39 protein-coding genes are annotated in these 48,369 nt (G+C 71.8%); 17 read left to right on the top strand and 22 right to left on the bottom strand.

Going from position 1 to position 48,369, the window contains the following annotated elements; genetic code table 11:
• Nucleotides 1–40: 40 nt before the first annotated feature.
• The 4 genes from ABD366_RS34920 to ABD366_RS34905 all read right to left on the bottom strand — a co-directional run bounded on the left by ABD366_RS34920 (nt 41) and on the right by ABD366_RS34905 (nt 5,870).
• Nucleotides 41–1,195: an acyl-CoA dehydrogenase family protein gene (locus tag ABD366_RS34920; RefSeq protein WP_324774912.1), complete on the bottom strand. Its 1,155-nt coding sequence runs from the start codon at nt 1,193–1,195 to the stop codon at nt 41–43.
• Between the two features lie 6 nt (nt 1,196–1,201).
• Nucleotides 1,202–2,143 carry a hydroxymethylglutaryl-CoA lyase gene (locus tag ABD366_RS34915; protein WP_324774915.1) on the bottom strand — a complete coding sequence of 314 codons (942 nt, stop codon included), beginning with the start codon at nt 2,141–2,143 and terminating at the stop codon, nt 1,202–1,204.
• The gene (locus ABD366_RS34910) at nt 2,140–4,161 is read right to left on the bottom strand and encodes an ATP-binding protein (protein ID WP_324774932.1); all 2,022 of its coding nucleotides are present in this window, start codon (nt 4,159–4,161) and stop codon (nt 2,140–2,142) included. The genes ABD366_RS34915 and ABD366_RS34910 overlap by 4 nt, the downstream gene beginning before the upstream one ends.
• An 86-nt stretch (nt 4,162–4,247) precedes the next feature.
• Nucleotides 4,248–5,870, bottom strand: a complete 1,623-nt coding sequence (locus tag ABD366_RS34905) for a carboxyl transferase domain-containing protein (RefSeq protein ID WP_324774917.1) — start codon at nt 5,868–5,870, stop codon at nt 4,248–4,250.
• A 108-nt stretch (nt 5,871–5,978) separates the two neighbouring features.
• Between ABD366_RS34905 and ABD366_RS34900 the strand changes: the two genes are divergently transcribed.
• The 5 genes from ABD366_RS34900 to ABD366_RS34880 all read left to right on the top strand — a co-directional run bounded on the left by ABD366_RS34900 (nt 5,979) and on the right by ABD366_RS34880 (nt 10,262).
• On the top strand, nt 5,979–6,584 hold the full coding sequence (locus ABD366_RS34900) for an SACE_7040 family transcriptional regulator (protein WP_324774918.1): 606 nt from the start codon (nt 5,979–5,981) through the stop codon (nt 6,582–6,584).
• A gap of 132 nt (nt 6,585–6,716) precedes the next feature.
• Nucleotides 6,717–7,874, top strand: a complete 1,158-nt coding sequence (locus ABD366_RS34895; protein WP_324774920.1) for an acyl-CoA dehydrogenase family protein — start codon at nt 6,717–6,719, stop codon at nt 7,872–7,874.
• Nucleotides 7,875–7,909: 35 nt separating this feature from the next.
• The gene (locus ABD366_RS34890) at nt 7,910–8,797 is read left to right on the top strand and encodes an acyl-CoA thioesterase (RefSeq protein WP_324774922.1); all 888 of its coding nucleotides are present in this window, start codon (nt 7,910–7,912) and stop codon (nt 8,795–8,797) included.
• 20 nt (nt 8,798–8,817) lie between these two features.
• The gene (locus ABD366_RS34885) at nt 8,818–9,807 is read left to right on the top strand and encodes a cation diffusion facilitator family transporter (RefSeq protein ID WP_324774924.1); all 990 of its coding nucleotides are present in this window, start codon (nt 8,818–8,820) and stop codon (nt 9,805–9,807) included.
• 236 nt (nt 9,808–10,043) lie between these two features.
• Nucleotides 10,044–10,262 (top strand): hypothetical protein, encoded by a 219-nt coding sequence (locus ABD366_RS34880; protein WP_344443100.1) that lies wholly within the window; start codon nt 10,044–10,046, stop codon nt 10,260–10,262.
• A gap of 6 nt (nt 10,263–10,268) precedes the next feature.
• Here ABD366_RS34880 and ABD366_RS34875 read toward each other — a convergent pair whose 3' ends face one another.
• Nucleotides 10,269–11,072, bottom strand: coding sequence for a phosphatase (locus tag ABD366_RS34875; RefSeq protein WP_324773460.1), 804 nt, complete (start codon nt 11,070–11,072; stop codon nt 10,269–10,271).
• A 160-nt stretch (nt 11,073–11,232) separates the two neighbouring features.
• Nucleotides 11,233–12,720: a PucR family transcriptional regulator gene (locus ABD366_RS34870; protein ID WP_324773462.1), complete on the bottom strand. Its 1,488-nt coding sequence runs from the start codon at nt 12,718–12,720 to the stop codon at nt 11,233–11,235.
• A gap of 162 nt (nt 12,721–12,882) precedes the next feature.
• On the opposite strand from ABD366_RS34870, the gene ABD366_RS34865 reads away from it, so the two are divergent.
• The 3 genes from ABD366_RS34865 to ABD366_RS34855 are packed head-to-tail and all read left to right on the top strand — an operon-like array spanning nt 12,883 to nt 16,443.
• Nucleotides 12,883–13,707 (top strand): nitrilase-related carbon-nitrogen hydrolase, encoded by an 825-nt coding sequence (locus ABD366_RS34865; RefSeq protein ID WP_324773464.1) that lies wholly within the window; start codon nt 12,883–12,885, stop codon nt 13,705–13,707.
• A gap of 44 nt (nt 13,708–13,751) precedes the next feature.
• Nucleotides 13,752–14,729, top strand: a complete 978-nt coding sequence (speB, locus tag ABD366_RS34860) for an agmatinase (RefSeq protein ID WP_324773466.1) — start codon at nt 13,752–13,754, stop codon at nt 14,727–14,729.
• Between the two features lie 46 nt (nt 14,730–14,775).
• Nucleotides 14,776–16,443, top strand: a complete 1,668-nt coding sequence (locus ABD366_RS34855) for a thiamine pyrophosphate-binding protein (protein WP_324773468.1) — start codon at nt 14,776–14,778, stop codon at nt 16,441–16,443.
• A 10-nt stretch (nt 16,444–16,453) separates the two neighbouring features.
• Here ABD366_RS34855 and ABD366_RS34850 read toward each other — a convergent pair whose 3' ends face one another.
• Nucleotides 16,454–17,218 (bottom strand): endonuclease I family protein, encoded by a 765-nt coding sequence (locus ABD366_RS34850; RefSeq protein ID WP_486388821.1) that lies wholly within the window; start codon nt 17,216–17,218, stop codon nt 16,454–16,456.
• Nucleotides 17,219–17,393: 175 nt separating this feature from the next.
• Nucleotides 17,394–19,673 (bottom strand): ArnT family glycosyltransferase, encoded by a 2,280-nt coding sequence (locus ABD366_RS34845; protein WP_324773472.1) that lies wholly within the window; start codon nt 19,671–19,673, stop codon nt 17,394–17,396.
• 159 nt (nt 19,674–19,832) lie between these two features.
• Here ABD366_RS34845 and ABD366_RS34840 point away from each other — a divergent pair, with 159 nt between their 5' ends.
• From ABD366_RS34840 to ABD366_RS34830, 3 genes are all read left to right on the top strand, one after another.
• A complete protein-coding gene (locus ABD366_RS34840) occupies nt 19,833–23,573 on the top strand; it encodes an ABC transporter ATP-binding protein (RefSeq protein ID WP_324773474.1) in 3,741 nt (1,246 codons plus the stop codon).
• Nucleotides 23,574–23,895: 322 nt separating this feature from the next.
• Nucleotides 23,896–24,312, top strand: a complete 417-nt coding sequence (locus ABD366_RS34835) for a hypothetical protein (protein ID WP_411293841.1) — start codon at nt 23,896–23,898, stop codon at nt 24,310–24,312.
• 103 nt (nt 24,313–24,415) lie between these two features.
• Nucleotides 24,416–25,834 carry a S28 family serine protease gene (locus ABD366_RS34830; RefSeq protein ID WP_324773477.1) on the top strand — a complete coding sequence of 473 codons (1,419 nt, stop codon included), beginning with the start codon at nt 24,416–24,418 and terminating at the stop codon, nt 25,832–25,834.
• A gap of 68 nt (nt 25,835–25,902) precedes the next feature.
• Here ABD366_RS34830 and ABD366_RS34825 read toward each other — a convergent pair whose 3' ends face one another.
• From ABD366_RS34825 to ABD366_RS34815, 3 genes are all read right to left on the bottom strand, one after another.
• Nucleotides 25,903–26,526, bottom strand: a complete 624-nt coding sequence (locus ABD366_RS34825; RefSeq protein ID WP_324773479.1) for a hypothetical protein — start codon at nt 26,524–26,526, stop codon at nt 25,903–25,905.
• A 126-nt stretch (nt 26,527–26,652) separates the two neighbouring features.
• Complete coding sequence (locus ABD366_RS34820; protein WP_324773481.1) at nt 26,653–28,509, bottom strand: glycoside hydrolase family 3 protein; 1,857 nt, start codon at nt 28,507–28,509, stop codon at nt 26,653–26,655.
• Nucleotides 28,510–29,382: 873 nt separating this feature from the next.
• Nucleotides 29,383–30,297 carry a LysR family transcriptional regulator gene (locus tag ABD366_RS34815; RefSeq protein ID WP_324773483.1) on the bottom strand — a complete coding sequence of 305 codons (915 nt, stop codon included), beginning with the start codon at nt 30,295–30,297 and terminating at the stop codon, nt 29,383–29,385.
• Between the two features lie 105 nt (nt 30,298–30,402).
• On the opposite strand from ABD366_RS34815, the gene ABD366_RS34810 reads away from it, so the two are divergent.
• Nucleotides 30,403–31,386, top strand: a complete 984-nt coding sequence (locus ABD366_RS34810) for an EamA family transporter (protein WP_324773485.1) — start codon at nt 30,403–30,405, stop codon at nt 31,384–31,386.
• Here the strand turns inward: ABD366_RS34810 and ABD366_RS34805 are convergent.
• Nucleotides 31,370–32,179: a sugar phosphate isomerase/epimerase family protein gene (locus ABD366_RS34805; RefSeq protein ID WP_324773487.1), complete on the bottom strand. Its 810-nt coding sequence runs from the start codon at nt 32,177–32,179 to the stop codon at nt 31,370–31,372. The genes ABD366_RS34810 and ABD366_RS34805 overlap by 17 nt on opposite strands.
• Before the next feature lie 72 nt (nt 32,180–32,251).
• The gene (locus ABD366_RS34800; protein ID WP_324773489.1) at nt 32,252–33,199 is read right to left on the bottom strand and encodes a bifunctional helix-turn-helix transcriptional regulator/GNAT family N-acetyltransferase; all 948 of its coding nucleotides are present in this window, start codon (nt 33,197–33,199) and stop codon (nt 32,252–32,254) included.
• A gap of 420 nt (nt 33,200–33,619) precedes the next feature.
• Here ABD366_RS34800 and ABD366_RS34795 point away from each other — a divergent pair, with 420 nt between their 5' ends.
• Nucleotides 33,620–35,047, top strand: a complete 1,428-nt coding sequence (locus ABD366_RS34795) for an alkaline phosphatase family protein (protein ID WP_324773491.1) — start codon at nt 33,620–33,622, stop codon at nt 35,045–35,047.
• A 190-nt stretch (nt 35,048–35,237) separates the two neighbouring features.
• On the opposite strand, the gene ABD366_RS34790 is transcribed toward ABD366_RS34795, so the two are convergent.
• On the bottom strand, nt 35,238–36,287 hold the full coding sequence (locus ABD366_RS34790; RefSeq protein ID WP_324773493.1) for a LacI family DNA-binding transcriptional regulator: 1,050 nt from the start codon (nt 36,285–36,287) through the stop codon (nt 35,238–35,240).
• 188 nt (nt 36,288–36,475) lie between these two features.
• On the opposite strand from ABD366_RS34790, the gene ABD366_RS34785 reads away from it, so the two are divergent.
• The 3 genes from ABD366_RS34785 to ABD366_RS34775 are packed head-to-tail and all read left to right on the top strand — an operon-like array spanning nt 36,476 to nt 39,620.
• Nucleotides 36,476–37,633 carry a Gfo/Idh/MocA family protein gene (locus tag ABD366_RS34785; RefSeq protein WP_324773495.1) on the top strand — a complete coding sequence of 386 codons (1,158 nt, stop codon included), beginning with the start codon at nt 36,476–36,478 and terminating at the stop codon, nt 37,631–37,633.
• Nucleotides 37,630–38,787 carry a dihydrodipicolinate synthase family protein gene (locus ABD366_RS34780; RefSeq protein ID WP_324773497.1) on the top strand — a complete coding sequence of 386 codons (1,158 nt, stop codon included), beginning with the start codon at nt 37,630–37,632 and terminating at the stop codon, nt 38,785–38,787. The genes ABD366_RS34785 and ABD366_RS34780 overlap by 4 nt, the downstream gene beginning before the upstream one ends.
• A complete protein-coding gene (locus ABD366_RS34775; RefSeq protein ID WP_324773499.1) occupies nt 38,784–39,620 on the top strand; it encodes a sugar phosphate isomerase/epimerase family protein in 837 nt (278 codons plus the stop codon). Before ABD366_RS34780 ends, ABD366_RS34775 begins: the two co-directional genes overlap by 4 nt.
• Nucleotides 39,621–39,845: 225 nt before the next feature.
• Here ABD366_RS34775 and rbsD read toward each other — a convergent pair whose 3' ends face one another.
• The 5 genes from rbsD to ABD366_RS34750 are packed head-to-tail and all read right to left on the bottom strand — an operon-like array spanning nt 39,846 to nt 45,716.
• A complete protein-coding gene (gene rbsD / locus ABD366_RS34770) occupies nt 39,846–40,235 on the bottom strand; it encodes a D-ribose pyranase (RefSeq protein WP_324773501.1) in 390 nt (129 codons plus the stop codon).
• Nucleotides 40,232–41,140, bottom strand: a complete 909-nt coding sequence (locus tag ABD366_RS34765; protein ID WP_324773503.1) for a ribokinase — start codon at nt 41,138–41,140, stop codon at nt 40,232–40,234. The genes rbsD and ABD366_RS34765 overlap by 4 nt, the downstream gene beginning before the upstream one ends.
• A gap of 49 nt (nt 41,141–41,189) precedes the next feature.
• Nucleotides 41,190–43,148, bottom strand: coding sequence for an ABC transporter permease/substrate-binding protein (locus ABD366_RS34760; protein WP_324773505.1), 1,959 nt, complete (start codon nt 43,146–43,148; stop codon nt 41,190–41,192).
• Nucleotides 43,138–44,676 carry a sugar ABC transporter ATP-binding protein gene (locus ABD366_RS34755; protein WP_324773507.1) on the bottom strand — a complete coding sequence of 513 codons (1,539 nt, stop codon included), beginning with the start codon at nt 44,674–44,676 and terminating at the stop codon, nt 43,138–43,140. Before ABD366_RS34755 ends, ABD366_RS34760 begins: the two co-directional genes overlap by 11 nt.
• Nucleotides 44,673–45,716, bottom strand: a complete 1,044-nt coding sequence (locus ABD366_RS34750; protein ID WP_324773509.1) for a LacI family DNA-binding transcriptional regulator — start codon at nt 45,714–45,716, stop codon at nt 44,673–44,675. The genes ABD366_RS34755 and ABD366_RS34750 overlap by 4 nt, the downstream gene beginning before the upstream one ends.
• A 218-nt stretch (nt 45,717–45,934) precedes the next feature.
• On the opposite strand from ABD366_RS34750, the gene ABD366_RS34745 reads away from it, so the two are divergent.
• A complete protein-coding gene (locus ABD366_RS34745; protein ID WP_324773511.1) occupies nt 45,935–46,507 on the top strand; it encodes a hypothetical protein in 573 nt (190 codons plus the stop codon).
• Nucleotides 46,508–46,553: 46 nt separating this feature from the next.
• Here the strand turns inward: ABD366_RS34745 and ABD366_RS34740 are convergent, their stop codons facing one another.
• The 3 genes from ABD366_RS34740 to ABD366_RS34730 all read right to left on the bottom strand — a co-directional run bounded on the left by ABD366_RS34740 (nt 46,554) and on the right by ABD366_RS34730 (nt 48,057).
• Nucleotides 46,554–47,195 carry a dihydrofolate reductase family protein gene (locus ABD366_RS34740; protein WP_324773513.1) on the bottom strand — a complete coding sequence of 214 codons (642 nt, stop codon included), beginning with the start codon at nt 47,193–47,195 and terminating at the stop codon, nt 46,554–46,556.
• 119 nt (nt 47,196–47,314) lie between these two features.
• Nucleotides 47,315–47,524 carry a DUF4287 domain-containing protein gene (locus tag ABD366_RS34735; RefSeq protein WP_324773515.1) on the bottom strand — a complete coding sequence of 70 codons (210 nt, stop codon included), beginning with the start codon at nt 47,522–47,524 and terminating at the stop codon, nt 47,315–47,317.
• Nucleotides 47,525–47,754: 230 nt separating this feature from the next.
• The gene (locus ABD366_RS34730; protein ID WP_324773517.1) at nt 47,755–48,057 is read right to left on the bottom strand and encodes a hypothetical protein; all 303 of its coding nucleotides are present in this window, start codon (nt 48,055–48,057) and stop codon (nt 47,755–47,757) included.
• Nucleotides 48,058–48,369 lie beyond the last annotated feature (312 nt).

Below are 48,369 nucleotides of genomic sequence, written 5' to 3'. Positions count from 1 at the left end.
AGGGGCTGTATCTGAGCGCCCGGAGGGGCTGTCCGGGTGTCTACTGCGTGACGCCCAGTTCCCTTGCGATCAGCATGCGCTGCACCTCGCTCGTGCCCTCGCCGATCTCCAGGATCTTGGAGTCCCGCCACATGCGGGCCACGGGGTACTCGTTCATGAAGCCGTATCCGCCGTGGATCTGCGTCGCCTCGCGCGCGTTGTCCACCGCCACCGTCGAGGAGTACAGCTTCGCGATCGCCGCCTCCTTCTTGAACGGCTCCCCGGCGACCATCCGCGACGCCGCGTCGTACCAGCCGACGCGCGCCATGTGCGCCCGCATCTCCATGTCGGCGAGCTTGAACTGGATCGCCTGGTTCGTCCCGATCGGCTTTCCGAACGCCTGCCGCTCGGCGGCGTACTTCACGGACTCGTCCACACAGCCCTGCGCGAGACCGGTGGCGAGCGCGGAGATCGCGACACGGCCCTCGTCGAGGATGCGCAGGAACTGCGCGTACCCCCGGCCCTCCTCGCCCAGCAGGTTCGCCGCCGGTACGCGCACGTCGGAGAAGGACAGTTCACGTGTGTCCGACGCGCTCCACCCGACCTTCGAGTACGGCGCCGCGACCGTGAAGCCCGGCGTCCCCGACGGCACGATGATCGCGGAGATCAGCGGGCGGCCGTCCGGCTTGCGACCGGTGACCGCGGTGACCGTGACCAGACCCGTGATGTCCGTACCGGAGTTGGTGATGAAGCACTTCGAGCCGTTGATCACCCACTCGTCGCCGTCCCGTACGGCCGTCGTCCGCGTGCCGCCCGCGTCGGAGCCGCCGTCCGGCTCGGTCAGCCCGAAAGCGCCGAGGACTTCGCCGGTGCACAGCTTCGGCAGCCACTGCCGCTTCTGCTCCTCCGTACCGAACAGGTGCAGCGGCATCGCACCCAGCGAGACGCCCGCCTCCAGGGTGATCGCCACCGACGAGTCGACCCGGGCCAGCTCCTCCAGGGCGATACCGAGCGCGAAGTAGTCGCCGCCCATCCCGCCGTACTCCTCGGGGAAGGGCAGCCCGAACAGGCCCATGCGGCCCATCTCGCGGACGATCTCGTACGGGAACTCGTGGCGCTCGTAGAAGTCGCCGATCTTCGGGGCGACGACGTCGTGCGCGAACGCCTCGACGGTGCGGCGCAGTTCTTCGAGCTCGGGGCTCAGGCGGTGGTCCATCTGTACTCACTGCTCCTGGTGGGTCAGGGCGCGGACGGTGCGGGACGGGCTCGGTCGGCCCAGGCGGTCGGCCATCCAGGCGCTCGTGGCGCTGAGACGGCCCAGATCGACTCCGGTCTCGATGCCGAGTCCTTGCAGCATCCAGACGAGGTCTTCGGTGGCGAGATTGCCGGTGGCGATCTTCGCGTACGGGCAGCCGCCGAGGCCGCCCGCGGAGGCGTCCACCGTCGTCACACCGTGCTGCAGCGCCGCCAGGGTGTTGGACAGCGCCTGTCCGTACGTGTCGTGGAAGTGGACGCCGATCCGGTCCGTGGGGACCCCGGCGTCGTTCAACGCGGAGAGCAGGGCCGTGACATGGCCCGGCGTGGCCACCCCGATCGTGTCGCCGAGGCTCAGCTCGTCGCAGCCCAGATCCAGCAGGGACCTGGCGGCCGACACGACCTGGGGGACCGGGACCGCGCCTTCCCACGGGTCGCCGAAACACATGGAGAGGTAGCCGCGCACATGCGCGCCGCTCTCTTTGGCCCGGGCCACGACCGGCGCGAACATGGCGAGGGACTCCGCCACCGTCCGGTTCAGGTTCGCCTTCGCGAAGGACTCGGTCGCGCTGGCGAACACGGCGATGCGGCTCGCGCCGAGCGCCAGGGCCCTCTGCAGGCCGCGCTCGTTCGGCACCAGTACCGGGAGTTCTACGTGACCCAGGTCCTGGAGGGCGGGGTACAGGGTCTCGGCGTCCGCCAGTTGGGGGACCCACTTGGGGTGGACGAAGCTTGTTGCCTCGATGGTGGTCAGGCCCGCGGTGGCCAGGCGGTGGATGAACTCCGCCTTCACCTCCGTGGGGACCGCGGTCTTTTCGTTCTGGAGGCCGTCTCTTGGGCCCACCTCGTGAATGCGGATCCTTTTGGGCAGGTTTTCTGCTGGGGCCACCATGGGGAGGGGCGGGGTCATGACTTCGCCTCCTCGCCGTGGGGCATTTGGTTCGTTGGCGGGTGCGGATCCGTCGTGGCCGATCGCGCCCCGCCGCGGAGCGGCTGATCGACACAGCCCCGCGCCCCTGGCGGGGTCGCCTCCAGCGGGTCTACTACTGCCAGGATCTGGTCCATCGCCACCGTCGTGCCCGGGGTCACGTCCAGTTCCGTCACCACGCCCGCGTGCGGGGACGCGATGACGTGTTCCATCTTCATGGCCTCCACCACCAGCAGGCTCTGGCCGGCCGCCACTTCGTCGCCGACCGCCACCTTCACCACCGTCACCGTGCCGGGCATCGGCGCGGTCAGTGAGCCCGCGCCGCCGGAACCGGCGCCGGTCAGGCTCGCCGCGACGGGGTCGTGGTCCTGTACGTGCCAGGCGTCGCCGTCGAGGCCCAGCCAGTCACCGGCGACGGCCGTGAGCCGGGCCGGTTCGGCCGGGACCCCGTCGACCAGGATCTCGGCGCCGCGCACCCGCACCTCGACCGGGTCGTGGCCCGGTACGCGCACGTGGTGCACGGTCCAGGCCGGGGTGCCGCCGAGCCGCCAGCCGTCGGCGCGGTCGAACGGGTCGGCCCAGCTCTCGTCCCGGGCCGGTGCGAGCCGCCCCTGGCGCAGCTTGCCCGCCGCCGCGTACACCGCCGCCGGGACCTCGGAGTCGACCAGCGCGTCCACCGCGCGCTCCACGAGCCCCGTGTCCAACGCGCCCGCCACGACGTCCGGATGGGCAAGGAGGCGGCGCAGGAACCCGGCGTTCGTCGGCACGCCGAGCGTCACCGTCCGGGCCAGGGCGGCCCGCAGCCTGCGCAGCGCCGTCGCCCGGTCGGGCCCGTAGGCGATGACCTTCGCCAGCATCGGGTCGTACAGGGAGGAGACCTCCGTGCCCTCGCTGAGCCCCGAGTCGGTGCGCACCCCGGCGCCGTCCGGCTCGCTCAGCGCGAGGACCGTGCCGCCGGAGGGGAGGAAGCCGCGGGAGGGGTCCTCGGCGCAGAGCCTCGCCTCCACCGCGTGTCCCGTGAGCGTGATGTCGTCCTGGGTGAAGGGGAGCGGCTCGCCCGCCGCGACCCGGACCTGCCACTCCACCAGATCGAGGCCGGTGATCAGCTCGGTCACCGGGTGCTCGACCTGGAGCCGGGTGTTCATCTCCATGAAGCAGTACGCGGCCGGGTCACTGCCCGGCACGATGAACTCCACGGTGCCCGCGCCCCGGTAGCCGCAGCTGCGGGCCGCCTCGACGGCCGCCGCGCCCATCGCCGCGCGCGTGGCCTCGTCGAGCAGGACGCTCGGCGCCTCCTCGATGATCTTCTGGTGGCGGCGCTGGAGGGAGCATTCGCGCTCGCCCAGGTGCACCACACTGCCGTGGGCGTCGGCGAGGACCTGGATCTCGATGTGCCGGGGGCCGTCGATCCACCGCTCGACGAGGAGCGTGTCGTCGCCGAAGGAGGCGCGTGCCTCGCGCCGCGCGGCCGCGATCTCGTCCTCGAGGGTCGTCAGGTCCCGCACCAGGCGCATGCCCTTGCCGCCACCGCCCGCCGACGGCTTGAGGAGAACAGGGGCGCCCAATTGGCGTGCCGCTTCCGCCAGTTCGGGATCGCGGCCGCCCGGGACCACCGGTACTCCGGCCGCCGCCACCGTCTCCTTGGCGCGGATCTTGTCGCCCATCAGCGCGATGGCGTCGGCGGACGGGCCGATGAAGACGAGGCCCGCACTCTCGCAGGCGCGCGCGAACCCGGCGTTCTCCGCGAGGAAGCCGTAGCCCGGGTGCACGGCCTGCGCGCCCGTCCTGGCCGCCGCCTCGATCAGGCGCTCCACGGACAGGTAGCTCTCGGCGGCCGGGGCCGGCCCGATCCGCACCGCCTCGTCGGCCTCGCGCACATGCCGCGCGTCCGCGTCGGCGTCGCTGTACACGGCCACCGAGCGGATGCCGAGCTCGCGCAGCGTACGGATGACGCGGACGGCGATCTCGCCGCGGTTGGCCACAAGTACCGTCTCGAACAACGTGGTTCCCCTGGTCGTAGCCGTCATAGCGGTCATGGGCGTCGTAGCGGTCATGGACGTCGTAGCGGTCATGGACGTCATCGCCGTCACATCCGGAAGACGCCGAAGCCGCCGGACTTCTCCGGCAGTGGCGCGTTGGCGCAGGCGGTCAGGGCCAGGCCCAGGACCTGACGGGTCTCCATCGGGTCGATCACCCCGTCGTCCCAGAGGCGGGCGGTCGCGTAGTAGGCGCTCCCCTGCGTCTCGTACTGGGCGCGGACGGGCGCCTTGAAGGTCTCCTCGTCCTGCGCCGACCAGGGCTCGCCGCGCGCTTCCAACTGGTCGCGCTTGACCGTCGCGAGCACGGACGCGGCCTGCTCGCCGCCCATCACGGAGATCTTGGCGCCGGGCCACATCCACAGGAAGCGCGGCGAATAGGCGCGGCCGCACATCGAGTAGTTCCCCGCCCCGTACGAACCGCCGATGACGACGGTCAGCTTCGGCACGCGTGTGCAGGCCACCGCCGTGACCATCTTGGCGCCGTGCTTGGCGATACCGCCCGCCTCGTAGTCACGGCCCACCATGAAGCCCGAGATGTTCTGAAGGAACAGCAGCGGGATGCCGCGCTGGTCGCACAGCTCGATGAAGTGGGCGCCCTTCTGGGCGGACTCGGCGAACAGGATGCCGTTGTTGGCGACGATGCCGACCTGGTGGCCGTGGATCCGCGCGAAGCCGGTGACCAGCGTCTGACCGAACTCGGACTTGAACTCGGCGAACCGCGAACCGTCGACGACGCGCGCGATGACCTCCCGTACGTCATAGGGGGTGCGCGAGTCGACCGGCACTGCCCCGTACAGCCCCGCCGGGTCGACCTTCGGCTCCACTGCCGTCTTCACCGACCACGGCAGCGGCCCGCGCTCCGGGAGCGTGGAGACGATGGTGCGCACGATCCGCAGCGCGTGTGCGTCGTCCTCCGCGAGGTGGTCCGTGACGCCGGAGACGCGGGAGTGGACCTCGCCGCCGCCCAGCTCCTCGGCCGTCACGACCTCACCGGTGGCCGCCTTCACCAGCGGCGGGCCGCCCAGGAAGATCGTGCCCTGATTGCGGACGATCACGGCCTCGTCGCTCATCGCCGGGACGTACGCCCCGCCGGCCGTGCACGAGCCGAGAACCGCCGCGATCTGCGGGATGCCCGCGCCCGACATCCGCGCCTGGTTGTAGAAGATCCGCCCGAAGTGCTCACGGTCGGGGAACACCTCGTCCTGCATCGGCAGGAACGCGCCGCCGGAGTCCACCAGGTAGACGCACGGCAGCCTGTTCTCAAGAGCTACCTCCTGCGCGCGCAGGTGCTTCTTCACCGTCATCGGGTAGTACGTGCCGCCCTTGACCGTCGCGTCATTGGCGACGATCACGCATTCGTGGCCCGCGACCCGGCCGATCCCGGCGATCACTCCGGCGGCCGGCGCCTGTCCGTCGTACATCCCGTCCGCCGCGAGCGGTGCCAGCTCCAGGAAGGGGGAGCCCGGGTCGAGCAGCGAGTCCACGCGGTCGCGCGGCAGCAGCTTGCCGCGGGCGGTGTGCCGCGCCCTGGCCTTCTCGCCGCCGCCGAGGCGGGCCGCCGCGAGCTTGCCGCGCAGCTCCTCGCCGAGCGCCAGGTGGGCCGCCTCATTGGCCCGCCAGGCCTCCGACGCGGGGTCCGCCGCGCTCGTCAGCTCCGGTGCCTCGTGCATCCTGCGGTCTCCTCACCCTGCGCCGAGCGCCCAATGAATACGTTAATGACCGTTAACCTGCTGGCGTCAGGTTAACGCTCGCTAACCTGCCTGTCTAGAATTGATTTCATGGTCACGAGAACCGACGCCCCCACTCGCCGTGAGCAGATCCTCCAAGAGGCCGCGCGGCTCTTCGCCGAGCGGGGTTTCCACGGGGTCGGGGTGGATGAGATAGGCGCCGCGGTGGGCATCAGCGGCCCCGGTCTGTACCGGCACTTCGCGGGCAAGGACGCGATGCTCGCCGAGCTCCTCGTCGGGATCAGCGGGCAGCTGATGACCGGCGGCAAGCGGCGGGTCGCGGAGGCGCAGCACGGGCCCGTGGCACTGCTCGACTCGCTCATCGAGGGGCACATCGACTTCGCGCTCGACGACCGCGACCTGATCACGCTGCACGACCGGGAGCTGGACCGGCTGCGCGACAGCGACCGCAAGCTGGTGCGGCAGCTGCAGCGCCAGTACGTGGAGCTGTGGGTGGAGTGCGTGCGCAAGGTCTATCCGGAGCTGGCGGAGCCGCACGCGCGCGTGGCCGTGCACGCGGTCTTCGGCCTGCTGAACTCCACGCCGCACCTCAGCCGCCCGAGCTCGCTGCCCGGCCGCGCGGCGACCGCCGCGCTGCTGCACAAGCTGGCGCGGGGGGCGTTCGCGGCGGCCGCCGCGCAGGACGCACCCGAGTGACGTGCATCTCTGGACGCTCTCGTAACTGGCGGGTAACGTGCCTCTGAGCAAGCGCTTAGTCGCGTATGCCCGTATGTGAATCACCGTAGAGACCGTCGTAGTGTAGAGACCGTCGTAGAGGGAGAGTTCTCCGTGCGCCGTACCGTTTTCAATGAGGACCACGAGGCGTTCCGGGAGACCCTGCGCGCCTTCATCGAGGCCGAGGTCGTCCCGCACTACGACGAGTGGTTCCAGCAGGGCGTCGTGCCGCGCGAGCTGTACGCCAAGATGGCGGAGCTCGGCCTGTTCGGCATCAACGTGCCCGAGGACTACGACGGCGCCGGCCTGGACACCCACAAGTTCGAGGCCATCCAGTACGAGGAGACCGCGCGCGCGGGCGTCTCCTTCGGCGGCTCCGGCGTGCACGTGCTGCTCGCCCTGCCGTACATCAAGATGCTCGCCACCGACGAGCAGAAGAAGCGTTACCTCCCGAACTTCGTCTCCGGCGAGGAGATGTGGGCCCTGGCGATGACCGAGCCGGGCACCGGCTCCGACGTCGCGGGCATGAAGACCACCGCGAAGCTCTCCGACGACGGCACGCACTACGTGCTCAACGGCTCCAAGACGTTCATCACCGGCGGCGTCCACGCCGACCGTGTCATCGTCTGCGCCCGCACCTCCGCGCCGCGCGAGGACGACCGCCGCTTCGGCATCTCCCTCTTCGCCGTCGACACCAAGTCCGAGGGCTACTCCATCGGCCGCAAGCTCGACAAGCTCGGCCTGCGCACCTCCGACACCGCCGAGCTGGCGTTCGTCGACGTGAAGGTGCCCGCCGAGGACCTGCTCGGCGAGGAGAACAAGGGCTTCGGCTACCTCGGCACGAACCTCGCCTCCGAGCGCTGGGGCATCGCCTACGGCGCGTACGCGCAGGCCAAGGCCGCCGTCCGGTTCGCCAAGGAGTACGTCCAGGAGCGCACCGTCTTCGGCAAGCCGGTCGCGTCCTTCCAGAACACCAAGTTCGAGCTGGCCGCCTGCCAGGCCGAGGTGGACGCCGCCGAGGCCGTCGCCGACCGCGCCCTGGAGGCTCTCGACGCCGGTGAGCTGACCGCCGCGGAGGCCGCGTCCGCGAAGCTGTTCTGCACCGAGGTCGCCCACCGCGTCATCGACCGCTGCCTCCAGCTGCACGGCGGCTACGGCTTCATGAACGAGTACCCGATCGCCCGCCTCTACGCGGACAACCGCGTCAACCGCATCTATGGCGGCACCAGCGAGGTCATGAAGATGATCATCGCGAAGAACATGGGCCTGTAACCCGGCCGACGCGCACAGTAAGTACAACTACCTGTATGAATCAGGCACTTGAGTCCCTGCTCGATCTGCTCGATCTCGAGCGGATCGAGCAGGACGTCTTCCGTGGCCAGTCCCGGTCCGCCGTGGTCCCGCGCGTCTTCGGCGGGCAGGTGGCCGCGCAGGCCCTCGTCGCCGCCGGACGCACCGTCCCGGCGGACCGGTACGCCCACTCCCTGCACGCGTACTTCCTCGTCGCGGGCGACCCCGGCGCGCCCATCGTCTACACCGTCGACCGGATCCGCGACGGCCGCTCCTTCACCACGCGCCGCGTCGTCGCCATCCAGCACGGCCAGCCGATCTTCCACCTCTCCGCGTCCTTCCAGACGTACGAGGACGGGCTCGACCACCAGGCCACGATGCCGTCCGCGCCCGACCCGGAGACCCTGCCGACCGCGGCCGAGATGCTGCCGCGCCATGCCGACGCGTTCGTCGACCCCGGCGTCGTCGACCGGCTCCTGGAAGCACGCGAAGCCGTCGACCTGCGGTACGTGGACGCCCCGCCGTTCGCCTTCGTGGGCGAACCGCAGCCACCGCGCTCCCAGGTCTGGTTCCGCACCAACGGCAAGCTCGACGGCGCCACCGAGGGCGCCGAACACCTCCTGCACGTCTGCCTCGCCACCTACGTCTCGGACATGACCCTCCTCGACTCCGTGCTGCTCGCACACGGCCGCGGGGGCTGGGCCGTCGGCGACGTGGTGGGCGCCTCCCTGGACCACGCCATGTGGTTCCACCGGCCGTTCCGCGCCGACGAATGGCTGCTCTACGACCAGGAGTCGCCGTCCGCGTCCGGCGGTCGCGGCCTCGGACAGGCCCGCATCTACACCCGCGACGGGCAGCTCGCGATCACCGTCATCCAGGAAGGTGTCGTTCGCGTTCCGCGCTGATCGGACATAACGTCCCGTACATGGATGCACGGGATGAGGGTGCGGGCGTAGCGGAAGAGGAAGAGGCGGGCGGGGAGAGCGTCTTCACCGTGATCGTCGCCGCCGTGGCGAATCTGGGCATCGCCCTCGCCAAAGCGGTCGCCGGCGTCATCAGCGGCTCCAGCGCGATGCTCTCCGAAGCCGCGCACTCGTTCGCCGACACCGTCACCGAACTGCTCCTCCTCACCGCCCTGAAACGCAGCGAGAAACCCGCCGACGAGGAACACCCCCTCGGATACGGCGGCGAGCGCTACGTGTGGGCGCTGCTCGCCGCCGTCGCCACGTTCGTCGGCGGCGCCGTCTTCTCCCTGTATGACGGCATCCACACGCTGGTCGCGGGCGAGGACCTGGGCGACCCGCTGGTGTCGTACATCGTGCTGGCCGTGGCCTTCCTGCTCGAAGGGTTCTCGCTGCGGACCGCCGTCAAGCAGGCGCGGGGCGAGGCCGCGCGGTTCCGGGCGCCCTTCCGTACGTATCTGAGGTACACGCCCGACACCGCCGTGAAGGCCGTCGTCCTGGAGGACAGCGCCGCGCTCGCCGGTCTGCTGCTCGCCGCGGGCGGGCTGCTCGGCGGGCAGCTCACCGGATCCGGCGTCTGGGACGGGATCGCCTCGCTGTGCATCGGGGTGCTGCTGCTCTGGGTCGCGTGGGTGCTGGGCCGCTCCAACGCCCAGCTGCTCGTGGGGCGGCCCCTGCCGAAGCCCGTTCGGGCGGAGATCCGGGCCATTCTGCTCGCCGGGGAGCACGTCGAGGCCGTGCTGGAGCTGACGACGCTGGTGCAGGGGCCCCGCGAGGCGCTCGTCGCGGCCAAGGTGGACTTCCGGGACGCGTCCACCGCCGCGCAGATCGAGTGGGCCTGCGAGGATGCGGCTCGGCGGTTGCGTGAGCGGTTTCCTGCGGTGCGGCGGGTGTACCTGGATCCGACCCCGGGGTTCGCGCAGCGCCGCGAGGAGGGGCTCCGGCCGTGGTGAGCGCCGGTTCGCCGGGGCGGCCTGAGCGGATATGCGGCTGCGGGTCGGTGGGGGCCGACTCGCGGCCGCGGGCCGGTGGGGGCTGGTCGCGCAGTTCCCCGCGCCCCTGGGTGCGTGGTCGTCCGCGGGCCCGATGGGGCTTCTCGCGCAGTTCCCCGCGCCCCTGGGTGCGTGGTCGTCCGCGGGCCCGATGGGGCTTCTCGCGCAGTTCCCCGCGCCCCTGAGATGCGCACTTCGTGCGCCATCTCATGTGGCGCGCCCTCATGTGGCGCGCCCTCATGTGGCGCGCCCTCATGTGGCGCGCCCTCATGTGGCGCGCCCTCATGTGGCGCGCCCTCATGTGGCGCGCCCTATGGGGCTGCGGCGGAGCCGCATGCTCCAGGGGCGCGGGGAACTGCGCGACCAGCCACGACGGCGGGTCGGTCGACACGGTCGGCAACCCCTACGGCGAGTAGAGGCGCCTAGTCCAACAACCCCGCCGCACCCAGCAGATAGGCCGTCAGAGGATCGTAGTGCCGCGGGCTCGTCACATGATCGTCCAAGGGAACCGTCACCTGCATCGTCCCCTCCGCCTCGCCGAGAAAAAGCGCCGGGTCGTTGCAGTCCGCGTAACCGACGGAGTCGAGCCCGCGCTGGGCCGCGCAGCCCGCCCAGCCGTGGTCGGCGACGACCAGGTCGGGCAGCGGACGCCCGGCGTGCTCCAGGCCGTCGAGGATCCGCGTCATCGGCTCGGGCGCGTGCGTGTGCCACAGCGTCGCCCCGCGCTCCAGCATCGCCACGTCGGCGAACTGGAAGACCATGCCCTCCTCGGTCGCGAGCCCCTCGGGGATCCCCACGATCTCGCAGCCCGCGGCACGCAACGCGGTCGCCGTCGCCCGGTGCACGTCGAGGAGGCCGCCCGGGTGACCGGTGGCGAGCAGGACGCGCTGGCGGTCCTCGGCGGCCTTGGCCAGGCGGGCCGCCATCCGCTCCAGGGCGTCGACCGTCAGCTCCGGGTCGATCGTGTCCTGCCCGTACCGGTGCCCCGGGTCGTCGACGACGCCGCAGCGCTCGGCCATCACGGCGAGCACATCCTGCTCGTCGGTCCAGCGGTCGCCGAGTTCCAGGCCCAGCCAGTAGTGCCGGTCGCCGTTCGCGAGCTTGCGGTAGTGGGAGAGGTTGTTCTCGCGAGGCGTGGCCACATCGCCCGCGATGCGGGTGCGGACGAGGTGCTCGATCAGGGCGGCACGGGTCGGACTGTCGCTGGGAATCCCGGGTATCGGCATGGGTCCATTGTGCCCAGGGCCGCTGTGCGGCGTTGATCGGTTCCGCAAGGTGGACCGGAGCGTGGGACGCGGGCGGGTACGGTACGGGCCGGAGTGCCCGCGGGCGGCATGGGCCCGTCAGCCCGGCCCGGCATCCCTCCTGGCCGCGCCGCCCGCCCCCTCAGCCCCGCCGTGCCGCCCGCCGGGCCCGTAGCGCGAGCCACAGGTCGAAGCGGTCGTCGCCGTCGTCGAGGCGGCGGCCCGTCAGCCGGGCGGCCTTGTCGAGGCGGTTGCGGACGGTGTGCCGGTGCAGGCCGAGCCGGCGGGCCGTCTCGTCCCAGGAGCTGCCGCTGTCCAACCAGGTGGCCAGGGTCAGGGTGAGCGCGCCGGTGGGGTCCGCCGCGTCGAGCGGGCCGAGCAGCGTGTCCGCGTACCCCGTGAGCGTCGTACGGTCGCCGAGGTCGAGCAGGAGCGCGCTGGAGCGGTCGTGGCGGGCCCGGACCGGATGGCCGGCCGTGCGGCTGAGTCCGAGCAGGCCGCCCGCTTCCCGGAGCGAGGTGCGGGCCGCGCCCGCGGGCACCGGGGAGCCGATGCCGGCCGGGCAGCCCGGAGCGAAGTGGGTGAGGGCCGCGTCCGGGTCGATCCCCTCGCCCACCACCGCCTCGACGAGGGCGCCCCGGGTCCGGGTCAGCCCGCCCGGCACCGCGAGAGCGAGGTCCGCGGCGATCTCGCGGGCCGCCTCGTCACCGGGCGCCTCCACCACGACGCCGCGTACCGCCTCCGCCGCGAGGCCCGCCCCGGCCAGCACGTCGGCGGCCTGCTCCGCCGTGATGGACGGGTCGAGGAGGCGGCCGAGGAGACCGGCCCTGCGCCGCCGCTCCGGCTCGTCGGCGAGGTGACGGCGCTCCAGTTCCAGGGAGAGCAGCGAGACCAGGCCGGAGATCAGCAGCCGGGCATCCGGGCCCGGGTCGCCCGCGAGGACCAGCATGCCGCGCAGCCGGCGCGCGCCCAGCGGCTGCACCTCCAGGCCCGGCGCGGCGGCGCTGGACCGCAGCCCGCCCACCGCGACCCGGCGCACCAGCCCGGCTGCCGCCGCGTCCGGTTCCCGAGGGCCGTCCGAGCCGGTGGCGACGGTCCGGCCCAGCGGGTCGGTGACGTGGGCGCGCACTCCGGTGGCCGAGGTCCACGCGTCGAGCGTCGGCGTGAGGCCGCCGCCCCCGGAGGCCGCCGCCGTCAGCCGCCGCTGGGTCTCGAAGGCGCGCTCCACCGCGGCCCGCTGCTCGGCGGCCTGCGCCGCGAACACCGCCTTGGTCACCGCGATGAACGGCACGTTCGCACCCACCGTGAGCAGCGGAAGGCCCGCCTCCCGCGCTGCCGCCACCAGTGGCCCGGGCGCCTCCTGGTGCGGCAGATCGCGGCCGAGCCCGAGCGCCAGCGCGTGCGCCCCGGCGGCCGTGACGTCGTCGACGTAGGCGCGACAGGCCGCCACGTCCATCGGCAGCAGCAGCCCGATCGTCATGAGGAGTTCGCCGCCCTGGAGCCAGGGCCCGGGCCGCACCAGCTCCGAGACGTGCGCGGCGAGCACCGGCCGGTCGAGGTGCTCGGGGCACGCGGCGACGGAAAGGTGCAGGTCGGGCCGGTCTACGAGGTCGGAGAGGAGCAGCGCCATGCGTTCAGTGTCGCCGATCAAGGATGTACGTGATGTCCATGGCAGGCGGCATGATTCGCCCTGAGGGCGATCGATGCGACCGTTCGCTCCTGGTTACGTTCCAGCTGCATCCTGGATGACGTCCCCATGGCTGAACACGACCGAAGTGGAAGGTGCCGGAGCGTGACGACGACCGTTGCCTGTGCGCAGCTCGCCCTCGGGGTCGGGGACGTCGCCGAGAACCTCGCCGCCGCCGAGGAGGCCGTCGCGGCCGCCGCGGACGCCGGGGCGCGCGTCGTCGTCCTGCCCGAGCTGGCCAACAGCGGCTACGTCTTCGCGGACGCCGCCGAGGCCCGCGCCCTCGCCGAACCGGTGACCGGGCCGACCGTCACCGCCTGGTCCGCGGCCGCCCGCCGGCACGGCGTGACGCTGGTGGCGGGCTTCGCCGAGCTGGACGAGCAGGGGCAGGTCCGCAATTCGGCGGTGCTCGTCGACCCGTCCGGCACCGTCCGCGCCGTCTACCGCAAGGTCCACCTCTTCGGCACCGAGAAGGACTTCTTCGTCCCCGGCGACGCCGCGCCGCCCGTCGTCGACATCGAGGGCGTCGGCCGGATCGGCGTCATGGTCTGCTACGACGTCGAGTTCCCCGAATGGGTCCGCCGCGTCGCCCTCGCCGGCGCCGAGCTGCTGTGCGCGCCCGTCAACTGGCCGCTCTTCCCTCGCCCGGACGGCGAACGCCCCGGCGAGGTCGTCCGCGTCCAGGCCGACGCCGCCGTCAACCGGATGTACGTCGCCGCCTGCGACCGCGCCGGTGACGAACGCGGCGTCACCTGGACCGGCGCCTCCGTGATCGTCGACCCGGACGGCTTCCCGCTCGCCGGGCACACCCCCACCGAGGGCCCCGCCCTGCTGCTCGCCTCCTGCGACCTCGCGGGCGCCCGCGACAAGCGGCTCGGCGCGCACAACGACGTCTTCGGGGACCGGCGCCCGGAGCTGTACGGCGACTGACGGTCGCCGCGCCCCCTTTCCCGTACGTTCCTGAAAGGCACCCTATGGCCAGCGAGCAGCAGAACACCCCGGTCGGCCCGACCGACTCCTCCCGCGTCCCGCGCTACGCGGGCCCCGCGACGTTCGCCCGGCTGCCGCGCCTGGACGAGGTCACCTCGGCGGACGTGGCCGTGGTCGGTGTGCCCTTCGACTCCGGCGTCTCCTACCGCCCCGGCGCCCGCTTCGGCGGCAACGCGATCCGTGAGGCCTCCCGTCTCCTGCGCCCCTACAACCCGGCGCAGGACGCGTCCCCCTTCGCGCTCGCCCAGGTCGCCGACGCGGGCGACATAGCGGCGAACCCGTTCAACATCAACGAGGCCGTCGACACGATCGAGGCCGCCGCCGACGACCTGCTCGGCTCCGGCGCCCGGATGATGACGCTCGGCGGCGACCACACCATCGCGCTGCCGCTGCTGCGCTCCGTCGCCAAGAAGCACGGCCCGGTCGCGCTGCTCCACTTCGACGCGCACCTCGACACGTGGGACACGTACTTCGGGGCGGAGTACACGCACGGCACCCCGTTCCGCCGCGCCGTCGAGGAGGGCATCCTCGACACCTCGGCCCTCTCCCACGTCGGCACGCGCGGCCCGCTCTACGGCAAGCAGGATCTCACCGACGACGAGAAGATGGGCTTCGGCATCGTCACCTCGGCGGACATCTACCGCCGCGGCGCCGACGAGGTCGCCGACCAGCTGCGCCAGCGCATCGGCGGCCGGCCGCTGTACATCTCCATCGACATCGACTGCCTCGACCCGGCCCACGCCCCCGGCACGGGCACCCCGGAAGCGGGCGGCATGACCTCGCGCGAGCTGCTCGAGATCCTGCGCGGCCTGGCCTCCTGCAACCTGGTCTCGGCCGACGTGGTCGAGGTGGCCCCCGCGTACGATCACGCGGAGATCACCGCCGTCGCCGCCTCGCACACCGCGTACGAGCTGACGACGATCATGTCCCGGCAGATCGCGGAGTCCCGTACGGCCTCGTGACCATGGCCTCCTGATCTCCGGGAACGCTTCACGAAAGGGCCGCCCGATGACCCACGACCACGACCTCGTCCTGCGCCCCACGCCCCGCCAGACGGAGGCGGCGCTCACACCGCCGCCGGGGCGCACGGGCGGCGACCTCGTCGTGGAGGCGCTCGCGGGTCTCGGCGCGTCCACCGTCTTCGGCCTGCCCGGCCAGCACGCCCTCGGCCTCTTCGACGCGCTGCGCCGCTGCGATCTCCTGCGGTACGTGGGGCTGCGCACCGAGCAGAACGCGGGGTTCGCGGCGGACGCGTACGGCAGGGTCAGCGGCGAGGTCGCCCCGCTGTTCGTGTCGACGGGCCCCGGCGCCCTGATGACGCTGCCCGCGCTCCAGGAGGCGGCGGCCGCGTCGGCCCCGGTGCTCGTGGTGTCCAGCCAGGTACCGGTGGCGGGGCTCGGCGGTGGCCGCCACGGCTATCTGCACGAGCTCCCGAACCAGTCGGCCGTCTTCCGGGACGTGGTCAAGTCGGTTCACACGGTCCGCGCCCAGTCGCAGATCCCGTCCGCGATCGCGGCGGCCTGGGAATCGGCGCTGAGCGTGCCGCACGGCCCGGTGTACGTGGAGATCCCGCAGGACGTACTGCTCGCCCCGGCGGCGCTGCCCGTTCTCTCGGCGGCGGACGCGTTCCCGCACGAACTCGCTCCGCCACCCGAACTCACCGCTGTGGCCGCCGACCTGCTCGCCCGCGCCGAACGCCCCGCGATCATCGCGGGCGGCGGTGTCGTACGCGCCGACGCGGCGGGCAAGCTGCGGGCGCTGGCGGAGAAGGTGTCCGCGCCGGTCGTGTGCACGTACGGCGGGAAGGGCGCCTTCCCGTGGGAGCACCCGCTGTCCCTCCGGTCGTGGGTGGAGGACCGGCACGTGACGGAGTTCCTGGAGGACGCCGACGTACTGCTGGTGATCGGCTCCGGGCTCGGCGAACTCTCCTCGAACTACCACTCGTTCACCCCGCGCGGCCGGATCGTCCAGATCGAGGCGGACACCGGCAAGCTGGAGTCCAACCACCCCGCGCTCGGCATCCACGCCGACGCCCGGCTCGCGCTCCAGGCCCTCCTGGAGACGGTCGAGGAACGCGCGGACGAAAAGGCACCGGAACGCGTGGCCCAGGTACTGGCGGCCGTGCGGGAACGGATCGACGGCCAGGAACTCGCCCTGGAACAGCAGGTGTTGGCCTCCGTACGTGCCGCACTCCCGCCCCGCGCCCCGTCCTTCTGGGACATGACGATCCTGTCCTACTGGGCCTGGGCGGCCTGGCCGGGCCCACTGCACTCGGCGCAGGGCGCGGGCGGCCTCGGCTATGCCTACCCGGCCGCGCTCGGCGCCGCTGCCGCCGACCCGACGACCCCCGTCCTCGCGGTCTCCGGCGACGGCGGCGCCCTGTACTCGATCGCCGAACTCGCCACGGCGAAGCAGGAGTCCCTGAACGTGACCTGGCTGATCGTCGACGACGGGGGCTACGGCATCCTGCGCGAGTACATGACCGACACCTTCGGCGCGACCGAGGGCACCGAACTGACCCGGCCGGACTTCGTCGCCCTGGCCGAGTCGTTCGGAGTACCGGCGGTGCGTACGTCACCGGAGGCGCTGCGGGACGACCTGGCGACGGCCCTGGCCGCGCCGGGACCGCGGGTGGTCGTGCTCCCCGCCGTGCTGCGGATGTTCGCGCCGAGCTGAGCGGTGTCGCCTACCAGATCGACTCGACCCACTCCGGGTGGTCGATGAACGGGTTGCGGTTGTGCTGGTAGGTGTCGTAGATGACCTGGTTGCGCTTCTCCTCGAAGGCGCTCGGCGGGTCCTCGTCGCTCCACTGCTTGAGGACGGAGAGCTTGCCGATGTAGGCGGCGCTGCCGTTGTTGACCTTCTCGTTGGGCTCCAGGTCGGCGAAGCCGTCGCCGCCGTCGTAGCGCACGGCCATGTAGAGGATCATGCGGGCCACGTCGCCCTTGTCCGCGTCGCGCGGCTCGAAGGAGTCGGAGTCGGTGAGGCTGCCGCCGCCGTTGGTGACGGTGCTGCCGCCGTTGTCGAAGTCCTTGTTGCCGCGGACGCTGTTCACCTGGACATCGGCCGGGCGCAGGTGGTGCAGGTCGGTGCCGGGGCCCGTCGCCTCGCCGAAGTCGCCGTGGGACTTGGCCCAGGTGTGCTCGCGGTTCCAGTCACCGACATCGCCGCCGTTGAGGGACTTGGCCCGCGAGACGCCGCTGTACAGCAGGATCACGTTGTTGCTGTTGTTCGGATCCTGGTCGGTGGCCATCAGGGCGTTCCAGACGGCGGAGTACGAGATCTTCGTCTGGCTGCTGATGATCGTGTGCAGCGAGGACTTGAGACTCGCGCCGGTCTTGCCGATCGCGTTCTTGTAGTACGTGGAGTCGTACGCGGTCGTGGTCGCCGAGGCCGGGCCCGCGGTGGCCATGGGGAGGGTGACGGCGGAGAGCAGGCCCGCGGCCGTCATGGCGATGGTGCGTATGTGGGTTCCGGGCATGTGGGGTGTCCGTCCGATCTACGCGGGTTGACTGGGTAGACCGGAGCGTGACATGAACACGTAGAGGTTGGGTGAACGTAAGGCGTCGGTTGTGTGTCGGAAACGGCCCCTGACGGTCGGTCAGGGGCCGTTCTGCGCACGGAAGTCAGCTCACGTCCGATGCGTCCAGCCTGTACAGCGACTGGGAGTCGGACGTGTCACTGTCCTCGTCCGTCGTCGACTTGCTGTACTCGCTCGCCTTCACCGCCGTGCCGTGCTTCTTCACCCACGCGGTGACCTCGGACGAGGCGTCGTTGCCGCCGCCCATACCCCCGCCCATGCCGCCACCGAGCTGGATGTAGTGCAGTTCGCCCTTCTTCACCAGCTCCTTGAGCTTGGCCAGGGTCATCGCCTTGTCGCTGCCGGACCAGCCCCACATGGAGATGACCGGCTGCTTCGTGGCCACGATCATCTGGGCCGCACTCTGCGAACTCGATACCGCCAGCAACCACTTGGCGCCGTCGCGGTGCTTCTCCAGGTACGAGGTCAGCTCGCTGTCGGCGCCGCCGCCCATACCGCCGCCCATGCCACCGCCGCCGCCCATGCCACCGGGCATCCGGTTGCCTCCGGAGTCGTCCCCGGACTCGGAGCCGCCCTCGGAACCGGAGCCGTTCGGCGGGGTGCCCATCTCGCCACCGCCGGGCATCTCGCCTCCGCCGGGGAAACCACCGGACTGGCCATCCGGCATCTCACCGCCATCCGGCATCTCACCGCCACCAGGCGCCTCACCGCCGCCCGGCATCTCGCCACCCTGCTGGGAGCCACCACCCTGCTGACCGTCACCCTGCTGGGAGCCGCCGCCCGGCATCTCGCCGCCGCCCGGGAACCCTCCGCGGCCACCGCCGCCACCCCCGCCGGGTCCGCCCATGCCGCTGCCGGTCGTCGGCCCGGCCGTCGGGTTGGTGCCGCCCATGCCGCCCGCGCCGCCGGAGGCCGACGGGACCGACCAGGCGTACGCCGCCGGGCCCGCCACCGAGGCGACGAGCGCCGCCGCCACGGACACGGCGAGAAGCTTGATCCGACGTCCGCCAGCGGCGTGGAACCGGAAGAAGAGCAGGCCCGCGATGGCCGCCGCCATGATCAGCGCGATCACCGGCCACAGCCAGCTGTTCCAGCCGGAGGCCCGGCGCAGCAGCACGATCGCCCAGATCCCCGTGACACCGAGAGCGACAGGCAGGGCCCACGCCCACCGCTTGTCGGCGCGGAACGCGCGCAGCAGCATCAGGCCGCCGCCTCCGCACAGCGCCGCGATACCCGGGGCCAGCGCCGTCGTGTAGTACGGGTGCATCGTGCCCTCGGCCATGGCGAAGGTCAGATAGTGCAGGACCGTCCAGCCGCCCCAGAGGACCAGCGCGGCCCGCGTGAGGTCGGTGCGCGGGGCCCGCCCGCGCAGCACGAGGCCGCCGACGAGCGCGATGCCCGCGAAGGGGAGCAGCCAGGAGATCTGGCCGCCGAGCACGTCGTTGAACATCCGGCCGATGCCCGCGGTCCCGGAGAAGCCGCCGCCTCCGCCGCCCCCGCCACCGCCGTTGCCGTCGCCGCCGAAGACCCGGCCGAGACCGTTGTAGCCCATGATCAGGTCCCAGGCGGTGCCGTCCGTGGAGCCGCCGATGTACGGGCGCTCGGACGCGGGGACGAACGACACGGCCGCCGCCCACCAGAAGCTGGCGACCGCGAGAGCGACGGCCGCGACCGCGAGGTTCCGCACCCGGCGCCACAGGCCGCCCTGAGCGGCGTACAGGTACATGGCGAAGACGGCGGGCAGCGCGATGTAGCCCTGGAGCATCTTGGTGTTGAAGGCGAACCCGAAGCAGACCGCCGAGCCGATCAGCGGCAGCAGCCGGCCTCCCCGCACGGCGCGCAGGGCCAGGGCGGCGCCCGCGACCATCAGCAGGACGAGGAGCGCGTCCGGGTTGTTGTCACGGTTGATGGCGACCGTGATCGGGGTGAGCGCGAGGACCAGCGCGGCGACCGCCGCCGCGCCGTGGCCCCACACCCGCTTCACGGACGAGTGCAGGATCCAGATCGTGCCGAGCGCGGCAGCGATCAGCGGCAGCATCATCTGCCAGGTGCCGAAGCCGAAGATCCGGCAGGACAGGCCCATCACCATCAGGACGAAGGGCGGCTTGTCCACGGTCATGAAGTTGCCCGCGTCCAGCGAGCCGAAGAACCACGCCTTCCAGCTCTCGGTGCCGCTGAGCACGGCAGCGCTGTAGAAGCTGTTGAGGCTGGAGGAGGAGAGGTTCCAGGAGTACAGGACCCCGGCCAGCACGAGGATCGCGAGCAGCGCCGGCAGCGACCAGCGTGGTGCGCGGTGCGCCGTGGGAGCGGCCGCGGGTGGCGGCGGGGCAGGGGCGTGGGGATGTGGTTCGGTCGCGGAGGTCACGAGTGCACCCTGCCGGGGCCGGGTGGGCGCGGGCTGTGGTGAAGCTGGGTGCCGGCTGTGGATGCCGCCGCGACGGGCACCGGGGCCGCCCGATTGTTGCGGTGGGATGAAATCCGGATCCCCTCGCGTTGGCCCTTCGGCAGGTCTGGACGAGGGTTCATGCGCGGTACGGCGAGAGGCAGAGGCGTGGCGGAGAAACGGGGCTGGGCGCGCAGGCTCGCGGGATACGCATGGCGGTATCCCAAGGATGTGCTGCTCGCGCTGGGTGCCTCGCTCGGCGGCATGGCCGTCATGGCGCTCGTACCGCTGATCACCAAGGTCATCATCGACGACGTCATCGGGGACCACTCCCGGTCCATGGGGACGTGGGCGGGCGTCCTCGTCGGCGCCGCGGTCGTCGTCTACGTGTTCACCTACATCCGCCGCTACTACGGCGGCCGGCTCGCCCTCGACGTCCAGCACGACCTGCGCACCGAGATGTTCGGGACGATCACGAAGCTCGACGGGCGGCGGCAGGACGAGCTGTCCACCGGGCAGGTCGTCGGCCGCGCCACCAGCGACCTCCAGCTCATCCAGGGCCTGCTCTTCATGCTCCCGATGACCATCGGGAACCTCCTGCTGTTCGTCATCTCCCTCGTGATCATGGCGTGGCTGTCGCTGCCACTCACCCTCGTCGCGCTCGCCGTCGCCCCCGCCCTGTGGTTCATCGCCAAGCGCAGCCGCTCCCGGCTGCACCCGGCGACCTGGTACGCGCAGGCGCAGGCCGCCGCCGTCGCCGGGGTCGTCGACGGCGCCGTCAGCGGCGTACGCGTCGTGAAGGGCTTCGGGCAGGAGGAACAGGAGACGGGGAAGCTGCGGGAGGTCGGGCGGCGGCTGTTCGCCGGGCGGCTGCGCACCATCCGGCTGAACTCGAAGTTCACGCCCGCGCTCCAGGCCGTGCCCGCGCTCGGGCAGGTCGCGATGCTCGCCCTCGGCGGCTGGCTGGCCGTACGCGGACAGATCACGCTCGGCACGTTCGTCGCGTTCTCCTCCTACCTCGCCCAGCTCGTCGGCCCGGTCCGGATGCTCGCCATGGTGCTCACCGTCGGGCAGCAGGCCCGCGCCGGCGTCGAGCGCGTCCTGGAACTCATCGACACCGAGCCCTCGATCGAGGACGGCACGAAGGAGCTGCCCGCCGACGCGCCCGCGACCGTCGAGTTCGACGACGTCGCGTTCGAGTACGCGGGCGCCGACCGGGCCGTCCTCGACGGGCTCTCCTTCGAGATCCGGGCGGGCGAGACCCTCGCCGTCGTCGGTTCCTCCGGCTCCGGCAAGTCCACCGTCTCGCTGCTGCTGCCCCGCTTCTACGACGTCTCGCGCGGCGCCGTCCTCATCGGCGGCCACGACGTGCGCGAGCTGACCCTGGACTCGCTGCGCGCCGCGATCGGGCTCGTGCCCGAGGACTCGTTCCTGTTCTCCGACACCGTGCGCGCCAACCTCGCTTACGGCGCCCCGGACGCCACCGACGAGCAGATCGAGGCCGCCGTGCGCGCGGCGCAGGCCGACCGGTTCATCGCCGAGCTGCCCGACGGGTACGACACCAAGGTCGGCGAGCACGGGCTCACGCTCTCCGGCGGGCAGCGCCAGCGCCTCGCGCTGGCCCGCGCCATCCTCACCGACCCGCGCCTGCTCGTCCTGGACGACGCCACGTCCGCCGTCGACGCGCGCGTGGAGCACGAGATCCACGAGGCGCTGCGCGGCGTCATGGCGGGCCGCACCACCCTCCTCATCGCCCACCGCCGCTCCACCCTGAACCTCGCCGACCGCATCGCCGTCCTCGACGGCGGCCGCCTCGCCGCCCTGGGCACGCACGAGGAGCTGGAGGCGGACTCCCCGCTCTACCGGCGGCTGCTCACCGACCCCGACGAGCTGGGCGGCGTATCGCCGGGACATGCCCTGCCCGCCGCCGGTCAGCCGGAGGACACGTCCGTACGGGACGAGCTGGACGCCGAGTTCGACGCCGAGCGGGGAGTCACCCCCAGGCTGTGGACGGGCGACCGCGAGCCCAAGGACACCGCGCTGTCCGGAATGCCCGCGACGCCCGAACTGCTCGCGCAGGTCGACGCGCTGCCGCCCGCCGCCGACACCCCCGACATCGACGAGGCGCGGGCCGTCACCGCCGAGGACTCGTACGGCCTTCGCAGGCTCCTGCGTGGTTTCGGGGCGGCGCTCCTCGTCAGCCTCGCGCTCGTCGCCGTCGACGCGGGCGTCGGACTGCTGCTGCCCATCCTCATCCGGCACGGCATCGACGAGGGCGTCTCGCAGATGGCTCTCGGCGCCGTGTGGACGGCGGCCGGGCTCGCCCTGGTCGCCGTGCTCGTGCAGTGGGTCGCGCAGTACGGCGAGACCCGCATGACGGGACGCACGGGCGAGCGGGTCCTGTACTCGCTCCGGCTGAAGATCTTCTCCCAGCTCCAGCGGCTCGGACTCGACTACTACGAGCGCGAGCTGACCGGGCGGATCATGACCCGGATGACGACGGACGTGGACGCCCTGTCGACGTTCCTGCAGACCGGGCTCGTCACCGCGTTCGTCTCCGTCGTCACGTTCTTCGGCATCTTGGTCACGCTGCTCGTCATCGACGTACAGCTCGCGCTCGTCGTCTTCGCGACGCTGCCGCCGCTGATCGTCGGCACGTTCTTCTTCCGCCGCTCCAGCGTGAAGGCGTACGAGCTGGCGCGCGAGCGGGTCTCCGTCGTCAACGCCGACCTCCAGGAGTCCGTCGCGGGCCTGCGGATCGTGCAGGCGTTCCGGCGCGAGCAGGACGGCCGGGAGCGCTTCGCGGCGGGCAGCCAGGCCTACCGCAAGGCCCGCATCCGCGGCCAGTGGCTCATCTCGGTCTACTTCCCCTTCGTGCAGCTCCTGTCGTCGGTGGCGGCGGCGGCCGTGCTGATGGTGGGCGCGCACCGGGTCGACGCGGGCACACTGACGACCGGCGCGCTCGTCGCCTACCTCCTCTACATCGACCTGTTCTTCGCGCCCGTGCAGCAGCTGTCGCAGGTCTTCGACGGCTACCAGCAGGCGACCGTCTCGCTGGGCCGCATCAAGGAGCTGCTGCGCGAACCGACCTCGACGAAGAGCGCCCGCGAACCCCTCGACGTGCTCTCCCTCAGCGGCGAGATCGCCTTCGAGGACGTCGACTTCGCGTACGGCGAGGAGGAGACGGCCCTGCGCGACGTGGCGCTGCGCATCCCGGCCGGGCAGACCGTCGCCTTCGTCGGCGAGACCGGCGCGGGCAAGTCGACGCTGGTCAAGCTGGTCGCCCGGTTCTACGACCCGACCGGCGGCCGGATCACCGTCGACGGCACCGACCTGCGCGACCTGGACCTGACGAGCTACCGGCACCGGCTCGGCGTCGTCCCGCAGGAGGCCTACCTCTTCCAGGGCACGGTCCGTGACGCCATCGCCTACGGGAGGCCCGACGCGAGCGACGCGCAGGTCGAGGCGGCGGCCCGGTCCGTCGGCGCGCACGACATGATCGCCACGCTGGAGGGCGGCTACCTGCACGAGGTCGCCGAGCGCGGCCGCAACCTCTCCGCGGGCCAGCGCCAGCTGATCGCCCTGGCCCGCGCCGAGCTCGTCGACCCCGACATCCTGCTGCTCGACGAGGCCACGGCCGCCCTCGACCTCGCCACGGAAGCCCAGGTCAACCACGCCACGGACCGGATAGCGGGCAAGCGCACGACGCTGGTCGTCGCCCACCGCCTGACGACGGCGGCCCGCGCGGACCGCGTCGTGGTGATGGACGGCGGCCGGGTCGCCGAGGACGGCACGCACGACGAGCTGCTGCGGCGGGACGGGAAGTACGCAGCGCTGTGGCGCACGTTCGTGGGGGAGGACGTCAGCACGACGGCCGTGTGATGGCCGGTAGGCGAGGTCGTCAGCATGACGGCTGTGTGATGGCCGGTAGGCGAGGTCGTCAGCACGACGGCTGTGTGATGGCCGGTAGGCGAGGTCGTCAGCACGACGGCCGTGTGATGGCCGGTAGGCGAGGTCGTCAGCACGACGGCCGTGTGATGGCCGGTAGGCGAGGTCGTCAGCACGACGGCCGTGTGATGGCCGGTACGTGAGGTCGGTCCGGGTCGTGGTGCAACCGTGCGGGCGGTGCTACGCGTCCGTCCATCAGTACTCTGGTGCCGATGTGACGGGAGGGACTGCGGTGCGAAGAGGTGAGGACGGCGGCATAGCCGGCGCCCGCGGCGCCCGGGGCGGTGCCCGGGGGCCGCGTCGGCTGCTCGTGCTCGCGCTGACCGGGCTGGTCGCGGCCACGCTGCTGGTCGTGGCGGGGCCGGGGGCCGGCAGCGCGCAGGCCGCCTCGCTCTGTGCCGGTCACAAGGTCCGCACCCTGTCGTTCTCCACCGGGAAAACCGTCGTCTACAAGCGCGGCGGCTATGTCTGCGCCGTCACGCTCGCCAAGCGCACCGGCGTCCGCCAGACCATGTCCGTCAGCGTCCAGGCCCGCGGCAACCGGCCCGTCGTCGACGCGGGCCGCTTCACCCACCACGCCGGACCGATCACGGTCCACGCCGGGCACCGCTGTGTCCGGGTGAAGGGGCGAGTGGGGTCGAAATCGGTCAGTTCGGGTTGGATTCTGTGCTGACGTGATCTCGAATGTCGTGCTGAGCGGACACCAAGTAACCCTGGTGGTGCGCGAATCGCTCCGATAGTTTCCGGAGCGTCTGTGCAACCCCAGGGGAGTGTGTATGCGCAAAGCGTTCAGATGGCTGCTGTCGCTCGTGGTGCTCATAGGTACGGTGAGCGCGGCCGGCCTGTCGACGGCGGCCGCGGCCGGCCCGGCCGACGCCACGGCCACCGCCGACACCGCCGACATCAAGGACCGGCTCCTCGCCGTGCCCGGCATGAGCCTCGTCGAGGAGAAGCCGTACACCGGCTACCGCTACTTCGTTCTCAACTACACCCAGCCGGTCGACCACCGGCACCCGTCCAAGGGCACGTTCCAGCAGCGCATCACCGTGCTGCACAAGGACGTCAGCCGCCCGACGGTCATGTTCACCAGCGGCTACAACGTCTCCACGACGCCGAGCCGCAGCGAGCCGACCCGCATCGTCGACGGCAACCAGGTCTCCGTGGAGTACCGCTTCTTCACGCCGTCCCGGCCGCAGCCTGCCGACTGGTCGAAGCTCGACATCTGGCAGGCCGCCAGTGACCAGCACCGCATCTACCAGGCCCTCAAGCCGCTCTACGGCCAGAACTGGCTGACCACCGGCGGCTCGAAGGGCGGCATGACCGCCACGTACTACGAGCGCTTCTACCCGCGCGACATGGACGGCGTCGTCGCGTACGTCGCCCCGAACGACGTCGTCAACGACGAGGACTCCGCGTACGACCGCTTCCTCGCGAACGTCGGCCCGAAGGACTGCCGCGTCGCCCTTCAGAAGGTGCAGCGCGAGACCCTCGTGCGCCGTACCGCCCTGGAGGAGAAGTACAAGGAGTACCTCGCCGCGAACAACTACACCGTGAACACGGTGGGTTCGCTGGACAAGGCGTACGAGGCGACCGTCCTCGACCTCGTCTGGGGCTTCTGGCAGTACCAGCCCGAGTCGGCCTGCGCGGACGTGCCCGACGCCGGGACCGTCACCGACCAGGCGCTCTTCGACTACGTCGACGCGGTAGGCGGCTGGTCCTCCTACGCCGACCAGGGCCTCACGCAGTACACGCCGTACTACTACCAGGCGGGCACGCAGCTCGGCTCGCCCGACATCAAGCAGCCCTGGCTCGGCAAGCTCTCCCGCTACGGCTACCAGCCGCCGCGCAACTTCGTCCCGAAGTCCATCCCGATGAAGTTCCAGCCGCGCGTGATGCGGGACGTCGACACGTGGGTGCGCCACCACGCGACGCGCATGCTGTACGTCTACGGCGACAACGACCCGTGGGGTGCTGAGCCCTTCCGCCTCGGCGCCGGGGCCAAGGACAGCTACGTCCTGACGGCGCCGCACGCCAACCACGGTGCCAACGTCGCCGGTCTGAACGCCGACGACAAGGCGCTCGCCACGGAGCGGATCCTCGCGTGGGCGGGCCTGTCCGGTGCGACGGCCAAGGCACCGCACGACGCGAAGCTCGACCGGGTCGAGGGCGCCCGGAAGTTCACGCTGCGGCCGTAGCCGCAGGGGCATGAGAGAAGGGGGTCGCGAGAGCGGCCCCATTCTCTTCTCTCGGACCCTCTTCTCTTTCACGCCCTGACGGCGCATCCGACCGGATCGGTTCCGCCGAGGGCCACGTACAGCGCCGTGTCCGGCGGGCACGCGGCGCGGGTCGCCACCGCGGAGCGGACGCGGTACTGCGGCAGGCGCTCGCCCGAGCCGTCGCACGCGGTCTCACGGACCTGCCCCTCGCCCGCGGAGTACACGCAGTCGCCGACGATCGTGCGGGGGCCGCCGCCACCGCCCGGATCGCCGGGGTGCGGCTCCTCCAGGTTGCGCATACAGGCGTAGCCGCGGGCGACACTGCCGTCACCGTTCTCGTCGGAGGACGGTCGGCTCTCGCTGATGTGCAGCACGAAATCGGTGCGCGCCGGACAGGCCGGGCCCTGGGCCGAGCCGCCGTCGTAGCGGGCGAGGACCCGTGCCACGGCGCTCTCGCTGCGGCACAGCACCTCGTTGAACGACGCCCGCCCCCGTGAGCTGCACTCGCCCACGGCGAGGAACACCGCTCCGTAGCCGGACGGGGAGCGCAGCGGGTTCGCCGACGAGGGATCCGTGGGGTCGCCCTCCGACCCCGACGTCGCCTGACAACCGACCAGCGCGAGCGCCAGCAACGGCGCCGCGCACACCACCCCAACCGTCCGCGCGAACATGGCGATCCCCCCGAGATACCCGTCCAGCGTGGCCCGCCGGAGCGGGCACACGCCAGATGTGCAGGGGGCTTTGCGTCAGTTGGGGGTGGTGCGCCACTGGTGCGGCGTACGTCCCGTACGTCCCGCTCAGTACCGCAGGCCGTGGCCGATCGGGTAGAGCACCTGAGCCGGATCGTCGGCCTTCTGTACCGGCACCGGCAGCCTGCCGCGCGGCTCCGCCCGCCCCGCGAGCACCCGCACCGCCGCCCGCAGTTCGACGTCGATCCACGAGTACGCGGCCAAGTGGGCCCGCGCCACCGGGAGTTGGGCCACGTCGTAGGGGTTGCGCATGGACAGGGTGATCACGGGCACGCCCGTCGCGGCGACGGCGTTCACCAGGGCCTGCTGGGCGCTGCCCGCGGTGACGTTGTACGTGCCGATGAGCACGGCGTCCTTGCCCGCGGCCGCGGCCACCGCCTGGGCGATGACCGCCTGGCTCGGGGCGGTGCCGGTCGCCAGGACCGTTGCGGCGAAGCCCAGTTCGGTCAGGGCCGCGCCGAGCACGGTGGTGGGCGGGCCGTCGCTGAGCGAGGGCGAGGCCGGGTTGGCGCCGAGCACGAGGACGTTCTTGTGGGTGCGCCGGTTCAGCGGCAGCAGCCGGTCCTTGTTGACCAGGAGCGTCGTCGTGCGCTCGGCGATCCGGTCGGCCGCCGCCAGATGCGCACGGGTGCCCACGGTGTGGTCGACGCCGCGATGCGAGACGTACGGGTCCTTGAAGAGGCCCAGCTTGGACTTGAGGCGCAGGATGCGCAGGATCGATGCGTCGAGCCGTTCCTCGGTCAGCTCGCCGCTCTGTACGGCCTTGAGGACGCCGTTCCAGGAGACGTCCAGGGACGGCGGGTTGAGCAACTGGTCGACGCCCGCCTTCAGGGCGAGGACCGGCACGCGGTCGTCGCCGTACTTCGTGCGCACGCCCTCCATGCCCAGCGAGTCGGTGATCACGACGCCGTCGTAGCCGAGCTTCTCGCGCAGGATGCCGGTGAGGATCGGGTGCGAGAGGGTCGCCGGGTCCTCGGCCGGGTCCAGGGCCGGGACGACGAGGTGCGCGGTCATGATCGAGTCGATGCCGGCGGCGATCACGGCCTTGAACGGCGGGGCGTCCAGCTTCTCCCACTGTTCGCGGGTGTGCGTGATCACCGGGAGGCCCGTGTGGCTGTCGGTCGCCGTGTCGCCGTGGCCGGGGAAGTGCTTGGCGGTCGACGCGATACGGGCCGACTGGTACCCCTCGACCTGCGCGGCGGCCATCCTCGCCACCGCCGCCGGGTCCGCGCCGAAGGAGCGGACGCCGATGACGGGGTTGGCCGGGTTGATGTTGACGTCGGCGTCGGGGGCGTAGTCCTGGTTGATGCCGAGCGCGCGCAGTTCGGCGCCGGCGAGGCGGCCCGCCTCGCGCGCGTCGGAGCGGGAGCCGCCCGCGCCGAGCGCCATCGCGCCGGGGAACAGGGTGGCGGGCTTGCCGACCCGGGCGACGATGCCGTGCTCCTGGTCGGTGGAGACCAGCAGCGGGATCCGGGAGGGCTGCCGGCGGCCGATCTCCTGGATGCCGTTGCTGAGGTCGGCGATCTGGTGCGGGTCGCGGACGTTGTGCGCCCAGGCGAAGTAGATGATGCCGCCGAGCTTGTACTTGGCGATCATCTCGGCCGCGGTGCGGACGCCGATCTCCTTGAGGTTGGCGTCGATGTCGGCCTGGTCCGGGGCGGTCGCCGAGTGGCCGTACACCCGCATCACGAAGAGCTGGCCGACCTTCTCCTCGAGGGACATCCCGGAGATGATCTTCTTCAGCGCCTTGTCGGCCTTGTGGCCCTTGTCGGCGGTGCCGGTGGTGCCGGTGGCGCCGGCGGCCTGGGCGGGTGCGGTGCTCAGGCCGGCCGCGGCGATGCCGGCCGTGGTGGCGGCGAGCAGCGTACGTCTGGAGAAACCCTTGCTGGACTGGCGGTGGTGCACTTGCGCTCCTTCCGGGGGAGGGGCGGGGCACGAGCTCTGTGGGTCGGGTCGAGTGGGTTCGCTGAAAATTACTTCCGCGCGTCACGGATATCGGGAAAGTTTCTGCCAGTCAAGGGGGCTGACGTGGAAGGGGCCGCCACCGGCACAGTTGGAGGGGGGCGTGCCGGTGGCGGCGGGCTGCCGGCCGCAGGCGGCGGAGAGGGTGGTCAGCGTTCGCAGCCAGCAGCGAGGCCGACACCGCACTACGGAGACTCACCGGCAGCGTGCCCCTTGGACGCCCCACTCCGCACCCGGGTTCCCGCGTTCTTGAGGATTCGGCGAAATTGGTGGGTGGGGGGAGGGTGAGCACGGGGGGACTCCGTCGGTGGGGGTGGGTGGAGTGCGGCTGCGGCTCGACGCCGGGCTGGTTGATCCGGTTCGTCGCCGGGTGCGGCCGGGTGGGGCGGGAGTGCGCAGTTCCCCGCGCCCCTGGGAGGTTTGTGTGTGCGGGGTGGTGGGGCTGGAGTGTGTCCTGCGTCTGCGGCCCGGTGGGGCTTCTCGCGCAGTTCCCCGCGCCCCTGGAGCATGCGGCTCCGCCGCAGCCCCATGAGGAAGCGCGCCCTCTGAGACGGCGCACGAAGTGCGCCTCTGAGGGGCGCGGGGAACGGCGCGACCAGCCCCCACCGGACCCGCACCGGCAATGCGGCGGCTTTTGGGGGCGCGGGGAACGGTGCGGTCGGCCCGTCACGAGGCCGCGCACGCAGTGCGCATCTCAGGGGCGCGGGGAACGGCGCGACCAGCCCCCACCGGACCTGCACCGGCAATGCTGCTTTTTAGGGGGCGCGGGGAACTGTGTGGGAAGCCCCACAGGGCCCGCGCCCGTGATCGCGACTCTCAGGACCCCGAGGTCAGGCACAGGCGGGCCTGGGTGTGGAGCGCGGCTACCGTTTCGCTGATCGCCGGACGGCGTGACGTTCCGGTCCGCCATACGGCGTAGATCCGCCGCCGGGGCATGGGATCCAGCCCCACCACCACGACCCCCGCCGGCAGGGCCCCCCGACCGAGGCGGGGAATGACCGCCACCCCCAGCCCCGCCGCGACCAACGCCACCAGCGTCGGATTCTCATCGGCCCGATGCGCGATGTCCGGCTCGAACCCGGCGGAGCGCATCGTGCTGACGAGCCAGTCGTGGCACACCCGCCCCGCCGGCTGCGAAACCCACCGCTCCCCGCCGAGCTCCTCCCGCCGCACGGCGGCCCGCCCGGCCAGCGGATGCCCGGCCGGGACGAGCAGATCGCACAGGTCCTCCCCGAGCACGGCCTGCTCCACCCCGGCCGGGGCGGGCAGCGGCGCGATGTCCCAGTCGTGCGCGACGGCCAGATCGACCGCGCCCTTGGCGACGAGGTCCACCGACAGATGCGGATCGACCTCGCTGAGGCGGACGTCGAGTGCCGGATGCCGCTCGGCGAGCCCGGCCAGCGTCGCGGGCAGCAGCCCGCGCGCCGCGGAGGCGAACGCGGCGACCGTCAACTGCCCGGCGGGCACCCCGCGCCGCTCCTCCAGCCCGGTCTCGGCCCGCTCCATGATGGCCATCAACTCCCGCGCCGTAGCGGCGAGTTCACGCGCCTCGTCGGTGAGTCTGATGCCCCGCCCCTCGCGCTCCAGGAGCACCGTCCTGGTCTCCCGCTCCAGCTTGGCGATCTGCTGCGAGACGGCGGACGGGGTGTAGCCGAGCGCGGCGGCAGCGGCGCCGACGGTGCCGTGGACGGAGACGGCATGCAGCGCGCGCAACCGCTGGACATCGAGCATGACCGGCCTCCCCTTAGCAACGCGTCATCCCGTTAGCAACGCTTCATCCAACCATGCAGCAATCATCGCTGGTGCTACATGGTCGCGGGACCTGATGCTCGACGCATGAGACCCGCACACACCGGCCTCGCCGTCCTCGTCGCCGCCCTGTGGGGCGTGAACTTCGTCGTCATCGACATCGGCCTCGCCCACTTCCCGCCCCTGCTGTTCTGCGCCCTGCGCTTCCTGCTCGCCGCGCTGCCCGCGGTCTTCCTCGTGGGCCGGCCGTGTGTGCCGTGGCGTTGGATCATCGGGGTCGGACTCGCCCTGGGCGTCGGCAAGTTCGGGCTGCTCTTCATCGGCATGAACACCGGGATGCCCGCCGGTCTCTCCTCGCTCGTGCTCCAGGTGCAGTCCGTGTTCACGGCGCTGATCGCCTTCGCGTTCCTGGGCGAACGTCCCGGCCGCGTACGGATGGCGGGCATGGCGGTGGCCCTCGCGGGCATCGCGGTGGCGGCCGTGGACGAGGGCGGCTCGGGCCCGCTGGGGGCCTTCGCGCTCGTCCTGGTGGCGGCGGCGTTCTGGGGCGCCTCGAACGTCCTGACCCGCAAGGCGTCGCCGGAGGCCCCGTTCAACTTCATGGTCTGGTCGAGCGCGGTCCCGGTCCTGCCGCTCCTCGCGCTCTCCCTCCTCTTCGAGGGCCCCGCCCGCGACGCCTCCGCCCTGACCGGCCTCGACCTGCCGGGCGTCGGCGCGATCGTCTACGTAGCCCTCGTCACCACGCTCTTCGGCTTCAGCGTCTGGAGCCGCCTCCTGCGCCGCTACGACGCCTCGACGGTCGCCCCGTACTCCCTGCTCGTCCCCGTCTTCGGCATGTCGGCGGCGGCGCTGTTCCTGAACGAGGAGGTCACCACCTTGCGCTGGTGCGCGGCGGCCCTCCTGGTAGGAGGCGTAGCACTGGCCTCGCTGAAGGGCGCCCCGAAGGGGCGCGGGGCCGTGTCGTTCGGCGGCTCCGCCGCGGGCCGCGGGCAACCACGACGGCCCGCGGTCGGCGACGGGGAGAGAGGCCCGGACCCTCAGCCGGATCCCGAACTCACGCCGACTCGTTGAGCAGCCGGGCCAGATGCTCCCGCCCCGCACCGAGAAGCCCCGGAAGCGGCGCAGCCGACTCGTACCAACGCGCCTCGTACTCCCAGCACAGCCACCCGTCCCAGCCCTCGCGGCTGAGCACCTCCACGCACTCGGCCAGCGGCAGCGCTCCCTCGCCGAGCGGCAGCGGCGTGGTGTCGTCGGGGCCCGCGATGTCCTTGACCTGCACATAGCCGAGGTAGGGGGAGAGCGCCGCGTACGACGCCGTGGGCTGCTCGCCGCCCAGCCAGGTGTGCATGACGTCCCACAGCACGCCTACGTTGCGGTGGCCGACCGGGCCGACGACGCGGGAGGCGGCCGCTCCGGTGCGGTGCGAGTCGTGCGTCTCCAGGAGGACGCGGACGCCGCGGTCCGCCGCGTACTCGGCGGCGACACCGAGCCTGGCGGCCGCGATGGCGTCGGCCTCGGCCAGGCCCTCGTCGTCCAGTTCGTCGCCGCCGCCCGGGAAGACCCGTACGTACGGGGCCCCCAGGTCGCGGGCGAGGTCGACGAGGGCGCGGACCTCGTCGAGGACGGCGGTGTCGTCGCCGGGCGCCGCGACGCGCGCGTACCCGGCGACGCCGAGGATCTCGACGCCCGCGGCCTTGAAAGCGGCGGCCGCCTCCGTCCGCGCGGCCGCGTCGAGGCCCGGGTGGACCGGCTCCTCGGGATGCGCCCGCAGCTCCACGCCGTGGTAGCCGTGCGTGGTCGCGAGGCGGAGGACGTCGGCCAGCGGGAGGCCGGGGACACCGAGTGTGGAGAACGCCAGTTTCATGGGGCGGACCCTACCCGCGCTCCCGCCCGTCACTCGGACGCGTGGCGCGGGGGCGGTCGCAGGTGCCGGCCGTCACTCCCGAGCCTGCTGAAGTGGCAGTCGCCAGTCCTGGCCGGTCAGATCCACGCCGAACGAGCGGTGCGGTGTCTCGCCGGCCAGGACGAAGCCGTGCCGCCGGTAGATCGAGCGGGCCGACGTGAGCACGTCGTTCGTCCACAGCACCAGCTCGCGGTAGCCGACACCGCGCGCGAAGTCGATGACGGCCCGCACCAGCCGGTCGCCGACCCCGAGGCCGCGCGCCTCCGGCTCCACGAGGAGCAGCCGCAGCCGCGCCGTGCCGGGCGCCTCGTCCCGTACGCACATCACGCACCCCACGGCACGCCCGTCGAGCTCGGCGATCCACACCCGCTCAAGGTACGGGTCGTGGTCCTGCGCGAAGTCGGCGACGACGCGGGCCACCAGGCCCTCGTACTCCGCGTTCCAGCCGAACTCGGCCGCGTACACCGCCCCGTTGCGCGCCACGATCCAGCCCAGGTCGCCGGGGCCGGGGTCGCGCAGCGTCACGTCCTCGGAGCGCGGGGCGGCCGCCCGCCCGTCGCCGAGGACCGTGCGCACGGTGCGCAGCGCCTGGGCCAGCCGGCCGCGATCGGCCGCGGGCACCGTGTCGAGGAGCGCGCCGACCGCCTCCCGGCTGCGCTCGTCGAGCAGTTCCGCGGTGGTGCGGCCGCGCGGGGTGAGGGTGATGCTGCGGCGCCGCGAGTCGTGCTCGGAGGCGCCGCGCTCGACGAGCCCGTCCCGTTCGAACTTGCCGAGGATGCGGCTCAGGTACCCCGCGTCCAGGTTCAGCCGGGCGCGCAGATCGGCCGCGTCGAGCCGGCGGCCCTGCTCCGGGTGGACCAGCTCGTACAGCACACGTGACTCCGTGAGGGTGTACGGCGCGTACAGGTGGCGGCTGTAGTCCAGCGCGCCGATGACGTTCGTGTAGAAGCGGTTGAAGGACCGGATGTCCTGCACGGTCATGGGTCACCTCGCGATGCCGGGCCCGCCGGATCACAGACGTGGACGTGGACGTGAACGAGAACAGGAACGTGAAAGTGAACGGGAACGTGGACGGAAACAGTTGACTCAGTCAGAGGTTCGGAGGTGGCGCTCAGATTACGCCGGGTGGGCGGGTGCGTCCACGGATCGGACACCCGGGGGCCCGGTCCGGCATGCGGACGCTCGCAGACCGCCCCGGGTCAAGTCCGTGCATACGGCAGGTATAGCGGTTCAAGGGCAGCCCATGGGTTGGCCAACCCCTTCCCGCACGTTGGTCCCGTGTTCACCGTTCGCCCCCTCCGCCGCTCGTCGGGCGACGCGCACAGTGATCCAACGGCCCGTCGCACACGGGCCGTTGGCATGCCCGAAGCCGAAGCCACACCTCACCCCCAGGGGGCTCCCATGGCCGAACTGACCCGACGCAGACTCCTCGGCTCCGCGGCAGGCGCCGTCGGCGGCGCCGCCGCGCTCTCGCTCCTGCCGCCCAGCGTGCAGAAGGCGGTCGCCGCGGGCCCGCCCCGCAAGGGGTCCCTGCGCGACATCGAGCACGTCGTGATGCTCATGCAGGAGAACCGCTCCTTCGACCACTACTTCGGCACGCTCAAGGGCGTACGCGGCTTCAACGACCCCAAGGCGCTGAAACTGAGCAACGGCCGCTCGGTGTTCTACCAGCCCGACGCCGAGAACCCGAAGGGGTACCTCCTCCCCTTCCACCTGGACACGCACTCCACCAGCGCGCAGGCCATCCCGTCCACGAGTCACGCCTGGTCGGTGCAGCACGAGGCGTGGAACAACGGCGCCATGGACCAGTGGCTCCCGGCCCACCGCAAGGCCGACGGCGTCAACGGCCCCTATGTGATGGGCTATTACACGCGCAAGGACATCCCGTTCCAGTTCGCGCTGGCCGAGGCCTTCACCATCTGCGACAACTACTTCTGCTCCGTCTTCGGCCCGACCTGGCCCAACCGTCTCTACTGGATGACGGGCACGATCGACCCGTCCGGCACCCAGGGCGGCCCGATCCTGAACAACACGGCGCCGTCGCCGTACCGCTGGACGACGTACGCCGAACGGCTCCAGGCCGCGGGCGTCAGCTGGAAGGTCTACCAGCAGGACGACGACTACGGCTGCAACATGCTGGAGCAGTTCGCGTCCTTCAAGGACGCCAAGCCGGGCTCGGAGCTCTACGAGCGCGGTGTACGTCCCCAGCCCGAGGGCACCTTCGAGGACGACGCCCGCAACGACCGTCTCCCGGCCGTCAGCTGGATCATGCCGACGAGCTACCAGTCGGAGCACCCCGACTACCTGCCGGCCGCCGGTGCCGACTTCGTGGCCCAGAAGATCGAGGCGATCGCCTCCAACCCCAAGGTCTGGGCGAAGACGGCCTTCATCCTCAACTACGACGAGAACGACGGACTGTTCGACCACGTGGCCCCGCCCACGCCCCCGGCGGGAACGCCCGGCGAGTTCGTCAACGGCCTGCCGATCGGCGGCGGGTTCCGCGTCCCGGCGATCATCGTCTCGCCGTGGACGGTCGGCGGCTGGGTGGCCACCGAGTCCTTCGACCACACCTCGGCGCTGCAGTTCCTGGAGAAGTTCACGGGCGTCGCCGAACCCAACGTCACCGACTGGCGCCGGTCCACCTTCGGCGACCTCACCTCGGCGTTCCGCTTCTCCCACGCCTCACGCCGGCCGCCCCGCCTGCCGCACGACACGGCGAAGCAGCTGGCGCAGGCGAAGGAGGACGTCGCCACTCTCCCGGACCCGACCCTGCCCGGCGCGGACCAGCAGTTCCCGCACCAGGAGCGTGGCCGCCGCCCCCACCTGTAGCGGGCACCCCGCCGCGCACCGGAAACCTGCGGGTGCGCGGCGGCCCCGTCAGCACCGGCTCCCGCGCCTCACGCCAGCCCCCACACCACCGCGGACGGCAGCAGCGCGAACGGCGCCGCCCGTGGCCGGACGGCCCGGCCGAGGTCGTCGTCCCGGGACAGGGACCTGTTCGCCGAGCCGCGCCCCGCGACTAGGCCCCGCGCGGCGCCCCCGTGGACCCCCGCACCATCAACTCCCCGCGCACCACGTCCACCCCGCCCGCCGGTTCCGCCTCGCGGCCCATCGCGATGCGGCCCGCCCGCGCTGCCGCGTCCGCGAGGGGGAGGCGGACCGTCGTGAGGGCGGGGACCGCGTCCACGCTGAACGGCAGGTCGTCGAAGCCCGCCACCGACACGTCCTCGGGGATGCGCAGCCCCGCCTCCCGCAGCGCCGCGCACGCGCCGAGCGCCATCGTGTCGTTCGCCGCGACCACGGCCGTCAACTCCGGTTCGCTGCGCAGCAGTTCGGCGGTGGCCGCATACCCGGCGCCGCGGTCGTAGGGGCCGTGGGCCACCAGCCCGTCCGACTCCGTGACGCCCGCCTCGGCCAGCGCCGCACGGTGGCCCTCCAGCCGGTCGCGCGTCGTCGTGCGCTCCTGGGGGCCCGCCACGTAGCCGATCCGGCGGTGCCCGAGGTCGAGCAGGTGCCGGGTCAGCTCCATCGCCCCGCCCCGGTTGTCGAACGTCAGCGCCGCCGCGTCCGTCTCCGGCACCGGCGGCCGGCCGCACAGCACGACGCGCGTACCCGCCTCCGCCAGGCGCCGCAGCTTCCCGGCGACCGCCGCGACATGGGCCTCGTCCTCGATGGCGCCGCCCGTGAGGACGACCGCCGCCGCCCGCTGGCGCTGCAGCAGGGTCAGATAGGTCAGCTCCCGCTCGGGCGAGCCGCCCGTGTTGCAGACCACCGCGAGCCGCTCCCCGCCGGCCCGCCCGCCGGGTCCGACGATCTCCGACTGCACCGCGGACGCCATGATCCCGAAGAAGGGGTCGGCGATGTCGTTGACGAGCACCCCGACCAGGTCGGAGGTGGCCGCGGCGAGGGCGCTGGCCGGGCCGTTGAGGACGTAGTCCAGATCGTCCACGGCCTTCAGCACCCGCTCGCGCGTGGCCGCGGCGACCGGATAGTTGCCGTTCAGCACGCGCGAGACGGTGGCGGGGGACACCTGCGCACGGGCCGCCACGTCCGCCAGGGTCACGGTCATCGAGTCATCCTCCGTCAACGGCCGGGACCACTCCAGAGTCGGGGAGCCCCGGCCGGTCTCGTATCCGCTCTTGTCCGAGCGGCTGTGCAGAGGCTAGCTTCTTTCTAAGTAGAAAGCGCTTGCTACGAACGCTCGCTACGCACGCCTGCCATCCGCGGCCTCCTGTAGCGAAGGACGAAGGGACTCACGTGACACGCAAGACGGTGCGCATCGCCATGAACGGTGTGACGGGGCGCATGGGCTACCGCCAGCACCTCGTCCGTTCTCTCCTGGCCCTGCGTGACCAGGGCGGACTCGATCTCGGCGACGGCACGGTGCTGTGGCCCGAGCCGGTCCTCGTCGGCCGCCGCGAGCACGCGCTGCGGGCGCTCGCCGAGCGGCACGGCCTGAGCGAGGAGAACATCTCCACCGATCTCGACGCCGTCCTCGCCGACGACTCGATCGACATCTACTTCGACGCGCAGGTGACCTCCGCCCGGGAGGAGGCGCTGAAGAAGGCGATCACCGCGGGCAAGCACATCTACACCGAGAAGCCGACCGCCACCGGCCTCGACGGCGCCCTCGACCTGGCCCGGCTCGCCAAGGACGCGGGCATCAAGTCCGGCGTCGTCCAGGACAAGATCTTCCTGCCGGGCCTGCTCAAGCTGAAGCGCCTCATCGACGGCGGCTTCTTCGGCAAGATCCTCTCCGTGCGCGGCGAGTTCGGCTACTGGGTCTTCGAGGGCGACTGGCAGGAGGCGCAGCGCCCGAGCTGGAACTACCGCTCCGAGGACGGCGGCGGCATCGTCGTCGACATGTTCCCGCACTGGGAGTACGTGCTGCACGAGCTGTTCGGCCGGGTCGCGTCCGTGCAGGCGCACATCACCACGCACATCCCGCAGCGCTGGGACGAGAGCGGCAAGCCCTACGACGCCACCGCCGACGACTCCGCGTACGGCATCTTCGAGCTGGACGGCGGAGCCGTCGCCCAGATCAACTCCTCCTGGGCCGTCCGCGTCAACCGCGACGAGCTCGTGGAGTTCCAGGTCGACGGCACCGAGGGCTCCGCCGTCGCCGGCCTGCGCAACTGCCGCGTGCAGCACCGCAGCGCCACGCCCAAGCCGGTCTGGAACCCGGACATCCCCGCCACCTACTCCTTCCGCGACCAGTGGCAGGAAGTGCCCGACAACGCCGAGTTCGACAACGGCTTCAAGGCGCAGTGGGAGCTCTTCCTCAAGCACGTGTACGCCGACGCGCCCTACCACTGGGACCTGCTGGCCGGCGCCCGCGGCGTGCAGCTCGCCGAGCTGGGCCTGAAGGCGTCCGCCGAGGGCCGCCGCATCGACGTACCGGAGATCACGCTGTGACCATCCAACTCCCGGACACGACGGGCGCGTTGCGATCGTACGAGCCGCGCTCCACGCCCCTCGCCCTCGACACCGGCGCGCCCTTCTCCTCGCGTGTCGTCTTCTCGGCGGCCCACGTCGTCGCCGACCCGTTCGCCGACACGACGCCCGACTCGCCGGCCGCCGTCGACTGGGACGCCACCCTCGCCTTCCGCCGCCACCTGTGGTCGCACGGGCTCGGTGTCGCCGAGGCGATGGACACCGCGCAGCGCGGCATGGGCCTGGACTGGGCGGGCGCCGCCGAACTCATCCGGCGCTCCGCCGCCGAGGCGAGAGCCGTCGGCGGCCGCATCGCGTGCGGCGTCGGCACCGACCAGCTCACCGGCCCCGCCGCGGACCTGGCGACCGTGCGCGCCGCCTACGAGGAGCAGCTCGCGCTCGTGGAGGGGACGGGCGCACAGGCGATCCTCATGGCGTCCCGCGCACTGGCCGCCGTCGCCAAGGGCCCCGAGGACTACCTCGAGGTCTACGGCCACCTCCTGCGCCAGGCCACCGAGCCGGTCGTCCTGCACTGGCTCGGCCCGATGTTCGACCCGGCGCTCGACGGCTACTGGGGCTCCGCCGACCTGGACGCCGCGACGGAGACCTTCCTGGAGGTCATCGCCGCGCACCCGGACAAGGTCGACGGCATCAAGGTGTCGCTGCTCGACGCCCAGCGCGAGGTCGACCTGCGCCGCCGCCTCCCGCAGGGCGTGCGCTGCTACACGGGCGACGACTTCAACTATCCCGAGCTGATCGCCGGCGACGACCGCGGCTTCAGCCACGCGCTGCTCGGCATCTTCGACCCGCTGGGCCCGCTCGCCGCGCAGGCGGTCCGCGTCCTCGACACCGGCGACGCGAAGGGTTTCCGGTCACTCCTCGACCCGACGGTCGAGCTGTCCCGGCACCTCTTCCAGACCCCGACCCGCTTCTACAAGACCGGCGTCGTCCTCCTGGCCTGGCTCGCGGGCCACCAGGACCACTTCGCGATGGTCGGCGGCCTCCAGTCGGCCCGCTCGCTCCCGCACTTCGCGAAGGCGTACGAACTCGCCGACGGGCTGGGCCTCTTCCCGAACCCGGAGCTGGCCGAGGCCCGCATGAAGCAGCTGCTCGCCCTGTACGGAGTGACCTCATGAGCGCCACCGCCGACCCTCGGTTCTCCATCAACCAGATGACGGTCAAGCAGCTCGGCCTGCCCGAACTCGTCGCAGCCTGCGTCGAGTTGGGCGTTCAGCACGTCGGCACCTGGCGCGCCCCGGTGCAGGAGTACGGCGTCGAGGCGGCCGCCAAGCTGCTGAACGAGGCGGGCCTCTCCGTCTCCACGCACTGCCGCGGCGGCTTCCTCACCGCGATCGACCCGGCCGACCGCAAGGCGGCGATCGAGGACAACAAGCGCGCCGTCGACGAGGCCGTCACCCTCGGCACGGACGTCCTCGTCCTCGTCTCCGGCGGACTCCCGGCAGGCTCCTACGATCTGGCGGGCGCCCGGGAACGTATCGCCGACGCGCTCACCGAACTCGCCCCGTACGCCGCCGAGAACGGGGTGCGGCTGGCCATCGAGCCGCTGCACCCCATGTACGCGGCCGACCGCTGCGTCGTCTCGACGCTCGCCCAGGCCCTGGACATCGCCGAGCGCTTCCCCGCGCACCAGGTCGGCGTCTGCGTGGACACGTACCACATCTGGTGGGACGACCGGGCACCCGAGCAGATCGCGCGGGCCGGGGCACAGGGCCGCATCGCCACGTTCCAGCTGGCGGACTGGACGACGCCGCTGCCCGAGGGCGTGCTCAACGGGCGCGGCCAGATCGGCGACGGCTCGATCGACATGCGGTACTGGCGCCGCCTGGTGGAGGACCAGGGGTACTCCGGCCCCATCGAGGTCGAGCTGTTCAACGACGGCCTGTGGGCGCGGGACGGCCGCGAGGTCCTGGCGGAGACGGCGGCCCGGTTCACCGAGCACGCCTGCTGAATCCGGGCTCTTTCGGCCCCGCCGAAAATCCCGGGAAGAAAACGCTCCGCATCCGTGCAACCTTTCGGGGCCCCGGCGGGTCTACGGTGCGTCGGGGTTTTCGGAGGGGGAGATCTGGGGGGATCCAGGAAGCTCCGACGCAGGAGGGGAAGGCCCGAGGGGCCCGGTCCACGGACCGGGCCCCTCGGGCATTTCACTCGGCGTTTTTTGGACGCTTCGGTCGTCTCAGAAGAAGACGCCGCAGCGCAGCAGCACGTTCGCGTACGGCCGCGCCTCCCCGGTCCGCACGATCAGCCGCGCGCTTCCCGACAGCTCCTTCAGTTCCTCGTGCGTGACGAAGCCGAGGGACGGCACCCGCTCCCGGAGCAGGCCGGCCGCCGCCGGGTTCGCCTCCCGCACCTCGTGCGCGGCCGTGCCCGCCTCGACCACCAGCTCGTCGAGCAGCCCGTCCAGGACCTCCGCGAACGACGGCACCCCGGCCCGGAAAGCGAGGTCGACGACGCGCGGACCGGCGGGGATCGGCAGTCCCGCGTCACATATCAGCACCCCGTCCCCGTGCCCCAACTCGGCTGTGGCGCCCGCCAGATGACGGTTGAGAATGCCGGACTTCTTCACAGCGCGGCGACCTCTTCCGCGGTCGGGTACGACACCTGCGCGCCCTCCTTGGTGACGGCGGCGGCGCCGACGCGGGCCGCGTAGGCGGCGGCGTCGGCCAGCGCTTCGCCGGTCCCGAGGCGCCAGGCGAGCGCCGCGGTGAACGCGTCACCTGCGCCCGTCGTGTCCACGGCCTTCACCTTCACCGACGCCACCCGGGACGAGCCCGAGGCGTCCGCGACGAGCGCGCCGTCGGCGCCGAGCGTGATCACGACCGAGCGCGGGCCGAGCGCGAGCAGCGCCCGCGCCCAGTCGTCCCAGTCTCCGGGGCCCCCCTCCGTGTCCGTGCCGAGGACCACGCGGGCCTCGTGCTCGTTCACGATCAGCGGGTCGCACACCGCGAGGACCTCGTCCGGCAGCGGCGCGGGCGGCGACGGGTTCAGCACGAGCCGGGCGCCGTCGGCAATGCTGCGGGCCACCTCCGCGACCGTCTCCAGCGGGATCTCCAGCAGCGTGGAGACGACCCGGGCGCCCGCGAACAGCTCACCGGCCGCACGTACGTCGTCCGGGGTGAGCCGGCCGTTCGCGCCCGGGGACACGACGATGCTGTTGTCCCCGGACGGGTCGACGGTGATCAGTGCGACGCCGGTGGGCGCCCCGCCGACGAGGACGCCGGACGTGTCGACGCCCGCCGACTCCATCGACTCCCGCAGCAGCGTCCCGTGCCCGTCGTCGCCGACCCGCGCGAGGAGCGCCGTACGGGCACCGAGCCTGGCGGCGGCGACCGCCTGGTTGGCGCCCTTGCCGCCCGGGTGGACGACCAGGTCCGAGCCGAGGACGGTCTCCCCGGCGGCCGGGCGGCGGTCGACGCCCACCACCAGGTCGGCGTTGGCCGACCCGACGACGAGGAGGTCGTACGTGTTCATGCGGTGCCTTTCTTCGTATGTCGGCACAAAGCCTACGAGAGCGTCACTGTCACTTGAAGTTGGCGACGTTCTTCTCCGTCACGACCTTGACCGGCACCTTCACCGCGTCGGCGATCTTCTTGTCCTGGGCCGCCCGGATCGCGTTCTGCACGGCGATCTTGCCGAGCTCGCGCGGCTGCTGGGCGACGGAGGCGTACAGCGTGCCCGCCTGCACGGCCTTGAAGCCGTCCGGAGTGCCGTCGAAGCCGACGACCGAGACCGACTTGCCCGCCTTGGAACCGAGGGCCTTGACCGCGCCGAGCGCCATCTCGTCGTTCTCGGCGAAGACACCGTCGATGTCGGGGTGCGACTGGAGCAGGTTCGTCATGACGTCCAGGCCCTTGGTGCGGTCGAAGTCCGCGGGCTGCTTGGCGGCGACCTTGATGCCCGGGTAGTTCTTGAGCCCGGCGGCGAAGCCCGCGCCGCGCTCGCGGCTGGCCGACGTACCGGCCTGGCCCTGGAGGATCACGATGGTGCCCTTGCCGCCGAGCTTGTCGGCGAGCGCCTTCGCGGCCTGCTTGCCGCCCGCGACGTTGTCGGAGGCGACGAGCGTTGCCGTCTCCGCCTTGTTCACGCCGCGGTCGGCGGCGACGACGGGGATGCCGGCCTTGTTGGCGCCGCGCACGGACGGGCCGACGGCGTCGGAGTCGACCGGGTTGACGATGACGGCGCCCAGGCCCGTGCTGGTGAAGTTCTGCAGCTGGTTGGCCTGCTGCGAGGCGTCGTTCTGCGCGTCGGTGACGGTCAGCTGCACGCCCTGCTTCTTGGCCTCGGCCTGCGCGCCGGCCCGCATCTCGGTGAAGAACGGGTTGTTGAGCGTGGAGACGGCCATGCCCAGCTTGAGGTCCTTCTTGCTGTCGGACGACGAGCCGTTGTTCCACAGCGCGAGGCCGCCGACGATCGCCGCGGCGACGACGGCCGCGATCAGGTACTGCATCTTCTGCTTCGGTCCGCCCGTACCGGCACCGGCGGCGGCCGGTGTGGCCCCGGCCTTGCGGCGCACGGTGTCGAGCAGCACGGCGAGCGCGATGACGACGCCGATGACGACCTGCTGCCAGAAGGCGGACACGGACAGCAGGTTGAGGCCGTTGCGGAGGACCGCGAGGATCAGCGCGCCGATGAACGTGCCCGACGCCTTGCCCGTACCACCGGCCAGCGAGGCACCGCCGATGACGACGGCGGCGATGGCGTCCAGCTCGTAGCCCTGCGCGGCCTGCGGCTGCGCGGAGGAGAGCCGGGAGGCGAGGACGATACCGGCGACGGCCGCGAACAGGCCGGACAGACCGTAGATGACGAGCTTCTGCCGCTTGACGCGCAGGCCGGACAGCCGGGCCGCTTCCTCGTTGCCGCCGATCGCGTACATGGAGCGCCCGATGAACGTACGCCCGAGCACGACAGCGGTGATCAGCCCGACGACCACCATCACGATGACCGGCACCGGCAGCCAGCCGCCCAGCGTGTCACCGAGGTGCGAGACCGAGTTGGGGAAGGGGATCGGGCTGCCCTGCGAGATGACGAGCGAGAGCCCGCGTCCGACCGACAGCATCGCGAGCGTCGCGATGAACGGCGGGAGCTTGCCGTACGAGATGAGGGCGCCGTTGACGAGTCCGCAGGCCACGCCGGTGACGACGGCGAGGAGCACGGCTATGACGACCGGCACTCCTTCGTTCGTCGCGGCCCAGGCGAGGACGGTCGCGGACAGGGCGGCCACCGAGCCGACGGACAGGTCGATGCCCGCCGAGACGATGACGAAGGTGACACCGAAGGCGAGGATCGCCGTCACGGCCGCCTGCACGCCCACGTTCAGCAGGTTCGTGGTGGTGAGGAAGTCACCGGACAGCAGCGACATCACGATGACGAGGACGACGAGCGCGGTCAGCGCGCCGTTGTCGAGGAGCAGCCGCAGCAGGCTCCCGCCGGATGTGGTCGCGCTCTTGCCGTTCTTCTTGCCGAGCGTGTCAGTGGTCACGGGAGCCCTCCTCCTCGTACGCGTGGTGGTTCTGGTTGCTGACGGCGAGTGCCATCACGGAGTCCTGGGTGGCGTCCTCGGCGGCGAGTTCACCGGCGATCCGGCCCTGCGCCATGACCAGCACCCGGTCACTCATGCCGAGCACTTCCGGCAGATCGCTGGAGATCATGAGGACGGCGTGCCCGGCGGCGGTCAGCTCGTTGACGAGCTGGTAGATCTCGACCTTCGCGCCGACGTCGATCCCGCGCGTCGGCTCGTCGAGGATCAGCACCTTGATGTCGGCGAGGAGCCACTTGCCGATGACGACCTTCTGCTGGTTGCCGCCGGACAGGGTGCGCACGTGCTGGCCCAACCCGGCCATCCGCACGCCCAGTTGGGAGGCGATCCGCTCGGCGGCGGCGTACTGCCCCTTGAGGTCGACGAACCCGCCGCGGGTCGCGGTCCGCAGGGTCACGAGCCCGAGGTTCTCCGCCACGGACTGGTCGAGCACGAGGCCCTGGCCCTTGCGGTCCTCGGGGACGAGCCCGACCCCGGCGGCCATGGCGGCGTTCACGTCGTGCCGGGGCAGCCGGGCCCCACCGACTTCCACACTGCCCGCGTCGTACGGATCGGCGCCGAAGACGGCACGGACCACTTCCGTACGCCCCGCGCCGACGAGCCCGGCGATGCCGACGACCTCACCGGCCCGCACCTCGAAACTCACGTCGTGGAAGACGCCGTCCCGGCTCAGCCCCTCGACCTTCAGCAGCGCGGCGCCCGTGTCGGGCCGCTCCCGCGGGTACTGCTGCTCGATCGAGCGCCCCACCATGAGCCGTACGAGCTCGTCCTCGGGGGTCGAGGCGGGCACCTGGCCCACACTGCGGCCGTCCCGGATGACGGTGACCCGGTCGCCCAGAGCGGCGATCTCCTCCAGGTGATGCGTGATGAAGACGATGCCGACACCGTCCTCGCGCAACGCACGCACGATGGCGAAGAGCTTCTCCACCTCCTCGGAGGTGAGCACGGCGGTCGGCTCGTCCATGATCAGCACGCGGGCGTCCAGGCTGAGCGCCTTCGCGATCTCGACCATCTGGAGTCGGGCGATGCCGAGTTCACGCACGCGCGCGCGTGGCGACACCTTCACGCCCACGCGCGCGAGGAGCGCTTCGGCGTCGGCGTCCATCTTCTTGCGGTCGATGAGACCGAAGCGGCGCGGCTGACGCCCCAGGAAGATGTTCTCGGCCACGGTCAGATCAGGAACGAGGTTGAACTCCTGATAGATCGTGGCGATGCCGAGCCGTTCGGCGTCCTGCGCACCATGGATACGGACCTGCTCGCCGCCGACGGTGATGCGGCCCTCGTCGGGCGTGTAGGCGCCGGAGAGCATCTTGATCAGCGTGCTCTTGCCGGCCCCGTTCTCACCGAGCAGGACGTGCACCTCGCCCCGTCGCAGGTCGAAGTCGACACTGTCGAGCGCGACGACGCCGGGGAAGGTCTTCCGTATCCCTTCGATACGCAGCAACTCGTCCGGGTTGCGCGGCTGGTTCACTGGGCTCTCCTCTCCATTGAGGTGGGCGGTTGTGCTGAACGTGGCTCGCCGCACGAGTGACGTACGACGAGGTGGGCGGGGAGCGTCACGGACGCGGGAGGCCGGCCCTCGATGCGGTCCACGAGGGCGCGCACGGCGGCCCGCCCCAGCTCCGTCGTCGGCTGGGCGATCGCCGTGACGGGCGGATCGGTGTGCACGAACCAGGGGATGTCGTCGAACGCGGCGAGCGCGATGTCGTCCGGGACGCGCAGCCCGCGCGCGCGGATCGCGTCGAGCGCGCCGAGCGCCATCAGGTTGTCGGCCGCGAACACGACCTCGGGCGGCTCGGGCAGGTCCAGGAACCCGTCCGTCACGCGGCGCCCGCTGCCCGCCTGGAAGTCGCCCTGCCCTATGTAGAAGTCCGGCAGCTCGATCGCGTACGAGGCGAGCGCCTCCCGGAACGCGGTGACGCGCTCACTGCCCGTCGTGGTCGCCGCCGGGCCCGCGATGATGGCGAGCCGGCGGTGCCCGAGCCGGTGCAGATGCGCGACGAGGTCCCGGATCGCGGCCCGCCCGTCGGAGCGCACGACCGGCACGTCGACGCCCGGGATCCACCGGTCGACGAAGACCATCGGGGTGCCGCCCCTGGCCGCGTCCAGCATCAGCGGGGAGCCGCCGTCGGTGGGGGAGACGAGGAGTCCGTCGATGCGCCGGTCGAGGAGGGTCCGTACGTGGTGGTCCTGGAGGTCGGGCCGCTCGTCGGCGTTGCCGATGATCACGCTGTAGCCGAGTGCGCGGGCCTCTTCCTCGACCGAGCGGGCCAGCTCGGTGAAGTACGGGTTCAGCACGTCGCTGATGACCAGGCCGAGGGTGCGGGTCTGGTCGGTGCGCAGGGAGCGGGCGACGGCGTTGGGCCGGTAGCCGAGTGAATCCACGGCGGCCATGACCCGCGCCCGGGCGTCGGGGCTGACGGATGGGTGGTCGTTGAGAACCCGCGAGACCGTGGCGACGGAAACCCCGGCCGCGGCTGCGACGTCCTTGATGCTCGCGCTGGACGGCATCACGGACCACCTCCTTGTGGCTGCGTGGAATCGATTACATGAACCGCTTGGATGGATTGGAATCGATTACATGGGATGGTGGCAAGGGGGGTTCCGGTTGTCGTGACCGGATCGTGATGGGGCGGAGGCGGCGCGGGGAGGTTTGTCGGTGGGGCATGCCATGGTGGAGCAACGGGTTATGGGATACGCAGACCCGGCGACGAACGGAGACCAGGACCGTGAACCACGCGCAGCTCACCGCACTCGGCCGCGCCCTGCGACTGCTCGGCGAGCACGGCGACACGCTCACCGGCGACACCTCGGACGCCAAGCTCCACGAGGTGCGGGGTGACGTGAAGCGCGCCCTGGAGCTGCTCGACGACACGGTCACCGGCTCGGCGCCCACGACCCGCTGCGCCGAGCACCCGCAGGGCGCGGTCGACGAGTCGGCGCCCGACCTGTGCCTGCTGTGCGAGACACGCCGCCGCCAGGCGCGCCGCTCGGAGTACGGGGGCGGTCCCGCGCGCCCCCGCGCCGAGGAGCAGCCCGTGATGTCGCGCTACGGCACGCGCGAGGACCGCCCGCAGCCCCAGCAGCGCTGGATCCCGGAGATGTGGAACGGGCAGGTGTGGCAGCTCTGCGGCACCCCGCGCCACGACCGCCGCGAGGCGGACCTCTACCTCGCGGCGCAGCGCCGCCGCCCGGACGCGGCGATGGCTTACCGGCTGGTGCACGAGTTCACGGACTACGAGGTCGTGCGGGTGTGGGGCACGCCGGTGAAGGTCGACATGAAGCCGATGGGCGGGATCTGACGCCCCGGGCGGGCCCCGCGCCCCACGCCCCGCGGCCCTGGCGGCGTCACTTCCGCCAGAACAGGTGGTGCGTCACGCCGCTCGGGCTGGGCACCACCTCCAGGAGGTACCGGTCGCGCAGCTCGTCGGGGGAGTCCCAGAGCCGTAGCCCGGAGCCGAGTTTCACCGGCGACACCGCCACATGCAGGGTGTCGACGAGGCCGGCGTCGAGGAACTGCCGGATGGTGGTGACCCCGCCGCCGAGCCGGACGTCCTTGCCGCGCGCCGCTTCCCGTGCCCGTTCGAGGACCGTGGCCGGGTCGTCGTCGAAGTGGAACGTGGTGTCGGAGAGCGTGAACGACGGACGCGTGTGGTGGGTCATGACGAACACCGGCGTGCGGAACGGCGGCTCCTCTCCCCACCATCCGCGCCACTCATGGTTCTGCCAGGGCCCGCGCTGGGGCCCGAACTTGTTCCGGCCCATGATCTCGGCACCGATGTTGCGGTCGAAATCCCGCGTGAAGTAGTCGTCGAGGCCCCGGCTCCCCCCGGGATCCGCACGCATGGGCCAACTCGCCGTGGCACCGGCCCAGGAGAACAGCCGCTCGGCATGGTCGACCCCGAACGGCCGCTCGAAGCTCTGGTGCTCACCGGCTCCGATGCCGTCACTGGAGACGTTGAAGTTCATGACTCTCAGCAATTGATCCACGTGTTCCCTCGCCAGGTCGGTCGCGTCATCGTGGGGCAGGGCGCCGCACATGATGACGTCGAACGGTCCGCGACCGGATCGACAGCGGCCGACAACTTTTCCCGCCCCGCCCCGCGTTGCTACTCGCCGCGGCCCTCCGCGAGCGTGTGCGCGACAAGGGCGTTGGCGTGCCCGTGGCCGAGGCCGTGCTCGGCCTTGAGCCAGCCGACCAGCTCCATGTGCTTGGTCAGGGGCGAGGCCCGGATGAGTTCCTGCCAGTGGGCGACCGGCTGCCCGTACTTCTTCTCGATGGACGGGAAGTAACTGGCGGGGCCTTTGGCGGTGGTCATGGCGGGGTCCTGTCGGCCGGGTGCGGATGGTGTTGCCGTGTAGGACGCGCGGGCATCACGGAACTCACCGGTCCCGCACTGTGATCCACGCCACGCGCCGACCCCGCGCTCTCCTGGTTCCGCGTTCCGGCCCATGGCGGTCGTCGGCTGAAGCGGCGGGGGTTCGGGTTACACCGAGCCCCCGCCGCGGTGCTGCCCGGCGAGGTGTATCGCGGTCAGCAGATAACTCGTCAGTCGTTTCCGGAACACGGGGTCGGCAGACGGTCGCCGCGACTGGTAGCCACGCGCAGCACGTCTCTCAAGGCAGCGGCCAACCGGGCCGCAAAGATCTTCAGATGCTTCAGGTCTACTGTCTCGTCGTCGAGTAGCTCGAATGCCTTCTCCACCAACTCGGATGCCATCTCAAGCTGCTCCGCCTCGACATGGTCCGCCAGGCGGGACATGAAGCTCTCCGGGTCGTCTGTGCCCAGATAGCACGGCTTGCCCTCGGTGCCTGCCCATGGAAGCAGCCTCAGTACGTTCTGTGCGGCCACCCCTGCCTTTGCCTCTTGGTGACCGGGAATCAAATGACACGGGCAGTCGCATGCCTCGTAGATCAGCGGCACGTCGACCGGGGCCGCAGTCGGGGAGGACTCGGAGCAGGCTGGGTGGGTGCCAATGCGGCAGGCGCTCGAGCGGTACGAAGTCGAGGCGTCCAGGCTGCTGGTCTGCCGTCGTGTAGGCATCAGTGCGCCCCCAGGAGGACCGAACGCGTGTCAGCTGACGAGAGCGGAGCAATGACCACCGACCTGTGTTGCTGTGCGTGACGTTCCCACGTCAGGACGTACGGGCGGACGAGGGCGTTC

Source organism: Streptomyces kunmingensis (assembly GCF_039533535.1).
Lineage (GTDB): Bacteria > Actinomycetota > Actinomycetes > Streptomycetales > Streptomycetaceae > Streptomyces > Streptomyces kunmingensis.
This window is presented reverse-complemented; position numbering and strand designations above follow the sequence as displayed.

Excerpts from the sequence above, each read along its gene's own strand:
- ABD366_RS34870 (WP_324773462.1), bottom strand. The coding sequence starts at position 12,720 with ATGGCGCTGCTCCTCTCCGACCTCGTAGACCGGCCCGACCTGCACCTT.
- ABD366_RS34800 (WP_324773489.1), bottom strand. The coding sequence starts at position 33,199 with ATGACCGTGCAGGACATCCGGTCCTTCAACCGCTTCTACACGAACGTC.
- ABD366_RS34830 (WP_324773477.1), top strand. The coding sequence starts at position 24,416 with ATGCGCAAAGCGTTCAGATGGCTGCTGTCGCTCGTGGTGCTCATAGGT.
- ABD366_RS34750 (WP_324773509.1), bottom strand. The coding sequence starts at position 45,716 with ATGCCGTCCAGCGCGAGCATCAAGGACGTCGCAGCCGCGGCCGGGGTT.
- ABD366_RS34810 (WP_324773485.1), top strand. The coding sequence starts at position 30,403 with ATGAGACCCGCACACACCGGCCTCGCCGTCCTCGTCGCCGCCCTGTGG.
- ABD366_RS34905 (WP_324774917.1), bottom strand. The coding sequence starts at position 5,870 with ATGCACGAGGCACCGGAGCTGACGAGCGCGGCGGACCCCGCGTCGGAG.
- ABD366_RS34840 (WP_324773474.1), top strand. The coding sequence starts at position 19,833 with ATGCGCGGTACGGCGAGAGGCAGAGGCGTGGCGGAGAAACGGGGCTGG.
- ABD366_RS34920 (WP_324774912.1), bottom strand. The coding sequence starts at position 1,195 with ATGGACCACCGCCTGAGCCCCGAGCTCGAAGAACTGCGCCGCACCGTC.
- ABD366_RS34805 (WP_324773487.1), bottom strand. The coding sequence starts at position 32,179 with ATGAAACTGGCGTTCTCCACACTCGGTGTCCCCGGCCTCCCGCTGGCC.
- ABD366_RS34855 (WP_324773468.1), top strand. The coding sequence starts at position 14,776 with ATGACCCACGACCACGACCTCGTCCTGCGCCCCACGCCCCGCCAGACG.
- ABD366_RS34885 (WP_324774924.1), top strand. The coding sequence starts at position 8,818 with ATGGATGCACGGGATGAGGGTGCGGGCGTAGCGGAAGAGGAAGAGGCG.
- ABD366_RS34775 (WP_324773499.1), top strand. The coding sequence starts at position 38,784 with ATGAGCGCCACCGCCGACCCTCGGTTCTCCATCAACCAGATGACGGTC.
- ABD366_RS34765 (WP_324773503.1), bottom strand. The coding sequence starts at position 41,140 with ATGAACACGTACGACCTCCTCGTCGTCGGGTCGGCCAACGCCGACCTG.
- ABD366_RS34875 (WP_324773460.1), bottom strand. The coding sequence starts at position 11,072 with ATGCCGATACCCGGGATTCCCAGCGACAGTCCGACCCGTGCCGCCCTG.
- ABD366_RS34735 (WP_324773515.1), bottom strand. The coding sequence starts at position 47,524 with ATGACCACCGCCAAAGGCCCCGCCAGTTACTTCCCGTCCATCGAGAAG.
- ABD366_RS34850 (WP_486388821.1), bottom strand. The coding sequence starts at position 17,218 with ATGACGGCCGCGGGCCTGCTCTCCGCCGTCACCCTCCCCATGGCCACC.
- speB (WP_324773466.1), top strand. The coding sequence starts at position 13,752 with ATGGCCAGCGAGCAGCAGAACACCCCGGTCGGCCCGACCGACTCCTCC.
- ABD366_RS34915 (WP_324774915.1), bottom strand. The coding sequence starts at position 2,143 with ATGACCCCGCCCCTCCCCATGGTGGCCCCAGCAGAAAACCTGCCCAAA.
- ABD366_RS34890 (WP_324774922.1), top strand. The coding sequence starts at position 7,910 with ATGAATCAGGCACTTGAGTCCCTGCTCGATCTGCTCGATCTCGAGCGG.
- ABD366_RS34825 (WP_324773479.1), bottom strand. The coding sequence starts at position 26,526 with ATGTTCGCGCGGACGGTTGGGGTGGTGTGCGCGGCGCCGTTGCTGGCG.
- ABD366_RS34795 (WP_324773491.1), top strand. The coding sequence starts at position 33,620 with ATGGCCGAACTGACCCGACGCAGACTCCTCGGCTCCGCGGCAGGCGCC.
- ABD366_RS34900 (WP_324774918.1), top strand. The coding sequence starts at position 5,979 with ATGGTCACGAGAACCGACGCCCCCACTCGCCGTGAGCAGATCCTCCAA.
- ABD366_RS34790 (WP_324773493.1), bottom strand. The coding sequence starts at position 36,287 with ATGACCGTGACCCTGGCGGACGTGGCGGCCCGTGCGCAGGTGTCCCCC.
- ABD366_RS34815 (WP_324773483.1), bottom strand. The coding sequence starts at position 30,297 with ATGCTCGATGTCCAGCGGTTGCGCGCGCTGCATGCCGTCTCCGTCCAC.